We start from the raw sequence: 57,671 nt of genomic DNA, 5'->3' as shown, positions 1-57,671 counted from the left end.
CACATGCCCGAGATGCGAGCCGCAGCGCGCACAGCGCACCTCGGTGCGCACCATCCCGTGCGAGCGGTCCTCGATCAGCTCCACGGCGTCCGTGTCCTTCGGATCGAAGAAGCTCGGCCAGCCGCAGTGCGACTCGAACTTGGTGGCGGAGGTGAACAGCTCGGCCCCGCAGGCGCGACAGGAATAGACGCCCTTGGTCTTGGTGTCGGTGTACTCCCCGGTGAACGCGGGCTCGGTACCGGCCTGGCGCAGCACCGCGTACTCCGCCGGGCTCAGCTCCGCGCGCCACTCCTCGTCCGGCTTCTCGACGTCGTACGACATGACCTTCAGCCCCTTACCTCGACTACCTCGACTGCCTCGATTACCTCGACCGCCTCGGCTGGTGCGACAGGCGGTCCAGCACGATCGGGCCCAGGTCGGTGACATCGCCCGCGCCCATGGTGAGAACGAGATCCCCCGGCTTCGCCATTCCCGCGATCACGGCCGGGGCCTCGCCCTTGTCGTGCACGGCGGTGACATCGGCACCGGCCGCGCGGGCGGCCTCGATGATCAGCTCGCTGGTGACGCCGGGGACCGGGTCCTCGCGGGCCGGGTAGATGTCCAGGACGACGGAGGCGTCGGCGAGGGCGAGGGCGTCGCCCATCTCCTTGCCGAGTTCCTGGGTGCGGGAGAACAGATGCGGCTGGAAGAGGACCAGGATCCGGCCGTCCCCGGCCGCCGCCCGCATGGCCTCCAGATCGGCGGTCATCTCGGTGGGGTGATGGGCGTAGGAGTCGATCACCTGGACGCCCGCCGCCTCGCCCTTGAGCTGGAGACGCCGCTTGACCCCGGTGTACGCGCCCAGCGCCTGCGCCAGTTCCCCGGCGGGCACCCCGAGGGCCACGCCCGCGGCCAGGGCGGCGACGGCGTTGTGCGCGTAGTGACGGCCGGGCACGGAGACGGCGAAGGTCAGCTCGGCCCCGTCGATCACCACCGTGACCTCGCTCTTCAGCCCCTGCGCCACGATCGAGGTGATCCGCACGGCGGCGTCCGCGGACTCCCCGTACGTCACCACCCGCAGATCCCGCCCGGCGACCCGGCGGGTCAGCTCCCGGGCGCCCTCCTGGTCGGCCGCGATCACCAGGGTGCCGCCGTCGGTGATCCGGTCGGCGAAGGTGACGAAGGAGTCGTGGATCTCCTCCATCGAGGCGTAGTTCGCGTGGTGGTCCAGCTCGACATTGAGGACGATGGCGACCTCGGGGGCGTACTTGTGGAAGCTGCGGTCGCTCTCGTCCGCCTCGGCCACGAAGATCTCACCGGCGCCGTGCAGCGCGTTCGAGCCGGGCGCGTCCAGATCCCCGCCGATCGCGTACGACGGCTCCAGCCCCAGCTCGGTCAGGGACACGGCCAGCATCGAGGTGGTGGTGGTCTTGCCATGGGTCCCGGCGACCGCGATCGGGCGCAGCCCGGTCATCAGCGCGGCCAGCGCGTCCGACCGGTGCACCACGGGGATGCCCAGGTGGGCGGCGCGCACCAGCTCCGGGTTGTCGGCCCGGATCGCCGACGACACGACGACGCTGCTGGCGTCGTCCGCGAGATGCCCGGCCGCGTGCCCGATGTGCACCACGGCCCCGAGCCCGCGCAGCGCCTCGGCGGTCGCCGACTCCTTGGCATCGCTCCCGGCGACGGCGGCCCCGCGCTGCGCGAGGATCTTCGCGATCCCGGACATCCCGGCCCCGCCGATCCCGATGAAGTGCGGTCGCTCCATGGCCTGCGGGATACCGGGTGCCATGCGTGTACTCCTCGTGCAGTTACGTGCGGTTACATGCGGTTACGGATGCGGAAAGCGCCCTCAGCCTATTCCAGCGGGGGCGCCCCCAACGCCCTCAGGGGCGCGGGGAACCGCGCGACCCACCACATACCACCCGCACCCGACCGGACAACCGCAAACACCCCCACATCCGCCACCCCCACCCCCACCCCTACGCCTTGCTGTGCGAGAACAGCTTCAGCACCGGCACCCCCACCTTGTGCCGCGCCCGCGACGCCCAGTCCCGGTGGAAGAACTCCTCCACATAGTGCGGATCGGTCAGCACGATCACCTCGTCCGCCCCGATCTCCTCCACCAGCCGCTTCAGCTCGTCCAGCGGATGGTTCTCGATCAGCCGCCCCTGCGCCCCGCTCCCCGAGGCCCGCAGCGCCTGGAGGGAGACATCCAGCGCCTGCTGCCCCTCGCCCCGCGCCCGCGCCCCCTCCGGGGTCTCCCGCTCCCGCGCCGCCTCGTCGAGTTCGCCGAGCGCGAGGTCGTCGATGGCCCGCAGCAGCCGGTCCGCCTGATCACCCCGCGGCTGGAGGAGGACGTGGAAGGCGACCGACTCGTCCCCGTGCAGGGTCGTGACGAACTCCACGTCGGCGGACGTCAGGGCCTTCTCGATCATCAAAACGCTTGTGAACACCAGACGCCCCTTCTGTTCGAGGGCTCGAAGCCCTCCGTCCCGCCTGGGCCGCTCCGGGCCCTGCGGAAACCATCCTGCCCCGTGATCGCACGGGTACTGCCTGTCTAGTGTGCCCACCGGAAGGTAAACGGAACGGCAGATTCCGCTGATTTACGGCCGACGGTAGCGCCCGAACAAAAACCCGGCCTCCTCCAGCAGGGACACCAGTTCGAAACGGGCCGGTACGGCCACCCCGGGCCCGCCGGCGATCCGCTGCGCGTCCCCCGCGGTGAGCAGCGGCGCCACGGTGAGGCACAGCTCGTCCAGCACCCCGGCGGCCACGAACTGCCCCAGCAGCCGGGGTCCGCCCTCGGTCAGCAGCCGCCGGTACCCCCGCTCGGCCAGCGCCGCCACGGCCCGCGCGGGCTCCACCCCGGCCCCGTCCCCGGCGATCACCACCAGGGCGCCCGCCCGCTCCGCCGCCGCGATCCGCTCCGCCGGGGCGGCGGACCCGGTGAGCACCAGGGTGGGCACCAGCGGCGCGGTGAACAGCGGCAGCGAGAAGTCCAGGTCGAGACCGGCCGAGACCACGGCGATGGCGGGCACCGGCGCCTGTCCGGCGGCGGCCCGCCGGGCCGCGAACTCCACCCGCGCGCGGGCCGGGCGGTACTGCTCCTGGCGTACCGTTTCTGCGCCGACGACCACGGCATCCGCCAGGGCCCGCAGGGTGCCGAAGATCCGCATGTCGGCGGGGTGGGAGATCGGCTGGGAGCGGCCCCCGTGGTGGGCGGCACCGTCGAGGGTGGACACCATGTTGGCCCGCAGCCAGACGGGGGGTTCCGGGTCCTTCGGGTACGCGAGGCCCTCCGGGCGGGCAGGGCCCGCGAGGCCCTCCGGGTGCTCGGAGCCCTCCAAGCCCTCCAGGTGCTCCGGGTGCTCCAGGCGCTCCAGGTGCTCCAGGTGCTCCGGGTGCTCCGGGTGCTCCGGGTGCTCCGGGTGCTCCGGATAGGCATACGCGTCGGCGAGGGCGTCGAGGCTCCACTCGCCGGTCCCCCCGTCCGCCCCCTCCCCGGGGGCGCCGCCCCGCGCGGCGGTCGGTGTCTGGTCGGTCACAGGGAACAGGCGTCGCATGCCGAGCAGTGTTCCACGCCGCCTACCATGGTGAACCGTGTCGTCCTCCCCCGCCGCACCCTCCCCCGGCCCCGGTCCGATAGCCGACGCGGCCCCGCTGTCGCTGTGCGCCCGTGAGCCGCGCGTCCCCGCGGACCGACTGGTCGCCGAGATGGTCCCGCCACCCCGCTTCGACTCGGTGCGGTTCGCGACCTATCTCCCCGACCCGGACCAGCCCAGCCAGACCGAGGCCGTCCAGGTGCTGGAGAGGTTCGCGGCGGGGCTCACCGGGCCCCCCGGGACCGGGACCGGCGCCCGCCGCGGCTTCCTCGGCTTCGGCCGGGCCAAGGGCGCCCGGCGACCGGCCGACGGCGGCGGCCCGCGCGGGGTGTACCTCGACGGCGGCTACGGCGTCGGCAAGACCCATCTGCTGGCCTCCCTCTGGCACGCCACCCCGGCCGAGCCCGCCCGCAAAGCGTTCGGCACCTTCGTGGAGCTGACGAACCTGGTGGGCGCGCTGGGCTTCCAGCAGACCGTGCAGACGCTCTCCGGCCACCGCCTGCTCTGCATCGACGAGTTCGAACTCGACGACCCGGGCGACACCGTCCTCGTCTCCACCCTGCTGGGCAAGCTGGTGGACGCGGGCGTCGCGCTCGCCGCCACCTCCAACACCCTGCCCGGCAGGCTCGGCGAGGGCCGGTTCGCCGCCGCCGACTTCCTGCGCGAGATCCAGGGCCTGTCGGCGCACTTCCGCGCCCTGCGCATCGACGGCGAGGACTACCGCCACCGCGGTCTGCCCGAGGCCCCGGCGCCGTACTCCGACGAGGTCGTCACCAAGACGGCGTACGCCACGCCGGGTGCCTCCCTCGACGCCTTCCCCGGTCTGCTGGACCATCTCGCCAGGGTGCACCCCAGCCGCTACGGCGCGCTGACGGACGGCGTGGCGGTGGTCTGCCTGACGGATGTCCGGCCGGTGCCCGACCAGTCGACGGCGCTGCGCCTAGTGGTCCTCGCCGACCGGCTGTACGACCGGGAGGTGCCGGTGCTGGCGTCGGGGCTGCCGTTCGACCAGTTGTTCAACGACGAGATGCTCAGCGGCGGTTACCGCAAGAAGTACTTCCGGGCGATCTCCCGGCTCACCGCGCTGGCCCGTGACGGCCGCGCCCTCACCACGGCGGGCTGAACCCTCACCACGACGGGCTGAACCCTCACCACGACGGGCTGAAGCCTCACCACTGCGGACTGAAGCCTCACCACGACGGGCTGAACCCTCGCCCGTCCGTTCGGAATTCCGCCCGCGACACGCGATCAAGGGCGGGTTCACGCCAGCCGACCCGCACTTTTGAGGCTCTCTCCAAGCCGAAACATCGAGTTAACCCTGCAAACAACTTCGCAGGGTTAACGTGTTTCTTGACCAGCCATTGACCAACCGTTGGTCTGTGTATGGGGCGCGTAAAGGGGCGTAAGTGCGAGGTAAGACGGGTGGTGCGGCACAGTCGCCGGGCTCCGTCGCGCCCTGTGCGCCCCGACTCTCCGCGTTCGCGGTGAGATTCGCGACCGTGCACACGGTGTGTCATACCAAGGCCAACGCCTGGCCCGGCGACCGTTCGAGACGGTCGCCGATACCGAGTTCACCGAACTGACCGGGTTCACCGAACCCACCCGGCCGCTGAGCGGAACCCAACCCCGCCCACCGGCCGAGAGGGACCCTCCCGCACTCCCCCTCCCTTCGTGAGGGCGCGGGCGGACGCCCCTCTCCCCCCGTCCCGCAAGCCCGACGCGCACCCCCCACACAGCGCGCGCCAGGAGGAGACACGACCATGCAGCCCCTCATCGACAACGCCCGTACGTTCGGACAACGCCCTGAGGAGTTCGCCGAGCTGGCCCAAGGCCAGTCCCCCCAGGTGCTGTTCATCACCTGCTCCGATTCCCGGGTCGTCCCGGCCCTGATCACGGGCGCCCGCCCCGGCGAGCTGTTCGAGCTGCGCACCGCGGGCAACATCGTCCCGCCGTACGCCTCCGAGCGGCCCACCGGCGAGGCGGCCACCATCGAGTACGCGGTCCAGGTGCTCGGCGTCCGCGACCTGGTGGTGTGCGGCCACTCCCACTGCGGCGCGGTCGGCGCCCTGGTGCGCGGCGACGACCTGGACGCCGTACCCGCCGTCCGCGACTGGCTCGGGCACGCCGCCGGTGAACCGCGCTCCGGCGACCCGGCCGACCCCACCGTCGCCGACGCCGTGCAGCACCATGTGCTGGCCCAGTTGCTGCGGCTGCGCTCCTATCCGTGTGTGGAGAGCGGGCTGGCCGAGGGCCGGCTGACCCTGCACGGCTGGTACTACGAGGTGCACACCGGTGCCGTGCGGACCCACCGCGCGGACACCGACACCTTCGAGGCCCTGTGAGCCCTGTGATGACCCCGACCACCCCTCACACGTCCTCCCGTCCCCCCTCCCTTTCGGCCAAGTACCCCCACCTCAAGCAGGACTTCGCGGCCTCCCTGGTCGTGTTCCTGGTCGCGCTGCCGCTCTGCGTCGGCGTGGCCGTCGCCTCCGGTGTCCCGGCCGAGCTGGGCCTGATCACCGGCATCGTCGGCGGCATCGTCACCGGCATGATGCGGGGCAGCAGCCTCCAGGTGTCCGGCCCCGCGGCCGGTCTGACCGTGCTGGTCTTCGAGGCCGTCCAGGAGTTCGGGCTGGCGGCGCTCGGCGCGATCGTGCTCGCGTCGGGCGCCCTCCAGCTCCTCATGGGCGCCCTGAAGCTGGGGCGCTGGTTCCGGGCCATCTCGGTCTCCGTCGTGGAGGGCATGCTCGCCGGGATCGGCCTGGTGATCATCGCCGGGCAGCTCTACGCGGCGGCCGGGATGCCCGCCCCGGCCTCCGGCCTCGACAAGCTCACCGGCCTCCCGGAGGCCGTCGTCGAGGCCCTGGGCAGCACCACCGCCCTGACCTCGCTCGCCATCGGCGCGGGCACGATCGCCGTGCTGGTGCTGTGGCGGCGGGTCCCGGCCAGGGCGCGGGCCCTGCCGGGCGCGCTCGCCGCCGTCCTGCTCGCGACTCTGGTCACCCTGGTGCTGGATCTGCCGGTGGCGACGGTCGAGGTGCGCGGCTTGCTGGACTCGGTCCAGCCCCCGGGGCTGGACGCGCTGGGCGGCCTGGCCACCCCGGCGGTGCTGGGCACAGTGCTGGCGTTCACCCTGATCGCCTCCGCCGAGAGCCTGTTCAGCGCGGCGGCCGTGGACCGGCTGCACACCGGGCCGCGCACCCGCTACGACCAGGAGCTGATGGCCCAGGGCGCGGGCAACGCGCTGTGCGGGGCGCTGGGCGCGCTGCCCATGACCGCCGTGATCGTGCGCAGTTCCGCCAATGTCCAGGCGGGCGCGAAGACCAAGGCGTCCCGGGTGCTGCACGGCGTCTGGCTGCTGCTCTTCGCGGCGCTGCTGCCGCAGGCGCTGGCCCTGATTCCGATACCCGCCCTGGCCGGTGTCCTGGTCCACGCCGGCTGGAAGCTGATCCCGTTCCGGCAGATCGGCTCGCTGTGGCGGGAGCACCGGGGCGAGGCCCTGATCCTGGTGGTCACGGCGGTGTCGATCGTCGCCGTGAACATGTTCGAGGGGGTGCTGATCGGGCTGGCGCTGTCCGTGGTCAAGACCGCCTGGGAGGCGTCCCACCTGAAGCTGGAGGTCGTCGACAAGGGCGCCGGACCGGTCCAGGCGTATCTGGCGGGCAACGCGACCTTCCTTCGGCTGCCGAAGATCCTCGACAGTCTGGAGGCCCTGCCCCAGGACCGCCCGGTGGAGCTGGACCTCTCCGGGGTGCACCATCTGGACCACGCCTGCCGCACCGCCCTGGAGAACTGGGCGGAACGGCACAGCGCGGCGGGGACGGAGCCGGTGAAGGTGAAGGCCAAGGCGAAGGCGGCTGCGCGGTGAGCCCGCGCTGACCCGGTCCGGCGGTGCCGCTGGCCCGTCCGGCAGTGCCGCTGGGCCGTCCGGCGGTGTCCCTGGCCCCGTCCGGCAGGGTCGCTGCCCCTGTCCGGCGGTGTCGCTGCCGCTGTCCGGGCGGTGCCGGAGTGTCCGGCCCGGGGCCTGAGCGCCCTCGGGCCGGACACGCGCGCTTCCGCCGCCCTTACCCCTCCCCCACCTCTCGGGCATATCGTTGAAGAAACGGCGAAAACGGACCTCTGTATCTCGGTGGCTCTGCTCGTACGAGGAGGTCGAGATGCTCGAAGCACTCCTGGTGACCCTCGCGACCGTCGGTTCGGTGGGGGTCGTCTACCTCGCCTCGGCCGCCCGGGTGGTCAAGCAGTACGAACGCGGTGTGGTGCTGCGGCTCGGGCGGCTGCGCGGCGGGGTGCGGGGGCCGGGGCTGACGATGATCGTCCCGGTCGTGGACCGGCTGCACCGGGTGAACATGCAGATCGTGACCATGCCGATCCCCGCCCAGGAGGGCATCACCCGGGACAACGTCACGGTGCGCGTGGACGCGGTCGTGTACTTCAGGGTCGTCGACGCGCCGAGCGCGCTCATCACGGTCGAGGACTACAAGTTCGCGGTGTCCCAGATGGCCCAGACCTCCCTGCGGTCGATCATCGGCAAGAGCGAGCTGGACGATCTGCTCTCCAACCGGGAGAAGCTCAACCAGGGCCTGGAGCTGATGATCGACAGCCCGGCCGTCGGCTGGGGGGTGCAGATCGACCGGGTCGAGATCAAGGACGTCTCCCTGCCGGAGACGATGAAGCGGTCCATGGCCCGCCAGGCCGAGGCCGACCGCGAGCGCCGCGCCCGGGTCATCAACGCCGACGCGGAACTCCAGGCGTCCAGGAAACTCGCCGAGGCCGCCCAGCAGATGGAGGCCACCCCGGCGGCCCTCCAGCTCCGGCTGCTCCAGACAGTGGTCGCGGTGGCGGCGGAGAAGAACTCGACGCTGGTCCTGCCGTTCCCGGTGGAACTCCTGCGCTTCCTGGAGAAGGCCCAGCAGCCGGCAGAACCCCCGAGGAACCCGCAGCAGAACCCGCCGCAGAGCCCGGAACCCGACGCTTAGCCCGATCGGCCCGCACCCCTCCCTCCCCACACCTCCCACACCCCCCACAATGCGCAGTTTGTCGTATTTATAACGTTACGTTCGTCGGGTGATCCTCCCCGCCCGACGCGCCCCGCGCGTACGACGCCCCCTCGCGGCCTGTGTCCTGGCCGCCGCCCTGCTCGCCTCCCTCGCCGCCTGCGGCGGTCCCGCCCCGAAGGCACACCCCACGCACCCCACCCCTTCCGCCCCCTCCCGTCCGCCCACCCTGGCCCCCGGCCCCGGCGGGCTGACCCCCGTCTTCCACAGCGCCGCCCGCGCCCGCGACAAGACCGTCGCCCTCACCTTCGACGCCGACATGACCGCCGATCAGGGCGACCGCGCGGCCTCCGGCGAGCACTTCGACAACCCGGAACTGATCACCACCCTGCGCCGCCTCAAGGTGCCGTCGACCGTCTTCATGACCGGACGCTGGGCCGAGGAGTACCCGGCGCAGGCCCGCGCCATCGGCCGGGACCCCCTGTTCGAGGTGGCCAACCACTCCTACAGCCACTACGCCTTCACCGGCGACTGCTACGGCCTGCCGACCGTCGCCCCGGACCGGATGGCGGCGGACGTGGAGCGGGCGTTCACGGCGTTCCGCGCGGCCGGGGTGCCGGATCCGATGCCGTACTTCCGTTTCCCGGGCGGCTGCTACGACCAGCGGGCGCTGCGGGCGCTCGGCGCCACCGGGGTGACGGCGGTGCAGTGGGACGTGGTGAGCGGTGACGCCTTCGCGACGGACGCGGACGCGGTGGCCCGGCAGGTGCTGGACGGTGTACGGGCCGGGTCGGTGGTGGTCATGCACTGCACGCGCAGCGCGGCGCCGGTGACCGAGGAGGCGATCCGGACGATCGTGCCGGAGCTGCGCGCCAAGGGCTTCCGGTTCGTGAAGGTGTCCGAGCTGATCGGCTCCGGCCCGGCCGGTTCCTGACGGTCCTACGGTCCTACGCTGGAGGCATGAGCGAGGACCGCACCGGCGCCGACGACCGCGACTACTGCCTCATCGACACGGCCCGCCCGCCGAAGGCCGACGGGCCGCCGTTCGCGGAGTGCGTGCTGTGCCGGGAGCCGACCGAGTACCCGAAGGCGTACAGGGGCGTCACGCTGTGCCCGGTGTGCGAGTGGCAGGAGGCGCAGCGGACGGCCTGCTCGGGCTGACCGGGAGGCGCTGGCGTACCCTGCGGTCCGTGAGCGAGAGCCCTTTCCGGACAGAGCCCGGTGACCGTGACACGGCACGGCAGTTCGTGCTGCCGCTGGTCGTGCGGATCGAGCGGGGCGCGCCGCCGTCGCGCACGGACGCGCTGGAGACGGCGGCCCGCGCGGTGCTGGTGATGCTCGCCGACCCGCGCGCGCTGGACGACGGGGAGTGGGCCGGGGCGATGCGGGACTGGCAGGACGCCCGGATCCGCAAGGTGGTGCGGCGGGCCCGGGGTGCCGAGTGGCGCCGCGCGGAGGCCCTTCCCGGCATCACGGTGCCGGGCAAGGCGGCGGAGGTACGGGTCTTCCCGCCCGTTCCGCTGGACGGCTGGCCCAAGGATCTGGCCCGGCTCCAGGTCTCCGGCACGGATCTGGACGACCCGGAGCCGCCGCCGGTCGCGGACCGGGGGGCGCCGGTGCTGTGGCTGAGCCCGGAGGTGGAGATGTCGGCGGGCAAGGCGATGGCCCAGGCGGGCCATGGCGCCCAACTGGCCTGGTGGGACCTGCCGGACGCGGAGCGAGCGGCCTGGCGGGACGCCGGTTTCCCGCTGGCGGTGCGCACGGCGGAGGCGGCGGAGTGGCGGACCCTGACGAGCAGCGGTCTGCCGGTGGTCCGGGACGCCGGTTTCACGGAGATCGCCCCGGGTTCCTGCACGGTGGTGGCGGACCACCCGGCCCTGCGCCGCGCCTCCGGCGGCTGAGAACGCCGGGCACCGGCCGGGGCGCGGCCGGAACATCTGGGCCTCGTGGAAGTCGGCGTGGTCGCGTCCGCCCCACCCCCACCGCGCCCGCCCGTCCCGAACCTCAAATGTTGCTCTGAACCAGCGCCCCGCGGGGTTCACGGCGCTCCGGCGGGGCCATACCCCGACTCACCGGGATCGTGAGATGCCGCAGGAGGAGGGGGACATGGGGGCAGCACAGGCGGAACGGGCCATCCGGGGAACGGCGCTGGTCCTGGGCGCGGGGATCGGGTGGCGGCCGGAGATCGCCGGTGCCGTGGAGCGGATGCCGGGGATCGACTGGGTGGAGGTCGTCGCCGAGAACGTCTGTCCCGGGCATCTGCCGGAGTCGCTGGTGCGGCTGCGCAAGCGCGGGGTGACGGTGGTGCCGCACGGGGTGGCGCTGGGGCTGGGCGGGGCCGAGCGGCCCGACGCGGGGCGGCTCGCGGCGCTGGCCGAGCGGGTGGCGGCCCTGGGGGCGCCGCTGGTCACCGAGCACATCGCGTTCGTCCGGGCGGGCGGGCCGCTCACCGCGTCGCCGCCGCTGGAGGCCGGTCATCTGCTGCCGGTGCCCCGTACCCGGGACGCGCTGGACGTGCTCTGCGCCAACGTCCGGATCGCCCAGGACGCGCTGCCGGTACCGCTCGCCGTCGAGAACATCGCCGCCCTGCTGTCCTGGCCCGGCGACGAGATGACCGAGGGGCAGTTCCTGTACGACCTCGCGGACCGGACCGGTGTACGGCTGCTGATCGATGTGGCCAATCTGCACACCAACCATGTCAACAGCGGTGCCGATCCGGGCCAGGCGCTGGCCGAACTGCCCCTGGAGGCGCTCGCGTACGTCCATGTGGCGGGCGGTTTCGAGCGGGACGGCGTCTGGCACGACAGTCACGCCCACCCGGTGCCGCGCCCGGTCCTCGATCTGCTCACCGACCTCGCCTCCCGGGTCGCCCCGCCGGGGGTGCTGCTGGAGCGGGACGACAACTTCCCGGCACAGGAGGAACTGGAGCGGGAGGTGGAGAGCATCCGGGCGGCCGTCGCCCAGGGGCGGCGCAAGGGGGTCGCGGCGGTGGCGCCGGTCTGGGGGACGCGGATCGACGAGGAGGTCCCGGCGGCGGACGGGGCCCGGCAGCGGGTGGGGCTGTCGCAGACCGCGCTGCTGTCCGCGCTGGTCGCGGGGACACCCGTGCCCGAGGGGTTCGACCGGGCCCGGCTGCGGGTGCAGTCGCGGGCGCTCGCCGGGAAGCGGGCGGACGTGGTGGCCAAGGTGGCGCCCGAACTGCCGGAGATCCTCGGGAGCGCGTACCGGGATGCCTTCCTGGCGTACGCCCATCGCCGCCCGATGGCGGAGGGCTACCGGCGGGACGCGCTGGACTTCGTACGGCATCTGCTGCGGGAGGGGGAGGGGGCGGGCGAGGCCCGGGAGTTGCGGGAGTGGCTGCTGGACCGGTCCGGGCCCGCGCCGCGGACGCCGGGGCCCGGGGCGCGCCTCGCACGGGCCACCCGGCGGGTGCTGCCGGGGCGTTGAGAGGGCCGTCCCTTTCGAGCCCTTCCGATCCGTCGGCGTCGTCCTGTCCGGATAGTGAACACGGCATGGCGTTCTTGAGTCCGCCAGCATAGAAACACGGCATGTTCTGGGTGGTTCTCCTGCTCCTGGCCTGGGCCGTCGCCGGTGCGGCGTGCACCCGGCTGTGTCTGTCCGCCGTCCGCGCGGCGGCCACCGACCCCGACGCCGGGCGGGGGCACGATCTGACGCTGTACGAGGCGGCCTTCCTGTCCGGCGGCCCGGCGCGGGTCGCCGAACTGACCCTGGTGTCCATGGCCCGCCAGCGCCGGCTGCTGCTCGCCCGCACCGGGTGGGCCACGGTCGTCGATCCGCGCGGACGGGACGAGATGGAGCGCACGGTGATCGGCGCGATCGGGCCCGGGGGACAGTCGCCGATAGCGCCGGTGCGGACCGCGACGGCCGCCGCCGATCCGGTGCGCGGTCTCGCCGACGGGCTCGTCCGGGCCGGTCTCGCGGTGCCGGACGGCACCGGGTCCACGGTCGCGGCGGGGGTGCGACAGGTGCGGGGCGCGGCGGTGATCGTGGCCGCGCTCGGGGCGGTCGCGCTGCTGATGCCGGGGCCGACGGAACTGCCGCGCCCGCTGGTGGCGCTGTGGTTCGCGCTGCCGCTCACCCTCACCCTGAGCTGTCTGGTGCTGGCCCGGATCGAGGTCCATCCCTACGCGCACTGGGCGTCCCCGGCCGGGCAGCGCCGGCTCGGCGCCCTGGCCCGGCACACCGGCCGCTCCGCTGCCGGGGACGACCGGGCGTTTCTGACCTCGGTGGCGGTGCTCGGGGTGCACGCGGTGGGCGAGCCGGATCTGCGGGCGGCGTTCGCCCACCGGGAGCGCCACCTCGACCCCGGGTCGGGTCAGGGCCGCGAGCCGGATCACTAGAGCCTGTCGGGGGGCGTGTCGGGCCTGTCGGGGGGGGCGCGTCGGGGCTTGTCAGGGGGCGCATCGGCGTATTGGCCCGCGCCACGCGCCCTCGGTGCTTGCCTTCCTCCCACCTCACACCAAACATCCCTTTTGTCAGCAGGTGGTCGCCACCATGCCCCGAAGGGATCCCTCGTATGCGAGCCGTCGCGCTCTCCTCGGCCGTCGGGGCGCTGCTGCTCGGCGCCCTGACCGCCGCCCCGGCCGGTGCCGCAGCCCCCGGGCTCCCCGTCCTCCCCACCGCCCCCGGACTCGCCGGGCTCCCCGGACTTCCCGCAGCCCCAGGGCTCCCCGGACTCCCCGGTGCCGCCGAGGTGTCCGGCACCCGGGTCGCCGCCGAGCGGGCCCGCGCGGCCGGGGTCGCCTTCGGACCCTGCGCGGACGCCCAGGACCTGCCCGGCGCCATGGAGTGCGGCACGGTCTCCGTCCCGCTCGACTACGCCGACCCCGACGGCACCCGGATCGAGCTGGCCGTCAGCCGGGTCGCGGCCACCCGCACCGACCCCGGCAACAGCAAGCACAAGGTGCCCCGGCAGGGCGCCCTCGTCTACAACCCGGGCGGCCCCGGCGGCTCGGGCCGCTACTTCCCGCTGATCGGCATGCTCCCCGAGTGGAAGCGCATCGCCGCCGCCTACGACCTCGTCGGCTACGACCCGCGCGGGGTCGGCGGTTCGGCGCCGCTCTCCTGCCAGGACCCGGCCCGGTTCTTCAAGGGCCCCAGCCAGGCCCCCACCCACCCCTCGGCGGCGTACAAGAAGGAGCGGATCGCGCAGGCGCGGAGCTATGCGCGGGGCTGCGCCGAGCGGTCCGGGAGCGCCCTGCGGCACTACCACTCCCTCAACAACGCCCGCGATCTCGATGTGATCCGCGCCGCGCTGGGCGAGGAGAAGCTGACCTTCATGGGGTCGTCGTACGGCACCTACTTCGGCGCGGTGTACGCCACGCTGTTCCCCACCCATGTACGGCGGATGGTGTTCGACTCGGCGGTCGATCCGGACCCGGCGAGTGTCTGGTACCGCAACAACCTCGCCCAGTCCGCCGCGTTCGAGGGCCGCTGGGCCGACTTCCGGGCCTGGGCCGCCCGGCACGACACGGTGTACGGCCTCGGTGCGACGGCGGACGCGGTGCAGGCGAGCTACGAGAAGGCGCGGGCGCAACTGGCCGCCGAACCGGCGGGCGGGAAGGTGGGCCCCGGCCAGCTCCAGGGGATGTTCCTGGAGGCCGGGTACTACGACGACCACTGGCCCTACCGCGCCGAGGCGCTGTCGGCGTACCTCAAGGGCGATCCGCAGCCGCTGATCGACATCGCGGCGCCGGTCGAGGAGGCGGCGGTGGAGGCGGAGAACGCCAGCGCCGTCTACACGGCCGTGGAGTGCAACGACGCGCCCTGGCCGACGGACTTCGCGGTGTGGGACCGGGACAACACCCGGCTGGCCCGGTCGGCGCCCTTCGAGACCTGGGACAACGTCTGGATGAATCTGCCGTGCGCCTACTGGGAGGGGCCCCGGCAGTCGCCGGTCGATGTCCGGACCGGGCCCGGTGAGCTGCCGCCGACGCTGATCGTGGCCGCCGAGCGGGACGCCGCCGCGCCCTACGAGGGGGCGGTGGAGCTGCACCGGCGGCTGACGGGGTCGGTGCTGGTGACCGAGCGGGACGCGGGCTCGCACGGGCTGGCCGGCGGGCCGAACGCCTGTGTCAACGGATATGTGGACGCGTATCTGCTGGAAGGGCGGCTTCCGGTGCGGCGCGCCGCCTGCGCACCGCACCGCGAGCCGACCCCCGCCAAGGCGAAGTGACGCCTGCGCGAGGCAACGCCTGCGAAGCGACCCCTACGAGGTCGCTCCTACACGGTGGCATCTACGTGGTGGCACCTGCGCGGTGGCGCCTACGCCAGCCCGGCGACCAGGTCCGCGACCGACTTGCGGCGGCCGGTGTAGAACGGGACCTCCTCGCGGACGTGCATCCGGGCCTCGGAGGCACGCAGATGGCGCATGAGGTCGACGATGCGGTGCAGCTCGTCGGCCTCGAAGGCGAGGATCCACTCGTAGTCCCCGAGGGAGAACGAGGCGACCGTGTTGGCGCGGACGTCGGGGTAGCCGCGGGCCATCTTGCCGTGGTCGGCGAGCATCCGGCGGCGGTCCTCGTCGGGCAGCAGATACCAGTCGTACGAGCGCACGAACGGGTACACGCTGATGTAGTCGCGCGCGTTCTCGTCGGCGAGGAAGGCCGGGATGTGCGAGCGGTTGAACTCGGCGGGGCGGTGCAGCGCCATGTTCGACCAGACCGGCGTCAGCGCGCGGCCGAGGCGGGTGCGGCGGAAGAGGTTGTACGCCTCCTGGAGCTGGTCGGCGGTCTCGGCGTGCCACCAGATCAGCAGATCGGCGTCGGCGCGCAGGCCGGACACGTCGTAGGTGCCGCGGACGGTGATGTCCTTGGCGGCGAGCTGGTCGAACAGCTCCTGGACCTCTTCGGCGTACCCCGCGCGGTCCTCGGGCAGGGCGTCCTTCAGCCGGAAGACGGACCACAGCGTGTAGCGGATGACCTCGTTGAGGTCCTTCGCCAGCTTGCCCTTGTTCGGAATCCGGTCGGTGGTGGGGGCGTCGTCACTCATGCGGCTATTCTCCCGCTCCGCCGTGCAGGCTCCGCACCGGGGCCGCCATGAGCCCGCGCACGCCCTCCGGGCCGCCGTCCAGCAGGTCCACGGCCGCGTGGGCGCTCGCGACACAGGCCGGGACACCGACCCCGTCGTAGACCGCGCCGCAGACGGCGAGGCCGGGCAGGGCGGCGATCCGCTCGCGGATCCGGGCCACGCGCGCGTGGTGGCCGACGGGGTACTGGGGCAGGCCGTCCGCCCAGCGGGTCACCGCCGTGGCGACCGGTTCGGCGGCCAGTCCGGTGGCCGCCCGCAGATCGTGCCGGGCGACGGCGACCAGGTCGGGGTCGGGGCGGTCCAGGACCGCCGTCTCCCCGTACCGGCCGACCGAGGCGCGCAGCACCACCGTGTCCGGGTCCTCGGCGGCGATCCAGGCCCACTTCTGGGAGGCGAACGTCGACGCCTTGATGGTGTGGCCGTCGACCGGCGGGACCAGGAAGCCGCTGCCCCCGGGCAGCCGGACGTCCGCGCGGCGGTAGGCCAGGGTGATCAGCGCCATCGACGCGTAGGCGACGGCCGCGAGGTCGGCGGCGGCGGCCGGGGCCTCGGCGCGCAGCAGCGCGGCGGCGGCCGGTGCGGGCAGGGCCACCACCACGGCGTCCGCGCGCAGCGCCCGCCCGCCGGTGACGACCCGCCAGCCGTCCGGCGCCCGCCGCAGGTCCGTGACGGCCGTGCCGGTGACGATCTCGCCGCCCCGCGCGCGGACCGCCTCGGCCACCGCGAGCGGCAGGGTGCCCACCCCGCCCTCGATGCCCATGAAGACCGGCCCGGCCGCTGCCGCGCCCGCCGCCCTCGCCTGGAGGGCGCGGACCGCCTCCGTCAGCGAGCTGTGGGTCTGGGCCGCCTCGAACAACTGGGGCACCGCCGAGCGCATCGACAGTTGGTAGGCGTCGCCCGCGTAGACCCCGCCGAGGAGCGGCTCCACCAGCCGGTCGACGACCTCGCGCCCGACCCGGCGGGCCACGAACTCGCCCACCGCCACATCCTCCCCGACCTCGGTGCGCGGCAGGTCGGCGTCCGCCTCGATCCGCCGCAGGCCGTCCTCGGAGAGCACGCCGGACAGCGCCTGCGCCGTGCCCGGCACGCCCATCACATGCCCCTTGGGCATCGGCCGGAGCGCGCCCCGCGTCCACAGCGACGCGGACGCGGTGGCGGGCGGCTGGAGCCGGTCGGCGAGACCCACCTCGCGGGCCAGGGCGACGGCCTCGGGGCGCCGGGCGAGCAGCGACTCGGCGCCCAGGTCGACCCGGACCCCGGCGATCTCGCCCGCCAGCAGCTTGCCGCCCACTCTGTCCGCCGCCTCCAGGACCGTCACCGAGGCGCCGCGCGCGAGCAGCCGGTGGGCGGCGGCGAGCCCGGCGATCCCGGCCCCGATGACGACGACATGCCTGGTGCGGACGGCCGCGGTGCTGGTCATGGCTCCAGCCTCTCAGACCCCACTGACACTCCGGCCCACGGACCCCTCAAGACCGTGCCGGGCCCTCCGGGCCCCGTGCCACGCCCCTCCGGCACCTCCTACCCCGGCCCTCCGGCGCCCCGTGCCCCGTCCGAGTCCCGACCGTGACCGCATCGGGACCGGCCGCCCCCAACGTCCCGGGCCCCTCGGGCGTCGAAGGAGCATCTGTTCATCACGATCCCCGGGGGGCGCACATGCGCACGCTGCCAGCACCGCACACCCATCGACCGGACCGGGCCGTACGGCCGTCCGCGCGGCGCCCGGTCCGGCTGCTGGCGGGCGTCCTGCTCGCCGCCGCGCTCGGGCTCGCCGGATGCGGCGGGAACGACTCGGCGGACAGCATGGCCGACTCCGCCTCGGGCGGCGACAACAAGGCGGTGGCCGGGGCGGCGCCCGGAGCCGAGGACGCCGGCGCCGAGGACGCCGGTTCCGGGGAGGCCCGCGCCGACGAGGGCGCCGGGGCGGAGGGGGCCGACGAGTCCGCCCCCGACCTCCCGGCCACCCACATCATCCGCACCGCCTCCCTGACCGTGCAGGTCAAGGATGTGCCCAGGGCGCTGCGCGAGGCCCGGTCGGCGGTGGAGGGAGCGGGCGGCCACATCGGCGAGGAGCACACCACGCGCGACGAGGACGACGCCGAGTACACCGATGTCACCCTACGGGTGCCCGCCGACGCCTACGACAAGATCCTCGGCGAGCTGGAGGGCGTCGGCTCGGGCAAGCTCCTGGAACGGTCCACCAAGGCGGAGGACGTCACCGACCAGGTGGTGGACGTCGAGAGCCGGATCCAGTCGCAGCGGGCCAGCGTGACCCGGATCCGGGAGCTGATGGACCGGGCCGAGCGGCTCAGCGATGTCGTCACCCTGGAGGGCGAACTGAGCCGGCGTCAGGCCGACCTGGAGGCCCTGCTCGCCCGCCAGGCGTCCCTGGAGGACCGCACCACCCTGGCGACCATCACCCTCACCCTCACCGAGACCCCGGTCGACCGGGACGCCAAGGACGACGACCCCGGGTTCCTGGACGCGCTGTCCGGGGGCTGGGACGCGTTCGTGGCGGTGCTGCGCTGGCTGCTGGTCGCGGTGGGCGCGGTCCTGCCGTTCGCGGCGACGCTGGCGGTGCTGCTCCTGGTCTGGCTGCGGCTCGTACGGCCCCGGCTGCCGCGCCGCGCGCAGCCCGCGCCCGCCCCCGCCCCCGTGCCCGCCCCGGCGACCACGGGCACGCTGCCGCACGCCCGGCCGGTGACGGCGGACGGCAGCGCCGGGCAGGCCCCCGGGGCGGGCACCCCGGAGGGCACCGAGGAGGACTGACGGGGCGGCCGGGAGTCCCGCCGCCGGGGCCCGTAGCGTGGAGGGCATGAGCAGCAACGGGGCGCGGGACGCGCGGGAACGACTGGTCGTGATCGGCGGAGACGCCGCGGGGATGTCCGCGGCGTCCCAGGCCCGGCGGCAGCGGGGCCCCGGCGAACTGGAGATCGTCGCCTTCGAACGGGGCCACTTCAGCTCCTACTCGGCGTGCGGGATCCCCTACTGGGTCGGCGGGGACGTGCCCGAGCGGGACGATCTGATCGCCCGCACCCCGCAGGAGCACCGGGACCGGTCCATCGATCTGCGGATGCGGACCGAGGTGACGGAGATCGACGTGGCGGGCGGGCGGGTCCGCGCGCGGGACGTGGATTCCGGGGCCGAGTCCTGGACGTCGTACGACAAGCTCGTCATCGCCACCGGGGCGCGGCCGGTGCGGCCCGAGCTGCCCGGGATGGACGCGCCCGGGGTCCACGGGGTGCAGACCCTGGACGACGGACAGGCCCTCCTGGACACCCTCGCGGCGACCCGCGGGCGGCGTGCCGTGGTCGTCGGTGCCGGGTACATCGGCGTGGAGATGGCCGAGGCGATGATCAACCGCGGGTACGAGGTGACGGTCGTCAACCGGGGCGCCGAGCCGATGGCGACCCTGGACCCCGACATGGGGCGGCTGGTGCACGAGGCCATGGAGGGGCTCGGCGTCACCATGGTCAATGACGCCGAGGTGACCGGGATCCTCACCGGGGCCGACGGGCGGGCGTGCGGGGTGGCGACGGCGTCCGCCGAGTACCCGGCGGATGTGGTGGTCCTCGGGATCGGGGTCCGGCCGGAGACCTCGCTCGCCCGCGCGGCCGGGCTGCCGCTCGGCGAGCACGGCGGGCTGCTCACCGACCTCGCCCTGCGGGTGCGCGGGCACGAGAACATCTGGGCCGGCGGGGACTGTGTCGAGGTGCTCGACCTGGTCTCCGGGCAGCAGCGGTACATCCCGCTCGGGACGCACGCCAACAAGCACGGGCAGGTCATCGGGGCGAACGCGGGCGGGGGTTACGCCACGTTCCCGGGGGTGGTGGGGACCGCGGTCAGCAAGGTGTGCGATCTGGAGATCGCGCGGACCGGGCTGCGGGAGAAGGACGCGCGGCGGGTGGGGCTGCGGTACGAGTCGGTGGTGATCGAGTCGACGAGCCGGGCGGGGTACTACCCGGGGGCGGCCCTGATGACGGTGAAGATGCTCGCCGAGCGGCGCACGGGACGGCTGCTGGGTGTGCAGATCGTGGGGCGGGAGGGGGCGGGGAAGCGGGTGGATGTGGCGGCGGTGGCGTTGACCGCCGGGCTGAGTGTGGAGCAGATGACGATGCTGGATCTGGGGTACGCGCCGCCGTTCTCTCCGGTGTGGGATCCGGTGCTTGTTGCTGCGCGCAAGGCGGTGAGCCGGGTTCGGGGTGCGGGGTGAGGGGTGGCTGTTGGGTGCCGGGTGCGGGTGGGTTGTGGCTGGTCGCGCAGTTCCCCGCGCCCCTGGAGGGGGTGGGTGGGGGCGGGGATTTCAGGGGGCTGCGCGTTGTGGCGTGGGGCGGGTGCGGGCTCGTGGGTGGCTGGGCGCGCGATTCCCCGCGCCCCTTGGGGGCGTTGCCCCGCCCGGTATTGAGCGGGGAGCGAACGTCCGGTGTCAGCGGGTGGTCTGCGTGTGGACGTACTCCACCAGGCGGGTGAGGGCGTCCGGGTCCGTGGAGGGCATGACTCCGTGGCCGAGGTTGAAGATGTGGCCCTCCAGGGTGGCCGCCGTGTCCAGGACCTCGCGTGCCTTGGTCTCGACGGCCTGCTGGGGGGCGAAGAGCACGGTCGGGTCCAGGTTGCCCTGGAGCGCCTTGCCGGGGCCGACCCGGCGGGCCGCCTCGTCCAGCGGGACCCGCCAGTCGACGCCGACGACATCCGCTCCGGCCTCGCCCATCAGGCCCAGCAGCTCACCGGTGCCGACCCCGAAGTGGATGCGCGGGACGCCGTACCCCTCGACCGCGCGGAACACCTTCGCGGAGTGGGGCAGCACCGAGCGCCGGTAGTCGGCGGGGGCGAGGGCGCCGGCCCAGGAGTCGAAGAGCTGGACGGCGCTGGCGCCCGCCTCGATCTGCACCTTCAGGAACGCCGCCGTGATCTCCGCGAGGCGGTCCAGCAGGTCGGCCCAGAGTTCCGGGTCGCCGTACATGATCGCCTTGGCGTTCTCGTACGTGCGGGACGGGCCGCCCTCCACGAGATAGCTCGCGAGGGTGAACGGGGCCCCGGCGAAGCCGATCAGGGGGGTCGCGCCCAGTTCGGCGGTGAGCAGGCCGATGGCCTCGGTGACGTAGGGGACGTCGTCCGGGGTCAGATCGCGGAGCTGGGCGAGGTCGGCGCGGGTGCGGATCGGGCGCTCGACGACCGGGCCGACGCCGGGCTTGATGTCGAGGTCGATACCGATCGCCTTGAGAGGGACGACGATGTCGCTGAAGTAGATCGCCGCGTCGACGTCGTGGCGCCGGACCGGCTGGAGGGTGATCTCCGTGACCAGGTCGGGCCGCATGCACGAGTCCAGCATGGCGACGCCCTCACGGACCTTGCGGTACTCCGGCAGCGAACGCCCGGCCTGGCGCATGAACCACACCGGGGTGTGCGGCACCGGCTCCCGCCTGCACGCCCTCAGGAAGGCGGAGTCATGGGGGGTGGCTGTCGGGGGCTGGCCCGTGGGGCGTCCGTTGGCACTCACGGGGCCAGTGTCCCATGGGGGGTGGGGGGCTTCCGCCGAGGGGACGCGGGGCGCCGCCCGGCCCGGTGGGGCACGGTGGCCGGGGTGTCTTGCCCTGCGCTCGGGCCCCGTTCCGCTTAATCTTCCCCGCATGGCTGCGGCTCAGGGACGACTGTCGGACGGCGCTGGCGGAATGGACGAACCGAAGGACAACGGGGAGGGCTCACGGAATCCGGACGGCACGGCCCCGCCGCCCTTCACGGCCGCGGTCGACGCGCTGCGCTCCGCGCGGCTGCGCCCGCACCTGGAGATCGAGACGGTCCCGGCGCCGAAGCGGCTGGCTCCGTTCGCGTACGCGATGGAGGCCACGGTGGTGGACGGCGAGCAGGACCTCGCCGACGGCCGGTTGGTGCTGCTGCACGATCCCGACGGGCACGACGCCTGGCGCGGCACGTTCCGGCTGGTGACGCTGGTGCGGGCGGAGCTGGAGCCGGAGATGGCGGTGGATCCGCTGCTGCCGGATGTGTGCTGGTCCTGGCTGACCGGTGCGCTCCAGGCCCGCGGGCTGACGTACGGCGAGGCGAGCGGGACGGTCACGCGCGCCGGTTCGCACTACTTCGGCGGGCTCTCCGCGCGGCCCGCCGTCTCCCAGATCGAGATCCGCGCGTCCTGGACGCCGCGCGAGGGGCTGGGCGGGGTGCCGGACACGGGTGCGCATCTGGCCGCCTGGAGCGATCTGCTGGCGCAGGTGGCGGGGCTGCCGCCGGCCGGCCCGGGGGACGCCTCGGTGGTGACGCTTCCGCAGCGGCGGGGGCCGCAGTCCCGGTGAGTGGTCGATGAGTGAGCAGTCGATGAGTGAGCAGTCGATGAGCGCGGCACGCTGACGCCGGGCAGCACGACCGAGGGACATAAGAGGCACGAGGGGCACGAGGGGCACGTCCGGCGGGCGTGCCCCTCACGCATGCCCGGCCCCCGCCGGCGGCCTCTCCCCCGCCATCCCTCCCGCATCGCCCGAACGCCGGGTTTCTATGCCGTCACTTTGTCGATTCGGCCACTTTGCGCCACTCAATCGGCTCCGACCGATCCGATTCGATCTTCGGACGATCGACCGCGTGTCCGAATTGCACGGATTGTTACTCACTGGATCGTGATCATTCTCTAAAGGACCACGGGTTTGCTGCCGAAGACCTCAGTGACCTTGAAAGCACGGTTCGTACCGGCTTCATCCCCACGAGCCGGCCCCGTCCCGCACCCCAGGAGGCCTGGTGTCCGTTCTTCTTGAGCAGCCCGCAAGCCTGGTCGCCTACCGTCCGAACAAGCCCACCGCGATGGTGGTCGTGGCCGATCCGCGCGTCCGTTCCACCGTCACCCGGCATCTGTGGGCGCTCGGCGTCCGCGATGTCATCGAGGCGTCGTCGGTGGCCGAGGCGCGTCCCCGGATCGGCAACCCGCGCGACATCTGCGTCGCGGACGTCCACCTGCCGGACGGTTCCGGCCTCACGCTCCTTTCGGAGACCCGCGCCGCGGGCTGGCCCAACGGCCTCGCCCTGTCCGCCGCCGACGACATCGGCGCGGTGCGCAACGCCCTGGCGGGCGGTGTGAAGGGCTATGTCGTCACCGGCACCCGCACCAACGTCGGGCTCCCCACCCGTCCCGGTGCCGCCCCCATCGGAGCCGCCGCCGCCCGGCTGCACCGCCGTCCCCCGGGTGCCCCGAGCCACCCGGGCGGCTACCGCGAGCTGTCCGGCCGCGAGGTCGAGGTGCTGCGGCTGGTCGCGGAGGGCCAGTCGAACAAGGCGATCGGCGTCTCCATGGGCCTGTCCGCCCTGACCGTCAAGAGCCACCTCGCCCGGATCGCCCGCAAGCTGGGCACCGGCGACCGCGCCGGGATGGTGGCCGTCGCCCTGCGCACCGGCATCATCCACTGACCCCCCGCACCCCCTCCCGTCCCCATGTCCCTGTCATCCACCCCCCGCCATCGCCGTGAACCCGGCCTTTCACCGACATGACTGGTTTACGACCCCCGCGCGCCCGTCGACGGAACGTTCCGTCGGCGGGCGCCGTCCGTACACGGATACCCTTGACAGGTGACCGACGCCCAAGACACCGCAGCAGCCAGTTCACTGCGAACCACCGGGGGCGCCCCTCCGGACGACGGCGGTACCACTGCTCCTGGGGCGCCGACACCGCTGCTCGAACCGCGTGAGGGCATTCCGCCGGTGATCGCGGACGCCGACTCCCTCGCCGCCGTGATCGCCGCGTTCGCGGCCGGGTCGGGACCCGTCGCCGTGGACGCCGAGCGGGCCTCCGGATACCGCTACGGGCAGCGGGCGTATCTGGTGCAGTTGCGCCGCGAGGGCGCGGGCACCGCGCTCATCGACCCCGTCGCCTGTCCGGATCTGTCGGGCCTGGGCGAGGCGCTCTCCGGGGTGGAGTGGGTGCTGCACGCCGCCACCCAGGACCTCCCGTGCCTGCGCGAGATAGGCATGCTGCCCAGCACGCTCTTCGACACCGAGCTGGCCGGGCGGCTGGCCGGGTTCCCGCGGGTGGGGCTCGGCGCGATGGTCGAGAGCGTGCTCGGATTCGTGCTGGAGAAGGGGCACAGCGCGGTCGACTGGTCCACCCGCCCCCTCCCCGAGCCCTGGCTGCGCTACGCGGCGCTGGACGTGGAGCTGCTGGTCGATCTGCGGGACGCGCTGGAGAAGGAGCTGGACCGGCAGGGCAAGCTTGACTGGGCCCGCCAGGAGTTCGCGGCCATCGCCGCCGCGCCGCCCGCCGAACCGCGCAAGGACCCCTGGCGGCGGACGTCCGGGATGCACAAGGTGCGGCGTCGGCGGCAGCTCGCCGTGGTGCGCGAGCTGTGGCAGACCCGGGACCGGATCGCCCAGCGGCGGGACGTCTCGCCGGGCAAGGTGCTGTCCGACGCGGCGATCGTGGAGGCCGCGCTCGCGGTGCCGACCACCGTCCAGGCGCTGGGCGCGCTGAACGGCTTCGGGCCGCGGACCGGGCGGCGCCAGTTGGAGCAGTGGCAGGCGGCGGTGGACCGGGCCCGTGCGCTGCCGGAGTCCCGGCTGCCGCAGCCGGGGCAGACGGTGGCGGGGCCGCCGCCGCCCCGGGCCTGGGCGGACAAGGACCCGGAGGCGGCGGCACGGCTGTCGGCGGCGCGGGCGGGGGTCACGGCGCTGGCGGAGCGGCTGGGGCTGCCGCAGGAGAATCTGATCACGCCGGACACGGTGCGGCGGGTGTGCTGGGAGCCGCCCGCTGCCGCGGATGTGGGGGGGGTGAGTGCGGCGCTGGGGGCGTTGGGGGCTCGGGAGTGGCAGGTTGAGTTGGTGGCGCCGGTTTTGGTGAGTGCGTTTTCCGCCAAAGCGGGGGGCAGCGAGGGGTAGGGGGCGGGTGCGGGTTGTGGGGGGTCTCGCGCAGTTCCCCGCGCCCCTGGGGGGAGTGGGGGGCTAGGAGGGGGGCGAGTGCGGGTCGTGGTCGGTTTTTTGCGCAGTTCCCCGCGCCCCTGAAGGGGGGATCAGGGTTCGGGGGGAGTGGCGGGTGCGGGTTGTGGTCGGATTTTTGCGCAGTTCCCCGCGCCCCTTCAGTGGTGGGGGTGGGCAGCTACGTTACTGGCAAGTAGCATGGTGGTGAGCAAGCGCTCAGCGTCCGCATCTCTGGATCTCTGGAGGAGTGCCATCGTGCCTCGTAACGTCAGGGACGTCGTCTTCGTCGACGGCGTCCGTACCCCGTTCGGCAAGGCGGGCCCGAAGGGCATCTACCACGAGACCCGCGCCGACGACCTCGTCGTGAAGTCCATCCGGGAGCTGCTGCGGCGCAACCCGAACCTGGACCCCGCGAAGATCGACGAGGTCGCCATCGCCGCGACCACGCAGATCGGTGACCAGGGGCTGACCCTGGGCCGGACGGCCGGGATCCTGGCGGGGCTGCCACAGTCCGTGCCGGGCTACTCCATCGACCGGATGTGCGCGGGCGCGCTGACCGCCGTCACCACCACCGCCGGGTCCATCGCCTTCGGGGCGTACGACGCCGTCATCGCCGGTGGGGTCGAGCACATGGGGCGGCATCCGATGGGTGAGGGCGTCGACCCCCACCCGCGGTTCGTGAGCGAGAAGCTGGTGGACGAGTCGGCCCTGTTCATGGGCATGACCGCGGAGAACCTGCACGACCGCTACCCGGGCATCACCAAGCGGCGCGCGGACGAGTACGCGGTGCGGTCGCAGGAGAAGGCCGCCAAGGCGTACGCCAACGGGAAGATCCAGCAGGACCTGGTGCCGATCTCGGTGCGCAACACCAACCCGGAGGTGGGCGAGACGGGGTGGGGGCTGGTCACCGCCGACGAGCCGATGCGGCCGGGGACGACGCTGGAGAACCTGGCCGGGCTGAAGACGCCGTTCCGGGTGCACGGGCGGGTCACGGCCGGGAACGCGGCCGGGCTGAACGACGGGGCCACCGCCTCGATCATCGCCGCCGAGGACTTCGCCCGCGAGCACGGCCTGCCGGTGCGGATGCGGCTGGTGTCGTACGCCTTCGCCGGGGTCGAGCCGGAGGTGATGGGCTACGGGCCGATCCCGGCGACCGAGAAGGCCCTCGCGCAGGCGGGGCTGTCCATCTCGGACATCGGGCTGTTCGAGATCAACGAGGCGTTCGCCGTGCAGGTGCTGGCCTTCCTGGAGCACTACGGCATCGCGGACGACGACGCGCGCGTCAACCAGTACGGCGGCGCCATCGCCTACGGCCACCCGCTGGCCTCCTCCGGGGTGCGGCTGATGACCCAGCTCGCCCGGCAGTTCGAGGAGCAGCCCGAGGTCCGCTACGGCCTCACCACCATGTGCGTCGGCTTCGGCATGGGCGCCACCGTCGTCTGGGAGAACCCGCACTTCGAGGGGGACAAGTGAGCACCACCACCGCAGAGCTGTTGAAGGGCGCGGCCGAGCTGTTCCCCGACGAGGTCGTGACGCAGGCGCACGTACGGCATCTGGAACTGCCGTCCGGGGCCGGGCGGTTCGCCCTGATCACCCTCGACAACGGGTTCGACCACACCAAGCCGACCACCTTCGGACCGGCGTCCCTGGCCAACCTCGCCGCCGCCCTCGACCAGGTCGAGAAGGAGGCCGCGGCCGGGGAGATCACCGGGGTCGGCATCACGGGCAAGCCGTTCATCTTCGCCGTCGGCGCCGACCTCAAGGGCGTCGAACTGGTCAAGGAGCACGCCGACGCGTTCGCCATCGCCAAGGGCGGCCACGACGTCTTCAAGCGCCTCTCCGGCCTCGCCGTGCCGACCTTCGCCTACTACAACGGCGCCGCCATGGGCGGGGGCGTCGAGGTCGGGCTGCACTGCACGTACCGGACCGTCTCCAGGGCGGTGCCCGCGTTCTCGCTGCCCGAGGTCTTCCTCGGCCTGGTCCCCGGCTGGGGCGGCTGCACCCTGCTGCCGAACCTGATCGGCCCCGAGAACGCGATCTCGGTCATCGTCGAGAACAGCCTCAACCAGAACCGGCAGCTCAAGGGGCAGCAGGTCCACGATCTCGGGATCGCCGACGCGCTGTTCGAGGGCGCCGACTTCCTGGAGCAGTCGCTGATCTGGACCGCCCAGGTGCTCAAGGGCGACCTCACCGTGGAGCGGCCCGCGATCGACCGGGGTGAGGGCTGGGACGCGGCCGTCGCCCACGGCCGCCGTCTCGCCGACGGCAAGGTGCACGGCGCCGCCCCGGCCGCCTACCGGGCCCTGGACATCATCGCCGCCGTCAAGGACGGCGACCTCCAGAAGGGCTTCGACGCCGAGGACAGCGCCCTCGCCGACCTCATCATGGGCGGCGAACTGCGCTCCGGGATCTACGCCTTCAACCTGGTCCAGAAGCGTGCCAAGCGGCCCGCCGGAGCGCCCGACAAGAGCCTCGCCCGGCCGGTCACCAAGGTCGGTGTCGTCGGCGCCGGACTGATGGCCTCCCAGCTCGCGCTGCTCTTCCTGCGCCGCCTGGAGGTGCCGGTCGTGCTGACCGACATCGACCAGGAGCGGATCGACAAGGGGGTCGGCTATGTCCACGCCGAGATCGACAAGCTGCTCGGCAAGGGGCGGATCAACCAGGACCAGGCCAATCGCCTCAAGGGTCTGGTGACCGGCGTCCTGGACAAGGCCGAGGGCTTCTCCGACGCGGACTTCGTGATCGAGGCCGTGTTCGAGGAGATCGGCGTCAAGCAGCAGGTGTTCGCGGAGGTCGAGGCGGTCGCCCCGGCGCACGCGATCCTCGCCACCAACACCTCCTCGCTGTCCGTCACCGAGATGGCCTCGCGGCTCAAGCACCCCGAGCGGGTCGTCGGCTTCCACTTCTTCAACCCGGTCGCCGTGCTGCCGCTGCTGGAGATCGTGCGCGGCGAGCGGACCGACGACGCCTCGCTGGCCACCGCGTTCGCCGTGGCGCGCAAGCTGAGGAAGACGGCCGTCCTCGTCAAGGACGCCCCCGCGTTCGTCGTCAACCGGATCCTGACCCGCTTCATGGGCGAGATCCAGAACGTCATCGACGAGGGCACCCCGGTCCCGGTCGCCGAGAAGGCGGTCGAGCCGCTGGGGCTGCCGATGTCCCCGCTGGTGCTGCTGGAGCTGGTCGGCCCGGCGATCGGCCTGCATGTCTCCGAGACCCTGCACCGCGCCTTCCCCGACCGCTTCACCGTCTCCCCCAACCTCAAGGCGGTCGTCGAGGCGGGCAAGCGCGGGTTCTACGTCTACGACAGCGGGGCACCCGTGCTGGATCCCGAGGTCGCGGGGCTGCTCCGGCAGGGGGACGCCGTGCTGACGGAGGAGCAGGTGCGGGAGCGGGTGCTGGACGCTGTCGCGCAGGAGATCGGGCTGATGCTGGCGGACGGGGTCGTCGCCGAGGCGCAGGACATCGACCTGTGTCTGATCACCGGGGCGGGGTGGCCGTTCCATCTGGGCGGGATCACGCCGTATCTGGATCGGGAAGGGGTGTCCGAGCGGGTGAATGGGGCGCGGTTCCTGGCGGCCGGGGTGGCGAGCGTGCCGGTCGCGTAGCGGTGTTACGCCGGTTCCCTGTACGTGGGTTGTACGGGGGGCCGGCGTTTTCGTTTGTCGCCATAGTGCGGGTGGGTGGGGGCTGGTCGCGCAGTTCCTCCCCCAGAGGGGGTATCCCCAGCGCCCCTAAATGCCCTTTACAGGTGCTACGGGATTTCCTGCCAGGCCGCCAGGGCCAGGCCCGGTTCGTCCTTCTGGCGGGAAACTCGCAGCACACCCTCCGGGGTCGCCGTCGCCGCCACCACCCTGCCCTCCGCGTCCGTGGTGAGGGACACCCTGGTGTCCGTGGGGAGTTGGGGGCCCGACTCGGTCCACCACAGGCCCGCGGACTCCTGTTCGGTGGGGTAGGCGGCGAAGGCGATCCTGCCGGAGGCCGAGCGCTGGGCGAGGATCGTGCAGTCGTGGCCGTCGAGGTCGCAGCGCAGGGTGGCGACCGGGCCGGGGCCCGCCGCCGGGAGCAGGGGGACCGGGTCCTCGCCGGGCCGCCAGGCGTGCAGGGTGCCCTCGGGGTCGGTGTAGTACAGGGTGGTGTGCTCCTTGGAGGTGGGCAGGGCGCTGAGCGTGCCCGGTTCCACCGATGTCCGCAGGGGGTCGCCCGGTACCGGGCGGGCACCGGCCTCCTCCTGGTGCCAGCGCAGGATGCCGTCGGGGTTGGTGGCGTACACCGCGACGAGGCCCGACTCGGCGGTGACGGCGACGAGGTGCTCGTGCACCTTGGAGCCGCGCAGGTCGTGCCAGGCGTTCCAGCCGCCGAGCGACTTCTGGTTGACGGTGTGCACGCCGAGGCCCCGGTTGCGGACGAAGACATAGGCGCGCCCGGCCTCGTCGACGGCCACGGCGGGGTCCCCGGTGCGCGCGCCCTGCCGGTTGGGGTGGCCGACGGGCAACCAGTCCAGCGGGGCGAGCAGCGGGCGGAAGTGCGTGGAGTGGAGCAGGCCGTGCTCCTCGCCCCGGGTCGGCCGCCAGGCGGCCAGATGGGTGTAGCCGTCGGCGCCACGGGCGAGCGCGAAACCACCGTGCAGGCGCTGTGCGCCGCCGACTCGGCGCACCGGGCCCCAGGGGCCGCCGGGGGCGCTCTCGGCGCGGCACAGGACCGCCTCGTCGGTGGAGAGGTAGACGCTGAGCCGGCCGTCTCGGCCGCGTATGAGCCAGTCGCCGTTCACTGTACGGACCATTGACACGACCCCACCTTAATGCGGTCGCGGGGTGAAGCCCCGCGCGGGTCGTGCGACCCTGACCTCATGAGTGACGGCCTGCTGGTGATCGTGGACGCGGCGAACGTGGTCGGGTCGGTGCCCGACGGGTGGTGGCGGGACCGGCGGGGGGCGGCGGAGCGGTTGCGGGACCGACTGGCGGCGGACGGGGTGCCGGGGCGTCAGGGGCCGGTGGAGATCGTGCTGGTGGTGGAGGGGGCGGCGAAGGGGGTCGCGTCGGTGGCGGGGGTGCGGGTGGAGGACGCGCCGGGCAGTGGGGACGACCACATGGTGACGCTGGTGGCGGCGGCTGCGGGCCGGGAGGTGCTGGTGGTGACGGCGGACCGGGAGCTGCGGCGGCGGGTGGGGGAACTGGGGGCGGAGGTGGCGGGGCCCCGGTCGGTGCGGGGGTAGTGCCTTTTGGGTTGGGGGCGGAGGTGGCGGGGTGTCGGTCGGGGCGGGGACAGGGCCCCTGTGGTCGGGGGCGGAGGCGGCGGGACCCCGTCGGTGCGCGGGTGGCGCGTGCCCGTGTCGTGGGTCAGGGGACGCGGGCGTAGAGGATCGCTCCGTCGATGCGTTCGACCTCCTGGTAGTGGGCGGTGAGCAGGCGGCGCAGGGTCGGGACGCGGTGCGGGGCGTAGGGCTTGCCGCGGGAGTCGTCGACGATCAGGGCGGGGGGACGGGTGGTGAGTTCGGCGCGGAAGACGGGGAGGGTGCCGGGGACCGCGTACGCCTCGCCGACCCGGGGGCCGTCCCGGCCGCCGCTGTAGTTGGTGAGGAGTCCGGCGGTGAGGTAGCGGCTGGCGGGGGTGCGGTGGGCGAGCCAGTAGGTCTCGGGGTGCATGCCCCAGATCAGGACGGTGTCGCTGGGGGTGGTGCGGCGGGCGGTGGCGTCGGCGAGGCGCTGGGTGTGGGCGAGTTCGGGGCGGGGGGCCAGCAGGCCCCAGGTGAGGAAGAGGGCGGTGCAGCAGGCGGTGCCGATCAGGGCGCGGGCGGGGCGGTGGCGGAGGGCGGCGGTGGCCAGCAGGGCGAGCGGGGGCAGGAGTTGCAGGTAGTAGTGGCCGAAGAAGTGGAAGCCGGCGCAGACGGCGGCGGCGGAGGCGGCGAGCCACAGCCACAGGTCGCGGGTGGCGGGGCCGCCCCGGGTGCGGGCGAGGGCGGGGAGCAGGGCGGCGCAGGCGGTGGCGAGGAGGGCCGCGTTGCCCAGGGCGCGGGCCAGGACGTGGAGTTCGGAGCCGGTGAGGGAGGCGTAGGCGCCGGAGCCGGTGACGGTCCAGAAGAGGAAGCCGCCGGGGTCGGTGAGCAGGGCGGCGGCGAGGATGGGCGGGACGGCCCCGGCGGTGAGGGCGAGCAGGGCGCGGCGGTCGGCGGCGGTGGCGCGGTGCCAGTGCCACAGCACCGGCAGCAGCACCGCTCCCCCGGTCTGCTTGACCAGGAACGCGGCGGCGACGGCGAGCCCCGCGAGGGTCCAGCGGCGGCGGTCGGCGCACCACAGGGCGGCGGCCGTGCAGGGCAGCATGAACACCTCGAACCCGGCGGCCTGGGCGTCCTCGGGGTTCACGCCGATGGAGAGGAGCAGGTAGAGGATTCCGGCGGTGCGTCCGGCGCGGTCGCCCCAGCGGCGGCGGGCCAGGGACACCAGCAGGACGGCGGTGAGGAGGTGGGCGCCGACGGCGAGGACGCGGACGCCGGTGAGGGTGTCGGAGCCGGTGAGGGCGAAGGCGCCTTGGTAGAGGAGGGGGACGAGGGGGGGTTTGCGGTCGACGACCGTCTCGTAGAGGGTGCCGCCGTGGGCGAGGAGGCGGGCCTGGACGGCGAGATAGCCCTCGTCGGGGCTCCACAGGGGGTGGATGAACGAGGGCAGGCGGGTGAGGCAGGCCAGCGCGGTGAGGAGCGGCAGCAGCCGGGTCCAGTAGCGGCCCGTCCGCGCGGGGGACGGAGTCGCCGAGAGGTCGGGGATCGCGGGGGCGGCACACACGCTGCGTACGCTATCCGGCCCCGTAGGTCCCGCTGAAGCAGGACATACGGGGCCGGGAGGGATCGGGGAGCGTTACTGCGTGTCACCTGTGGGTGGGGTGGCGGGCTCGTCCTCGCCGCGGGCCAGGCGGCTGTGGGTGCGGCTGTAGAGGAAGTAGACGACCACCCCGAGGAGCATCCAGCCGCCGAACCGGATCCAGGTCTCGGCGGGCAGGTTCAGCATCAGCCACAGGGACGCGGCGACCGAGATGATCGGCAGCCAGGGCACCCAGGGGGTGCGGAAGGCGCGGGGCAGGTCGGGGCGGGTGCGGCGCAGCACGACGACGCCGATGGCGACGACCACGAAGGCGAACAGGGTGCCGATGTTGACCAGCTCGGCGAGTTCGCTGAGCGGGGTGAACCCGGCGACGATGGCGATGATCACGCCGAGCAGGATGGTCGGCCGGTACGGGGTCTTGAAGCGGGGGTGGACGTAGGAGAAGAAGCGGGGCAGGAGGCCGTCCCGGCTCATGGCGAAGAAGACCCGGGTCTGGCCCAGCAGCAGGATCATGCAGACGGTGGTGAGGCCGACGGCGGCGCCGAAGCTGATGAGTCCGGCGTACCAGGGATGGCCGGTGGCCTTGAAGGCGTCGGCGAGGGGGGCGGTGACGGACAGTTCGCTGTAGTGCTGCATACCGGTGACGACGATGGACACCGCCACGTACAGGATGGTGCAGATGAGGAGGGAGCCGAGGATGCCCCGGGGCATGTCGCGCTGGGGGTTGCGGGTCTCCTCGGCGGCGGTGGCGACGACGTCGAAGCCGATGAACGCGAAGAACACCACGGACGCGGCGGTGAAGATGCCCATCACCCCGAAGTTGGAGGGCGCCCAGCCCACCATGAGCTGGATCAGCGGCGCCCGGAGGTCGCCGCCCGCCGGGACCGGCTGGGACTCGGGGATGAACGGGTCGTAGTTGCTGCCGGTGATGAAGAAGGACCCGGCGATGATCACGATCAGGACCACGGCCACCTTGATGGCGACGACGATGGAGGTGATCCGCGCGGACAGCTTCATGCCGAGGACGAGGACGAAGGTGAGGACCAGCACCAGGGCGGCGGCGAGGATGTCGAAGCCGAAGCCCGTCGCCCCGTCGCGGGAGCCCAGTACCGCGGGGAGTTCCCAGCCCGCGTTGGAGAGCAGCGAGGCGATGTAGCCGGACCAGCCGACCGCGACCACCGCCGTGCCGAGCGCGAACTCCAGGACCAGGTCCCAGCCGATGATCCAGGCCGGGAGTTCGCCGAGCGAGGCGTAGGAGAAGGTGTAGGCGGACCCGGCCACCGGGACCGTGGAGGCGAACTCGGCGTAGCAGAGCGCGGCGAGCGCGCAGACCACACCGGCCACCACGAAGGCGAGGGCGACGGCGGGTCCGGCGTTGTTCTTGGCGACCGTGCCGGTGAGGACGAAGATGCCGGTGCCGATGATCACGCCGACGCCGAAGACCGTCAGATCCAGCGCGGAGAGGGACTTTCTCAGCGCGTGTTCCGGCTCCTCGGTGTCGCGGATGGACTGCTCGACCTTCTTCGTCCGGAAGAGGGTGCTGCTCACGGGTGTACCTCCCACGCTTGCCGTCCCCGACATGATCGAGAGGGGGTGCCCCGCGCATGCCCCGGCACGAGCGGCGTCACGCGAATGGGCCGGTTCCACCACCCGTGTCGGGGAGGGAACCGGCCCATTCGGGCGTCCGTACGGCGTGCCGTCTGGACAGGGGGCGCGGGGTCAGTCGCGGGCGGCCTCGATCGCGCTGGTGGCGGTCTGCCCGTACTTGCCGTCCAGCTTGGCGACCAGGCCGGTGACCTGCCGGGCGATGTCCGGCGCGGTCAGCCCGATCTCGGCCATCACCTCGGCGCGCGAGGCATGGTCGAGGAAGCGCGGCGGGATGCCGAAGTCGCGCAGCGGAACATCCACCCCGGCGTCCCGGAGGGCCTGGGCGACGGCGGAGCCGACCCCGCCGACCCGGGAGTTGTCCTCGACGGTGACGACCACGCGGTGCCGCTCGGCGAGCGGGGCGAGGGCCTCGTCCACCGGCTTGACCCAGCGCGGGTCGACGACGGTGGCGGAGATGCCCTGGCGGTCCAGCAGGGTGGCGATGTCCAGGCACATCGGGGCGAGGGCGCCCACGGAGACCAGCAGCACATCGGGGGTGTCGGTGCCGGGCTCGCGCAGTACGTCCATGCCGCCGATCCGGCCGACGGCGGGGACGGCGGGGCCGACGACGCCCTTGGAGTAGCGCAGCACGGTCGGCGCGTCCTCGACGGTCACGGCCTCCCGAAGCTGGCTGCGGAGCTGCTCGGCGTCGCGCGGGGCGGCGATCCGGAGCCCCGGCACCACCTGGAGCATGGACATGTCCCACATGCCGTTGTGCGAGGCACCGTCGTCGCCGGTGACACCCGCCCGGTCCAGCACGAACGTCACGCCGCACTTGTGCAGGGCGACATCCATCAGGACCTGGTCGAAGGCGCGGTTGAGGAAGGTGGCGTACACCGCGAAGACGGGATGGACGCCGCCGGTGGCGAGACCGGCCGCGGAGACGGCGGCGTGCTGCTCGGCGATGCCGACGTCGTAGATCCGGTCGGGGAACTCCTCGGCGAACTTCTTCAGGCCGACCGGCTGGAGCATGGCGGCGGTGATGGCGACGATGTCGTCGCGCTCCTTGCCGAGGCGGACCATCTCGTCGCCGAAGACGGAGGTCCAGCTCGCGGCGGACGCCTTGATGGGCAGGCCGGTGTCGGGGTGGATGGGGCCGATGCCGTGGAAGCGGTCGGCCTCGTCCTGCTCGGCGGGCTCGTAGCCGCGGCCCTTCTCGGTGAGGCAGTGCACGATGACCGGGCCGCCGAACCGTTTGGCCCGGTTCAGCGCGGACTCCAGGGCCTCGATGTCGTGCCCGTCGATCGGGCCGACGTACTTCAGGCCGAGGTCCTCGAACATGCCCTGCGGGGCGATGAAGTCCTTGAGGCCCTTCTTGGCGCCGTGCAGGGTGTCGTACAGGGGCCGTCCGACGACCGGGGTGCGCTCCAGCAGGTCCTTGCCGCGGGCGAGGAACCGCTCGTAGCCGTCGGTGGTCCTGAGGGTCGCCAGATGGTTGGCGAGGCCGCCGATGGTGGGCGCGTACGACCGTTCGTTGTCGTTGACGACGATGACCAGGGGGCGGTCCCCGTCGGCGATGTTGTTGAGGGCCTCCCAGGCCATTCCGCCGGTCAGCGCCCCGTCGCCGATCACGGCGACGACATGGTCGTCCTTCTTCAGGAGCTGGTTGGCCTTGGCGAGGCCGTCGGCCCAGCCGAGGACGGTGGAGGCGTGGCTGTTCTCGATCACGTCGTGGTCGGACTCGGCGCGCGAGGGGTAGCCGGAGAGCCCGCCCTTGGCGCGCAGCCGGCCGAAGTCCTGGCGCCCGGTGATCAGCTTGTGGACATACGCCTGGTGGCCGGTGTCCCAGAGCACCCGGTCCTTGGGCGATTCGAACACCCGGTGCAGCGCGAGGGTCAGCTCGACCACGCCGAGGTTGGGGCCGAGGTGGCCGCCGGTCTTGGCGACGGCGTCGACCAGGAAGCTCCGGATCTCCCCGGCCAACTGGTCCAGCTCCTCCGGGCTGAGCCGGTCCAGATCGCGCGGTCCCCTGATGCGGGTCAGCAGCGGCACCCGTGCCTCCTTGCAGTAGAGCTGTTCGAGCTGTTGCCGGGCTCGTCGAGTCTAATCTTCCGCCCCGAGCGGCGGCGCCCGGAGAGTGGGTCATACATCACGCGATCGGCTCTACCCATGAGCAGCCTTCCGTATGACATACAGAATCCCCGGCACCGTGTTCGATGCCGGGGACTGTATGCGCCCAAGGGGCGCGGGGAACTGCGCGAAGAGCGACCACGACGCGCACTCGCTCCCCTGGGATCAGGCCCTGCCCGCCGTCTTCTGCGTACGCCGGGTGACGGAGTCGATCACCACGGTCGTGAGGAGCACACCGGCCGTGATCATGTACTTCACCGGCTCCGCGATCGACTCCAACTGCAACCCGTACTGGATGGAGACGATCACCAGCACACCCAGCAGCGCGTTCCAGGTCCGGCCGCGCCCGCCGAAGAGCGAGGTGCCGCCGATCACGGCCGCCGCGATGGCGTTCATCAGCAGGTCGCCCGCGCCCGCGCTCTGGTTGGCGGAGGCGATCTTCGACGCCAGGAAGAGACCGCCGATCGCCGCGAACCCGCCGGAGATCGCGAACACCGAGATCCGCACCGCGGTGACATTGATACCGGCCCGGCGGGACGCCTCGACGCTGCCGCCGAGCGCGAACACCTTGCGCCCGTAGGAGGTGCGCCGCAGCACGAAGTCCGTGGCGACCAGGAACACCAGGAAGATCACGGTGGCCAGCGGCAGCCCCTTGTACTGGTTGTACATGAAGGCCGCGGCGAACGAGATCACCGCGAGCAGCACGGTCCGCAGCAGGGTGTCGCTCATCGGCCGGGACGGCACCCCCGCGGCCTCCCGGCGCCGGTTCCCGAGGAACGACGTCACGAAGAACACGCCGGTGACGACCGCGGCCAGTCCGTAGGCGGCGGCGACATCGGTGAAGAAGTACGTGGTGAGGTTGCCGATGAAGCCGTCACTGTCGAGGTTGATCGTGCCGTTCTCGCCCAGCGTCTGGAGCATGAAGCCGAGCCAGAACAGCAGCCCGGCCAGGGTGACCGCGAAGGCGGGGGCGCCGAGGACCGCGAAGAAGAAGCCGTGCGCCGCGCCGATCAGCGCGCCCGCGCCGATCGCGAAGAGCACCGCGAGCCACTCGGGCCAGCCCTGGTTGACGGCGAGGACGGCCGCGATGGCGCTGGCGGCGCCGCTGACCGAGCCGACGGAGAGGTCGATCTCGCCGAGCAGCAGCACGAAGACGATGCCGACGGAGATCATGCCCGTGCCGACCATGGTGACGGTGATGTCACTGATGTTCTGCGCGGACAGGAACGCGGAGTTCATGCTCTGGAAGACGACGCAGATCACGATCAGACCGATGATCACCGGGATGGAGCCCAGCTCACCGGCGCGGATCTTCCGCTTGAACTCGCCGAGGTACCCGGCGAGGCCCTGCTCGCGGACCAGCAGCCGGGGGTCGACGGCGGTCACCGCCGCGGCGGCGGCCTCCGGGTTCTCCACGGCCGTGGGCGCCGGCTCGGGCGTCTTGTCGAGGCTGGTCACTTCGCTCCCTCCCCGGTCGTGCGCGCCGCACGGCGGGTCACGGCATTGTCGGTGGCGCCGGTGATGGCGGAGATGATCTCCTCCTGCGAGGTCGTCTTGACCTCGAAGACGCCGTTGTTGCGGCCCAGGCGCAGGACCGCCACCTTGTCGGCGACCGCCTTGACATCGGCCATGTTGTGGCTGATCAGCAGGACGGCGAGGCCGCGCTCGCGCAGCCGCTCCACCAGGTCGAGCACCTGGGCGGTCTGCTCGACGCCGAGGGCCGCGGTGGGCTCGTCCAGGATGACCAGCTTGGGCGCGCCGAGCATGGAGCGGGCGATGGCCACGGTCTGGCGCTGACCGCCGGAGAGCGAGGCGATCGGGATACGGACGCTGGGGATGCGGATCGACAGCGTCTGGAGCAGCTCGCGCGAGCGGCGCTCCATCTCGACCTCGTCCAGGACGCCGAAGCGTTTCAGCTCGCGGCCGAGGAAGAGGTTGCCCACGACATCGATGTTGTCGCAGAGGGCGAGGTCCTGGTAGACGGTGGCGATGCCCAGGTGCTGGGCGTCGTGCGGCCGGTTGATGGAGACGGACCGGCCGTCCCACTCGATGGCACCCTCGTCGATGGGGTGGACACCGGCGATCGTCTTGACCAGGGTGGATTTTCCGGCGCCGTTGTCGCCGACCAGGGCGACCACCTCACCGGCGTGGACCTCAAGCTCGACATCGGTGAGCGCCTGGACGGCACCGAATCGCTTGGAGACCCCGCGCAACGCCAGCACGGGCGTAGCGGTCACGTGAACCATCTCCTTCGCCGCCTGACCCGGCGGAAGGTTTGTGCGAAGACTGGGGGTATGGGGGGAAATGTTCCGTCCGGCGCCCCGCACTGGCTTTGCGGGGCTGGAAGCGGGGCGCCGGAGGAGTCCGGTGGCGGCGGCCCCTGCGGGACCGCCGTGCCGTGCGGGGAGGGTCAGCCGCCGATACCGGCCGCGTCGCAGGCGGCCTTGTACTTGTCGGTGCAGATCTCGGCCGCGGTGTAGACGCCGTCCTTGATGACGGTGTCGTTGATGTTCTCCTGGGTCAGCGAGGTGACCGGGACCAGGACGGACGGGACGTCGGTGGCGCTGTCGCTGGAGACCTTGTCCTTGGCGATGGCGGTGAGGTCCTCGCCCTTGGCGAGCGCTACGGCCATCTCGGCGGCGGCGTCGGCCTCGGGGGCGTACGGCTTGTAGACGCTCATGAACTGCTCACCGGCGACGATCCGCTGCACGGCGGCCAGCTCGGCGTCCTGGCCGGTGACCGGGACATCGATCCCGGCGGCCTTCAGGGCGGTGATGATGCCGCCGGCCATGCCGTCGTTGGCGGAGTAGACACCGACGATGTTGTCCTTGCCGATCGCCGAGATCGCCGCCTCCATGTTGGCGTTGGCGTTGTCCGGCGACCACTCCTTGGTGTCGTACTCCTTGCCGACCTTCACCTTGCCGTCGAGGACGGAGTGGGCGCCCTCCTTGAACATGGCGGCGTTCGGGTCGGTGACGGAGCCGTTCATCATGACGATCTCGCCGTCACCGGCCTTGTCGCCCAGCTCGGCGAGGAGGGCCTCGCCCTGGGTCTTGCCGACCTCGACGTTGTCGAAGGAGGTGTAGGCGCTGATCGGGCCCTCGGCGAGGCGGTCGTAGGCGACGACCTCGATCCCGGCGTCGACGGCCTTCTGCACCGAGTTCTTGATCGCCTTGGCGTCCACGGCGTCCAGGATCAGCACGTCCACCTTGTTGGTGATCATCGTGTCGACCTGCTGGGCCTGGAGGTTGGCGTCCTGGCGGGCGTTGTTGTACTGGATCTCCGCCTTGTTGTTCGTCAGCTCCTTGATCTTCTTCTCGATCAGGGGCCGGTCGAACTTCTCGTAGCGCGCGGTCTTGTTCTCCGGGAGGAGAAGACCGACCTTGATGTCATCACCCTTGGCCGCGGCGGAGCTGCTGGAGTCGCTGCTGCCGCCGTCCGCCTCCTCGGCGCTGCCACAGGCGGCGAGCGAGACGGCCATCGCACCTGCTGCGACGGCTACGGCGGCACGACGCATACGCGTGTTCACTTCAGAAACCTCCCTGACGAGGCCGCGTCGTTGCGGCCGAGGTGGCTGGAAGTCAACTCGGCCACACGTACGACGTCAAGAAGTAAATCCTTAACGAGATGGCAACGGTGCCATACGTTATCTAAGTGAAGGCAGGCGCGGCGCCGGCCAGGGAGCCGTCCAAAAGCGCCGAATCGCCCATCTCGCCGAGGGCGAGGGCGAGCGCCCCGAGCACCTCCGCCCGGCCGCCGAGTGCCCCGGGGAACAAGGAGAGTTGGCGGGCGGCGCTGGGGATGGCGTAGCGGCCGACGGACTCGCGGATGGGGCCGAGGACCAGCTCACCGGCCTCGGCGAGATCGCCGCCGAGCACGACCCGGCTGGGGTTGAGCAGATTGCAGAGGCTGGCGACCCCGCTGCCGATGTGCCGTCCGACATCGGCGATCACCCGGCGGCAGCCCGGGTCGCCGTCCCGGGCGAGGCGGACCACGGTCTCCATGGAGAGATCGCCGCCATGGCTGGAGTGCAGCAGCGGCAGGACATAGCGGGCGGCGGCGAAGGTCTCCAGACAGCCCCGGTTGCCGCAGCGGCAGACCGGGCCGGACTCGTCGAGGGTGATGTGCCCGATCTCCCCGGCGGTGCCGCCGGGCCCCCGGTAGATCTTCCCGTCGATCACCAGACCGGCGCCGACACCGCTGCTGACCTTGATGTACGCCAGATCGCGGACGCCTTTTCCGGCGCCCCAGACCAGTTCCCCGAGGGCGCCGAGATTGGCGTCGTTGTCGATGTGCACGGGGACGCCCAGCCGGCCGCGCAGTTCCTCGGCGGGGCGGGTGCCGGTCCAGCCGGGCAGGATGGCGGTGGAGCCGAGCGTGCCGGACTCCACATCGAGCGGCCCGGGGACCCCGAGCCCGATCCCGGCGATCTTCGAACGGTCCACTCCGGTGGCCGCGATCAGCCGGTTGACCAGGGCTTCCGCCGCGTCGAAGCCCTGCGCCGCGGAGGCGTCCACATCGAGCGGCTCGGCCTCCTCGGCGAGCACCTGGTGGGCGAGGTTGCCGACGGCGACCCTGAGGTGGCTGTGCCCGAAGTCGACACCGATCACGATCCCGGCGTCGCCGCTCAGCGAGACGCTGCGGGCCCGGCGGCCCCCGGCCGAGGTGGGGGTGACCTCGACGGTGCCGCCCTCCTTGAGTTCACGCACGATGTTGGAGACGGTGGCGGCGGACAGGCCGGTGGTCCGGGCGATCTCCGCCTGCGTGAGTGATCCGGCCAGCCGTACGGCCCGTACGACCCGCTCCAGGTTGGCTCGGTGCAGCGACGACTGCGACCCCGGAGTCTCCACGACGACCTCCCGCGCACGGGGCCGCGCCGATGGGGCCCCGTCTATGTCCAACTAGTGAACTATTAGCTGACCTGTTTTGGTCACCTCCCGTCAAGAGGTTGAACTTGATCCCCGATCCCGGACATGCCTGACACGCCGCTGCCCTGGACGGGGAGCGGCGTGTCATGAACCGTTTGCGGAGTGTCACTTCATGGCGTTACCAGCGGGTCACTTCAGGGCGCCCGCGGTGAGCCCCTGGACGACCTGGCGCTGGAAGACGATGTACGCGGCCAGCACCGGCAGCATCGCCATCACCAGCCCGGCGAACAGCCCCGACCAGTCGCCCTTGTACCCCTGGCTGACGGCCAGTTGCACCAGGCCCTGGGTGAGGACCCGCTTGTCGGGGTCGGTGTTGAGGACCGTGGGCAGCATGTACTGATTCCACTGGCCCAGGAAGTTGAAGATCCCGACGCTCACCAGCCCCGGCTTGGCCATCGGCAGCATGATCTGGAAGAACGTGCGCGAGTGCGACGCGCCGTCGACGAAGGCGGCTTCCGCGATCGAGGTCGGCAGGGTGCGGAAGAACGCGGTCAGGAAGAACACCGTGAAGGGCAGCGAGTAGGCGATGTAGACCAGGATCAGCCCGTGGATGGTGTTCAGCAGGCCCATGTTGTTGACCACGTAGAACAGCGGGACCAGGGCCAGCATGATGGGGAAGCTCATCCCGCCGACGAACAGGTAGTAGAGGAACCGGTTGCCGGGGAACTCGAAGCGGGCCAGCACATAGGCGGCCATGGAGCCGAGCAGCAGGGTGCCGATGAGTGAACCCCCCACCACCAGGACGGTGTTGAGGAAGTAGTCGCTCATATTGGCCTCGGTCCAGGCCCGCGACCAGTTGTCGAAGCGCAGTCTGTCGGGGAGGGACCAGGGCGAGGAGAAGATCGAGCGGTCGTCCTTGAAGGAGGTCATCACCGCCCACAGCAGCGGCATCACCACCATGATCGCCCAGATGATCAGGACGCCGTGCGAGAAGACATTGAGGACGGAGCCGTCCTTCTTCTTCTCCTCCTGGGGTACCGGGGCGGTGGTCCCGGTCTTGGTGAGGGTCACCGTGCCGGACCCGGTGGGCTCGGCGGGGGGCCCGGCAGCGGGGCTCTGGGTCGTCTTCATCTCTCAGTACTCCAGCCGCTCGCGCCGGCCCAGCCGCATCACGGCGGCGGCGAACACCAGGGTGACGACGAGCAGGGCGACGCCGATGGTGGTGGCGTAGGCGGCCTGACCGTCCCGGAACGCCTTCTGGTAGACGTACAGGACCATCACGGTGGTCGAGTAGTCGGGGCCGCCGGGGCCGACCGTCATGATCTGCACGACGGCGAAGGACTCGGCGCCCAGGGCGAGGATGCCCATATAGACCCAGCCGGACTGCACGGTGTCCCACAGCAGCGGCAGGGTCACCTTGAAGAAGGTGGTGGCCCGGCCGGCGCCGTCCAGCAGCGCCGCCTCGTACATCTCGGTGGGGATGGAGGCCATGCCCGCGGAGAACAGCACCACGAAGAACCCGACCGTGGACCAGACCAGCACCGCCATCACGGCCCACAGCGCCAGATTGGGGTCACCGAGCCAGAGTGGCTGGATGCCGTCCAGCCCGATCCCCCGCAGGACGGAGTTGATGGCGCCGCTGTCCGGGTTGTACGCGAAGGCGAACAGCAGGGCCACGATCGCGATGGACAGCACCTGCGGGAAGAAGTACACGATCTTGTAGAAGGACGAGCCCCGCACGCCCGTGATCGCGGGGCCGCCCTTCCGCTTCCGTCCGCCCACATTGATCATGAAGGCGAAGAACAGCGCCAGGCCGATCGTCACCAGCGGCACCAGCAGCGCGAACAGCAGGCTGTGCTGCAACGACTTCCAGAAGATCTCGTCGTCGAGCATTCTTTCGTAGTTGTCGAAGCCGACCATCTTGAAGTCGGGACTCAGTCCCGTCCAGTCCGTGAACGAGTAGTAGATGGACTGGAGGAACGGCCAGACGACGAAGAGGGCGTACAGCCCGAGGGGGACCGCGAGGAACCCCACGATGAAGCGGTACTTGCCGTGCTGCATTGCTACCGACCCCGATCTGTGCGCGGGTGGAGCCGCTGGTGACGGATCCTCACCTGATCACTACCGCCCTACTGGTGCTTGTAGTGCTTGATGGAGTCGTCCTTGGCGGCCTCGTCGGCATACCCCTGGATCTTGTTGATCGCCTCCGTCGGGGTGAGCCGCCCCGCCATCATCTCGCCGAGCCCGCCGACCCCGATCTGCTCCTTCTGGAGCTTCACGTACCAGTCCTGGAGTCGCGGGTTCACCACGTTGTCCCCGGCGAGGTCCAGCGCGGCCACACCCGACTTCAGCCCCGGGGTCAGCTCGATCCCGTCGGTACCGCCGTCGAAGGCCGTCAGCGACTTCACCTTGCTGGTGAAGTTCTTGGACGACGCCTCACTGAGCATGATCCGGAGCTGCTCCATACCGCCCGGGGCGTTCTTCGCCTGCGCCGGGACGATGAAGGGCTCACCGCCGGACGCCCAGATGGTGCCGAAGGGCATCTTGTCGGAGCTGTCGATCCCGGTCGGCGCGGAGACGGCGAGGTTGAAGTCGGCGGGGATGACGTTCGCCGACTCGTTCTCCACCCAGGAGCCGTTCGGCAGGAACAGCGCCTTGCCCTCGGCCCACGCGGTCTGCGACTGGATGTGGTCGAGCCCCGGGGTGCCCTTGAGCACATACCCCTTGGCCTGAAGCTCGTAGTACGCCTCGAAACAGGTCTTGACGGCCGGGTGCTTCCAGGCGTTCGGCTCCAGGTTGTCGATGGCGTCCAGCACCTCGCGCCCACCGACCTTGCCGATCATCGGGTACAGCGAGAACGGGATGTAGTACGGGTACTTGCCCGCGTACGTCCAGCCCGCGATGCCCTTCTTCTTGGCGGCGGCGCAGACGGCGAGCATCTCGTCCCAGGTCTGCGGGTACTCGACCTCCAGCGAGTCCAGCGCCTTCTGCGAGTACCAGACGCCGTACACCGTGTAGGCGTAGTACAGGATCCACACCGGGTCGCCGTCGAACTGCCCCATCTCCACGATGCCGGGGCGCAGGGTGTCGCGGACCTTCTTGGCCGGGTCGTCGTACGAGGCGGCGTCCAGCAGCGGGGTGAGATCGGTGAGCTGGTTCTTGCCGACGAGCACACCCATGTCCATCTGCTCGGCACCCGAGTTGTCGATCAGGTCCGGCGGGCTGCCCTGGTTGAAGCGGGGCTGGAGGGTGGACTGGATCTTCTGGGTGGCGGAGAACTTGACACTGGCCTCGGGGAAGGCGGTCTCGTAGATCTTGACCGCGTCCTCGGCGTACTCCTTGCCGAAACCGCCGTCGAAGAGGACGAACTCCATCCCGGCGGAGTTGTTGACGCCGAGCGGGTTCTTGTCGGTCTTCTCACCGGCGTCGGCCTTGTCCTGACTGTCCCCGCCGCCCCCGCTGGCACAGGCGGACAGGAAACTCATCGTGGGGACGCTGATCAGGCCGAGCGCGGCGGAGCGCTTGATGAGGTTGCGCCGCCCGAGGCCGCGCACTCCGCTCTGCTGCTCGTTCTGGCTCTCGCTGTGGTTCTCGCTGTGGTTCTCGTTCACGCCGGAAAGGGATCCCATGCTCAAGTCCTCGCCTTCTCCAGGACTCAGGCGGTGAACCGGATCACTTGCCGGCACCGCGATCGGGTCGAGCTGGTTCGTGCACGAAGGTGGTGCGAAAAATGGGGGGTGGGCAGGGCTTACGGGCTTGCGGGGCGTACGGGCCGTGCGTGGTCGTTCTCGTGGTCGTTCTCGTGCTTCGAGGGTCGTACGAGACGCACCGAAACAGTGCGTGACATGCCGCGTTCCCCAGGACGAACACCGCCTGGTGGCCGACAGGTATAGTCCATTTCCCGGGGGCGGAGCAAGATCGAGCGCAGGGTTGGGCGGCGGTCTTTTCCGAGTTGAGACCTCCCCGACATGTGCGATCACTGTGAATGATCCGAGCCCGTCCGGGCCGGGTTCCGTTCCGCTTCGCCATCCGAGTCGGGCCCGTCCCGGTGGAGCGGGCCTCGGGTTCCACTGGATCCGGAGTCACCGGCCAGCGGGTTCCGGTCTCCGGCCATCGGACTCCGAGGACATCCGGCCACAGGGGAGCAAGCTGGCAAACGCCTGTGAACCGGCCCACTTCCCTCACAGAAAGCCGGACTACCTTCAAGCGGAGAAAGTTATCCATTTACTTCGCAGGAGGCTCATCCATGTCCGCATCCATCGCGGCCAGGAACATCGCCGGAGTCGTACTTCTCGGACTGGGGCTCGCGGTCGGCTCCACCGGCGCCCCGGCCGTGGCGGCCACCACCGTGCACACCGGCGTCGCGACACAGCTCGGCCCCTGCCCGACACCGACCGAGGCACCGGGCACCGAGCCGATCCCGTTCCCGCTCACCAGCTCGGTGAAGCCGACGGACACCAGCACCAGCACGGTGATCGTCCCGGATGGGCCGCAGATGCAGTGCAGCACCACCGCGCCGACGCTGTACGAGGACATCACGTACTCCTCGCCCACCACCGGGGGCGTCGAGACGGACCTCAAGCTGGATCTCCAGATCCCGGACACCCCGGGTGACAAGCCGCTCGTCATCTACATCACCGGCGGCGGCTTCATCACCGCCGACAAGTCCGCCAACCTGGGTCAGCGCACCTATGTGGCGGACCAGGGCTACGCGGTCGCCAGCATCGAGTACCGCACCCAGCTCACCGGGGCCACCTACGAGGACGGCCTCGCCGATGTGAAGTCCGCCGTCCGCTATCTGCGGGCCCACGCCGACGAGTACGGCATCGACGCCAGCCAGGTCGCCGTCTGGGGGCAGTCGGCGGGCGGCTACCTCGCGGCCATGGCCGGGGCCACGAACGGGATCAAGCGGTTCGACATCGGCGAGAACCTGAACCAGAGCAGCTCCGTGCAGGCCGTCGTGGACGAGTTCGGCGCGAGTGACCTGGCGGGCATGGCCGACGACTACGACGCCGCGACGCAGACGGCCTACATGGCGCCGGGCAGCTTCATCAACAACTATGTCTTCGGGCCCGGTTCGACACGCACCGTCGCGACCGACGCCCGCGCGAACCGTGCCGCCAACCCCGCGACCTATCTGCGCCGGGGAGTCTCGGCGCCGGTCGTCATGCTCCACGGCGACCAGGACCAGATCGTCTCGCCCAGCCAGACCCTCACCTACCTCAACGCGCTCAAGGCGAAGGGCGTCGAGGGCACCCGCTATGTCGTCCAGGGCGCCAACCACGGGGACATGTCCTTCCTCGGCGACCCGGACGCCGGGCTGCTGTGGTCCACGCAGAAGGTGATGGACGTGATCACCGGGTTCCTGGACCAGAAGATCGGCAGCTAACAGCGCTCCGCTCACCGGCCGTGGGCCAGGACCACGGCCATCACGAAAGCGAAGACGGAGGACCAGACGAGGAGCATGAGGAGCCCGCTCCAGAGATGACTGTCCGAGGGGGAGTTCCCGGTGCACCGGGGCTCCTCCTCGGCGGTCGTGGGCCGTTCAGTCACGGACGAGCCCTGTGGGCGGGGCGGGGACGAGGCCCACCGGGAGGTGGGTGAGGCGGGCGAGGCGGGCCCGGATCAGCCGGTCCCGCTCCGGGCGGCGGATGTTGTCGGGGTCGGCGGTCCAGGGCCGGCCGGGCTCCAGCGGGCGCAGGAGGTAGCCGACGACCTCACCGATGCCGTCGGTGGCGAGGTCGAGGACGGCTTCGCCGGTGACGGGGCGGTGGGCGGGGACGCCGGGCGGGTTGCGCAGGTCGAGGGCGGCGCGGAGGGCCCGGTTGAGCCGGAGCACGTCGGCGACGCCGAGGCGGCCGATGAGGATGGGGGCGGATTCTTCTTCGGTGGCCCAGTCGACGCGGGCGTGGGTGGGGATGATGCCGAGGCGGGTGAGGAGGTCCAGGAGGGATTCGTAGGCGTCTTGGGAGGGGTTGGCTCCGCTGGGGTTGGGCATGGTGGGGCTCCTGTTTCAGCCATAGGTCACTGTGTGTGCATCACCCTGGACTGAATGTGAGTAGCCTGAGAAGGGTTCAGCGACCCGACCTAGATTCTGGGCGCGTTGGCATATGTCTGAGCTTCTGACCAAGGAAAAGAGAGGGGTGCAAGTCGGTGACCATCGGTACGGGCAAAGGAGGTGAGACCGGCGAGTTGAGCGCAGGGGACTCCCGCCGCCGGTTCGGCGAGGAGTTGCGAAGCCACAGAGAGCTGTACGGGCCGGGCCCTCTGACGCAGACAGAACTGGGTCGGCTGGTGCGCACATCGAAGTCGACCATCAGCCGGTTGGAATCAACGGACTCACCCATTCCCCCTGGGCTGCCCGAGCTGTTTGATCAACTCTTCGCCACAAAGGGACTGTTCAAGTCGCTCTACGAGGACTGCGTTGCCGCCACCTTCCCCGCGATGTATCGACGTCGAATGAGGTGGGAGCGCCAAGCGGAAGCGATCTGGGATTGGTCACCAACCATTGTCCCTGGCCTCTTCCAGACAGCGGCCTACGCGCACGCTCTTCTGTCGAAGGGCGCGCCACGAGCGACCGCCGCCCAGATCGAGGCAGACGTCGCCAAGCGTTTGGCCAGGCAAGTCGTTCTCAGGTCGACCGCGCCACCAGACGTACGTGTGGTGCTCTGCGAATCGGTCCTCATGCGTCGGATCGCTGGTGCGGAAGTGATGCGGGAGCAGTTGACGGCACTCCTCGATCACGGCACGCATCCGACGACACAGGTGAACATCCTGCCGCTCTCCGCAGAGGCGCACCTTCTCATTGACAACGCCATCTCGGTGCTCACCTTGCCAAATCACGTCACCAAGGTGTGTGTTGAGGCGTTCCGCACGGCAGGGATCATTGAGGAACCCGAAGACGTCAGGGTGGCCGTACGTGCCTACACTGACCTACTCAGCGAGGCACTGTCAGCACAGCAGAGCGCAAGCCTCATCGCCGAGCACTTGGAGAAGCTGTGAACCCTAACGACCACTTGGCCCCAGTCAGATGGGTCAAGTCGAGCTACAGCAGCCCGGAGGGCGGGAACTGCCTGGTGGCGGCCCCTCACACCGCCGCCACCCTCGGAGTCGTCCCCGTCCGTGACTCCAAGGTGCCCGGCGGCCCCGTGGTCATGGTGACTGCGCCCGCCTGGTCAACCTTCATAGACCACATAGAACGCAGCGCATGACGATCTACTTCTACGGCGCCGACGAAGTCCCCTACGGCTGCTTCTCCAACTTCTCCGCGCACGGCATGGAACTCGACGGGCACATGTGGCCCACCTCGGAGCACTACTTCCAGGCCCAGAAGTTCCTCGGCACCCGCCACGCCGATCTCATCCGCCGTGCCCGCACGCCGCTGCGCGCCGCCGAGTTGGGCCGTGATCCGTCCCGGCCCCTGCGGCGGGACTGGGAGCGGGTCAAGGACGACGTGATGCGCCGTGCCGTGGGGGCCAAGTTCCGCGCGCACGCGGACATCCGGGACGTCCTGCTGGCCACCGCCGACGAGGAGATCGTCGAGGACACCGGCACCGACCACTACTGGGGCCGCGGCCGGACCGGGACCGGCAAGAACATGCTGGGCCGGATCCTGATGCGCACCCGCAGCCAGCTTCGCGCCGAAGGCCGGGGTCACTCGCGATAGCGCGTGGTCATGACCGGCCACGCCCCCCGCCCCACCAGATCCAGCACCAGCGCAGCGATGTTCCACGCGTCGTCCTCGCCCCGGTGGTGGCGTCCCTCCAGGGGCAACCCGGCGATCCGGAGTGCCTCGTCCATCCCGGGCTTCTTGCGGAGCCCATACGCCTGCGCGAACACCGCCTTCGCGTTGGTGTGGGTGCGTTCCGTCGGGTAGCCGAACGGGTAGGCCACCCCGTCCGCCTGGCTCTGCCGGGCGAACTGCCGACGGTCGTACTCACCCCAGCTCGCCCACGGCCGCTCCCCGCCCCCGTACTCCCGGACCAGGGCCCCGCACGCCTCGGCGAAGGAGACACCCCGGTCCACCTCGGCCTGGGTCAGTCCGGTCAGTTCGGTGCAGAAGTCACTCACCCTCGACCGGACGGGGCGGACCAGGATCCGGTGCCGTGACACCCGCCGCGCCGCCGTGACGTCCACCACCGTGAGCCCGATCTCGATGATCTCGCTCACCGCACCCGGCGGCGGCTGCCCGTCCCAGCAGGTGGCTTCCACATCGATGACGTTCAGGAGGGTGGGCTCGGGGTGCATGGGGCGAGGGTAGGGACGCCCGGCGGATCCAGGCATCTCAATTTTGACGGGCCGTGCGCCAGGGCGGTCGGCCAAGCCGTGCAGCGAACGGGAAACCCGGTGGTAGCCATCCAGTTTCATGCGGGATGCTCACGAAGTGAGGGGGCGAGAGGCTGTGACGATGGCCCCTGACTCGCCGACGGAGGGCCCTTGTTCGTTTTCGTTTGTCGGGGATGCGGCGCGGAGCTGACCGCCCCGCTGTCCCGAGTCGCCCTGCCCGCACACACTCGACAGAAGTACGGGAACGGGCATCAGCTCCCGGTGCTCATGGAGTCGGGCACGTTCGCCGAGGACCCCGAGCCCTGGGGGCCGCCGTGGCGCAGAGGGGACGAGATCCAGCCGGGCGAGGCGCTGGCCCGCGGCATCCACGCGCCGGTCCAGGTGCTCTCGGACGGTGCCCCCGGCTCGATCGTCATCGCACCCGGTGACGCCCGCGGCACCGTACTGATCCCGGAGCGGGCCGGCGGCTACTGCTGCGGCCTCGACGGCGCGGACGGCCCCAACATGGCCTGCGCGGTGTGCGGCCTGCACGTGGCGAGCCGGATCGACGACTGCTCGCTCTGGCAGGCGGTACGGCTCGCGCCCGACGCCGTGCGCCGCCTGACCGTCGACGGCTCCGACTCCGACTCCGACTCCGAACCGCTGACCTGGGCCGAGCTGTTGGAGGGCGGGAAGTCCACGCCTCCGTTCGAGCCGATCGCCAGATGGGGGAACCGGCTCGGGCCGGACCACTTCTGGTCGTGGAGCCCCCAGTGGGAGGCCGCGGTCGGCCAGGCCCTCGCCCATCTGCTGGCCGCCTCGCACGGTCAGCCGGTGACTGTTCCCGACGGTCTGGCCAAGGAAGTCTTCCAACGCGCCCTCGACGCCCTGCTGCCCCCGGGTCCGCCGGCCCGGCGCGCCGTTCTCGCCGGGCCGGGACGGCCCGCCACCGACGCGGACATCGTCCTCGTACCGACGCATCCAGAGACGGGACAGATGTGGACGCCGGGTAGTCCGGGCAGTCCGGCCCGCCCGGTGCCTCTGCCGTTCGGGGTGTGGCTGTGGCTGGCCTTTCCCAAGCCGCACCTGCCGCCTCCCGCCTCGGGCGGCCTGCCCGACGGCGTCCTCCGCGACGACCCGTCCGCGCCGCGGCCCCGTTACTTGTTCCGGGCCGACGCGGGCGCCTTCCACCACGCCCTGGTCCGGTTGCCCGCCGTCCGCAGTCCGTGGTTGCGCGCGATCTCCGAGGACCTCGTCCCGTACAAGCGTGCCGGGCTCTTCTGACCACCGGTCCAAGGCGGCGACACCCGGTCGCCCCAGCCAACACCCTTGACATCCCTCACCCCTTGCACCCCTACTAATCCTTACGAGCAGAAGCTGACAACGTTGTCCAGCATGGGAGGGTGGTGCTCGCGCATGGAGCACAGAACGCGGCTCTTGGTCCGGTACAGATGGAGTCCGGCGGTCGTTGTCTCGGCCGCCTTCGCGCTGGTGGCGGGTGGGCAGGGCGCTGCCGTCGCGCTGCCCGGCGCCGCCGACGCGGTCGCCGCCGAGCGGGAGTTCTCGTCCTCGTTCGAGTCCGGTGAGCCGGCGCCCGACTGGCTCAACACCGTCGACACCGGCCCGGGTGGGGTCAAGCGGTCGGGCGGGGTCGACGGGGGCTACACGACCGGTATCCCGGGCAACATCACCGACCATGTGACCGATGTCCGGGCCAGTGCGGAGAACACCGGTGGCGGGGAGGTCAAGGAGAATCTGATCGACGGTGAGCCGGTCACCAAGTGGCTGGCGTTCGCGCCCACCGCGTGGCTGGAGTTCGACCTCGACAAGCCCGCGAAGGTCGTGACGTACGCGCTGACGTCCGCAAACGACTACGACGAGCGCGATCCGGAGAACTGGACGCTCAAGGGGTCCGCCGACGGGAAGGACTGGACGACTGTCGACAGTCGTGAGGGGCAGTCCTTCGGGGAGCGGTTCCAGACGAAGTCGTACGATCTCGCCGAGGCCGCCGAGTACCGGCACTTCCGGCTGGAGATCACCCGGAACAACGGGGGGCCGATCACCCAACTCGCCGATGTGCAGTTCTCCACCGGCGGGACCGACAATCCCGTGCCGCAGGACATGCTGTCGCTGGTGGACACCGGGCCCGTCGGGTCTGCGACCGCGAAGGCGCGGGCCGGGTTCACGGGGTTGCGGGCGCTGCGGTACGCGGGGCGTCATCTCGCGGACGGGCGGGCGTACTCGTACAACAAGGTCTTCGATGTGCAGGTGGGTGTCGAGCGGGACACCCAGTTGTCGTACAAGGTCTTTCCGTCCATGGCGGATGGGGATCTGGATTATGACGCCACGAATGTCGCGGTGGATCTCGTCTTCACGGACGGGAGTTATCTGAGCGATCTGCGGGCGACCGATCAGCACGGGTTCCCGCTCACGCCCCGGGGTCAGGGTGACTCCAAGGTGCTGTATGTGAATCAGTGGAACAGTGTGGTGTCGGGGATCGGGTCGGTCGCGGCGGGGAAGACCATTGACCGGGTGCTCGTCGGGTACGACTCGCCCAAGGGGCCCGCGAAGTTCCGGGGGTGGTTGGATGATGTGGTGATCGAGCGGGTGAAGCCTGAGAAGCCGAAGGCTCATCTGTCGGATTATGCGGTGACTACGCGGGGGACGAATTCTTCCGGGGGGTTCTCCCGGGGGAACAATTTCCCGGCCACCGCCGTCCCCCATGGGTTCAACTTCTGGACGCCCGTCACCAATGCCGGGTCGCTGAGCTGGCTGTACGACTACGCTCGCGCCAACAACGCCGACAATCTGCCGACGATCCAGGCATTCAGCGCCAGTCATGAGCCGAGTCCCTGGATGGGCGACCGGCAGACGTTCCAGTTGATGCCGTCGGTGGCGAGTGGCACGCCGGATCTGGGGCGGAGTGCCCGTGCGCTGCCGTTCAAGCACGAGAACGAGACGGCCCGGCCCTACTACTACGGGGTCACCTTCGAGAACGGGCTCAAGACCGAGATCGCGCCCACCGACCACGCCGCCGTCATGCGCTTCACCTACCCCGGCGACGACACCAGTGTTCTGTTCGACAACGTCACCGATCAGGCCGGGCTCACGCTCGACAAGGAGAACGGGGTCGTGACCGGGTACTCGGATGTCAGGTCCGGGCTGTCGGCGGGTGCGACGCGGTTGTTCGTCTACGGGGTCTTCGACAAGCCGGTGACGGAGGGGTCGGCTAGTGGGGTGAAGGGGTATCTGCGGTTCGATGCCGGGGAAGAGCGGCAGGTGACGCTGCGGCTCGCCACCTCGCTCATCAGCATCGACCAGGCCAAGGACAATCTGCGCCAGGAGGCCCCGGAGGGGACCTCGTTCGAGAGTGTGAAGCGGAAGGCGCAGAAGCTGTGGGACGACATTCTCGGGAAGGTGGAGGTCGAGGGGGCCACGGCGGATCAGCTCACCACCCTGTATTCCAGCCTCTACCGGCTGTATCTGTACCCGAACTCCGGGTTCGAGAAGGTCGACGGGACGTACAAGTACGCCTCGCCGTTCTCGCCCATGCCGGGGCCCGACACTCCGACCCATACCGGGGCGAAGATCGTCGAGGGCAAGGTGTATGTCAACAACGGGTTCTGGGATACCTATCGGACGACCTGGCCCGCCTATTCGCTGCTCTCGCCCTCGCAGGCCGGGGAGATGGTGGATGGGTTTGTGCAGCAGTACAAGGACGGGGGGTGGACCTCTCGGTGGTCGTCGCCGGGGTATGCGGATCTGATGACCGGTACATCGTCGGATGTGGCGTTCGCCGACGCGTATGTGAAGGGGGTCGACTTCGATGCGGAGGCGGCCTATGACGCGGCGGTGAAGAACGCGACCGTCGTGCCGCCGATGTCCGGTGTGGGGCGGAAGGGGATGGATACCTCGCCCTTCCTCGGTTACACCAGCACCGCTACGCACGAGGGTCTTTCGTGGGCGCTGGAGGGGTATCTGAATGACTTCGGGATCGGGAAGATGGGAGAGAAGCTGTACCGGGAGACGGGTGAGGAGCGGTACAAGGAGGAGGCCGCCTACTTCCTCAATCGGGCTCAGGAGTACGTGAGTCTCTTCGACTCCGAGGCCGGGTTCTTCCAGGGGAAGAGTCTTTCCGGTGACTGGCGGGTGGAGTCGCAGAAGTACGACCCCCGGGTGTGGGGGTACGACTACACCGAGACGAATGGGTGGGGGTATGCCTTCACCGCCCCGCAGGACAGTCTGGGGCTGGCCAATCTGTACGGGGGGCGGGACGGGCTCGCCGACAAGCTCGATGAGTATCTGGCCACTCCGGAGACCGCGTCACCCGAATTCGTCGGATCGTACGGCGGTGTCATCCATGAGATGACCGAGGCCCGGGATGTCCGGATGGGTATGTACGGTCATTCCAACCAGGTCGCCCATCACGCGCTGTACATGTACGACGCTGCCGGGGAGCCCTGGAAGACGCAGAAGAATGTGCGCGAGGTGCTGTCCCGGCTCTACACCGGCAGTGACATCGGGCAGGGGTATCACGGGGACGAGGACAACGGGGAGCAGTCGGCCTGGTTCCTGTTCTCGGCCCTCGGGTTCTATCCGCTGGTGATGGGGAGCGGGGAGTACGCGATCGGGTCGCCGCTGTTCACCAAGGCCACCGTGCATCTGGAGAATGGGCGTGAGCTGGTGGTGAAGGCGCCCAAGAACAGTACGAAGAATGTGTATGTGCAGGGGTTGAAGGTGAACGGGAAGGCGTGGAACTCGACCGCGATTCCGCATTCGATGATCGCCAAGGGAGGTGTCCTGGAGTTCGACATGGGCTCCAAGCCGTCCCGGTGGGGTACCGGTAAGAACGCGGCGCCGGTGTCCCTCACCAAGGGGGGAGACGTGCCGGAGCCCCGGGGGGATGTGTCGGTCGGGGAAGGCGCCCTGTTCGACAACACGTCCGCCACGGAGGGTGCGGTGACGACGGTGGAACTGCCGGTCGGGCAGCGGACCAAGGCCGTGCAGTACACGCTCACCTCCGGCAAGGACCGGACGACCGCGCCGACCGGGTGGACGCTCCAGGGGTCCAGCGATGGGGAGCGGTGGCGCACGCTGGATGAGCGGTCCGGGGAGTCGTTCGCATGGGACCGGCAGGTGAGGGCGTTCTCCATCGACCGGGCCGGGTCGTACAGCCAGTACCGGCTGGTGTTCGACGCCGGGGCGGCGGGAGCGGTGACGCTCTCGGAGGTGGAGTTGCTGTCCTGAGTTCCCTGAGTTCCCTGAGTTCGCGGTGCCGGTGAGGCGGCAGGCGGCCCCGGCTCGTCCCTTGGTGGGCGGGCCGGGGTTTGCCGTTGGGGGCGGTGGCGCCTCCGGGGAGGGGTAGCCGGGGGCTAGTCCGTGAGCAGGGACTCTCGGATCAATTGGACCGGGTGCCAGGCGTCGCGCTGGGTGCCGTGGAAGATCTGCTGGCGGCAGGAGACTCCGGTGGCGACGATCACCGTCTCCTCCGGTTCCGCCCGGACGGCGGGGAAGAGGCGGTCGTCGCCGACCGTCATCGAGACGTCGTAGTGCTCGGACTCGAAGCCGAACGAACCCGCCATCCCGCAGCAGCCCGCGTCCAGTTCGACCACCTCGGCGCCGGGGATGCGCTTGAGGAGTTCGACGGTGGCGGCCGTGCCGACCTCGGCCTTCTGGTGGCAGTGGCCGTGGTAGAGGAGACGGCGGCCGGCGGGCCAGGCTGTGTCGCTGAGGCGGAGACGGCCCGCGTCGATGGCCTCGACCAGGAGTTCCTCGACCTGGCGGACCCGGCCCGAGATGTCCTTGACCGCCTTGTCGCCGGGGAGCATGGCGAGATGCTCGTCGCGCAGGGTCATCAGACAGGACGGTTCGCAGCCGACGATCGGGGAGCCCGCGGGGGTCGTCTCGGCGAGGAGGTGGGCGAGCTTGAACGCCTTCTCGTTGGCGTCGTCCACCAGGCCCTTGGAGAGGCTGGAGCGTCCGCAGCAGCCGCGGCTCTCCAGACGGACGTTCCAGCCCGAGGTTTCGAGTAGTTCGATCGCGGCGCGGCCGATGCTGGGCTCGGTGTAGGTGGTGAAGGAGTCGGCGAGGTAGGTGACGGTGCCCTGGGGGGCGGGGGTGTGGGTGTGCTTGCGCTTGCTCCGGTTGAACCAGCGGACCAGGTTGCGGTGTTCGAAGCGGGGCAGGGGGCGGGCGGGGGTGATGCCCAGCAGGCGGTCCATCAGGCGGCGGAGGAGGGGGATGCGGCCGGGGAGGTTGGAGAGGGGGGCTGTCGCGGAGCCGAGGCGGTTGAGGAAGCGGATCGAGCCGAAGACGCGGGAGCGGAGCGGGATGCCGTGCTCGTCGTGGTGGTGGGAGAGGGCCTCCGCCTTGAGGGTGGCCATGTCGACGCCGAGCGGGCACTCGCTCTTGCACGCCTTGCACATCAGGCAGAGGTCCAGGACCTCGTGGAGGCGTTCGTCGCCGAGGGCCTTGCGGGGGTCGGGTTCGGAGAGCGCCTTGACGAGGGCGTTCGCTCGGCCCCGGGTCGAGTCCTGTTCGTTGCGGGTGGCCATGTAGGAGGGGCACATGGCGCCGGTGTCGCTCTTGCGGCACAGGCCGATGTTCATGCACCGGTCGGCGGCGCCGCGCATTCCGCCGACGACGTCGAAGGTGAGGCGGGTGCGGAGTTCGGCGGCGGGCGGGAGCGCCGGGTCGCGGAGGTTCTCCGTCATGGCCGGGGCGTCCACGATCTTGCCGGGGTTGAGGCGGTCGTGGGGGTCGAAGAGGCCCTTCACGGCGCGCATGGCCTCGTAGAGGTCGTCGCCGAAGATCTCGCGGTTGAACTCGCTGCGGGCCAGGCCGTCGCCGTGCTCGCTGGAGTTGACTCCGCCGTACTCGGTGACCAGGTCCTTGATGCGTTCGGCGACCGTGCGCATGACGGTGACCTGGTGCGGGTCGGCGAGGTCCACGAAGGGGCGGATGTGGAGGCAGCCGACGGAGCAGTGGCCGTAGAAACCGGCGTCGAGGCCGTGCTCGTCCAGGATGCCCTTGAAGCGGCGGGTGTACTCGGCGAGGTGCAGGGGGTCGACGGCGGTGTCCTCGACGAAGGCGAGGGGGCGCCGGGTGCCCTCGCCCGCCGCCATGAGGAGGCCGAGGCTGGACTTGCGGACCTTGAGGAGGGCTGATTGCTGCTGGGGGGTGATGGCCTGGAGGGTGTGGTAGCCGTGGCCGTGGCGCTTCCAGGAGGTGGTGAGCTGGCGGAGCTGGTCGATCAGTTCGGTCTCGTCGTCGCCGGTGAAGCTGACGAAGAGGAGGGCTTCCGGGTCGCCCTGGAGGATCTCTCCGAGCGAGGCGTACTCGATCTTCTGGCGGGAGAGGTCGAGGATCGTGCGGTCCATGAGTTCTACGGCGGCGGGGTGGCAGGCGAGGGCTGATTCGGTGGCCTCGATGGCCGCGACGACCGAGGTGAAGTGGCCCACGGCGATCACGGTGCGGCGGGGCTTGGGAACCAGGTCGACCAGGGCCCGGGTCGCGATGGCGAGGGTGCCTTCCGAGCCGACGACGAACTTCGCCAGGTCGAAGGGGGTGTCGGTGCGGGCGAGGCGGTCGAGGCGGTAGCCGCAGGCGCGGCGCCAGAAGTCGGGGAAGCCCTCGGCGATGGCGGCGGCGTTGGCGTGGACGAGGGGCGGGAGGTCGCGGTAGAGACGGCCCTCCAGGGTGGGGAGGTCGGCGCGACGCTTGCGCTCCGCTTCGTCCACGGGTTCCAGGCGGGCGGTGCTGCCGTCGGAGAGGACGACGTCCAGGGCGCGGACGTGGTCGATGGTCATGCCGTAGCGCAGGGAGCCGCTGCCCGCGCTGTTGTTGCCGATCATGCCGCCGATGGTGGCGCGGTTGCTGGTGGAGGTGTCGGGGCCGAACATCAGGCCGTGTTCGGCGGCGGCGCGGTTGAGCTGGTCCTGGACGACGCCGGGTTCGACGAGGGCGGTGCCGGCTTCGGGGTCGAGGTCGATGATGCGGTTCATGTGGCGGGAGAAGTCGAGGACCAGGCCGGGGCCGACGGTCTGGCCGGCGAGGCTGGTGCCTGCGCCTCTGGCGAGGACGGGGATGTTGAAATCGGCGGCGGCGGTGAGGGTGGCTTGGACGTCTGCGGTGTGGCGGGGGAAGACAACTCCGCGGGGGGTGATGGAGTACATGCTGGCGTCGCGGGAGAAGAGGTGGCGGGTGTAGTCGTCGAAGGCGACGGGGCCTTCCAGGTCTTTGAGGAGGCGTTGGTGGAGGGCGTGGTCTTTGGTTTTTGGGGTGGGGGTGGGCATGGGGCGGCTCCGGGGAGGGGAGGGGAGGGGGCGGGGCGGGTGCGGTGCGTTGTCGGGTGCGGGGGTGTGGGCGGGGTTTGCGCAGTTCCCCGCGCCCCTGAGAGGGGTGCGTTGTTGGGTGCGGGTGGGTGGGGGGTTTTCGCGCAGTTCCCCGCGCCCCTGAAACGGGTGCGTTGTTGGGTGCGGGTGAGTGGGGGGTGTTCGCGCAGTTCCCCGCGCCCCTGGGAGGGGAGGCAGGTGCCCTGGCAGGTGCGGGTGCGTGGGGGGTTTTCGCGCAGTTCCCCGCGCCCCTGGAACGGGTGCGTTGTCGGGTGCGGGTGCATGGGGGATTTTCGCGCAGTTCCCCGCGCCCCTGGGGGAGGGGCTGGGTGGGTGTTATGGGGTTTGGAGGATTTCCAGGGCTGCGGGGAGGCCCTGGGGGGTGGTGGGGTAGCCGGAGAGGGTCAGGCCCATTTGGACGCCTGCGAGGGTGCCGGCCAGGGTGAGGTCGTTGAAGTGGCCCAGGTGGCCTATGCGGAAGATGCGGCCCGCGAGTTTGCCCAGGCCCGCGCCGAGGGACATGTCGAAGCGCTCCAGGATGATCTTGCGGACCTTGTCCGCGTCGTGGCCGTCGGGGAGCAGGACCGCGGTGAGAGAGCCGGAGTGTTCGCGTTCGTCGGCGCAGAGGACTTCCAGGCCCCAGCCGCGGACGGCCGCCCGGGTCGCGGCGGCGTGGCGGGCGTGGCGGGCGAAGACCTCGGGGAGTCCCTCGGCGGCGAGCAGGTCGAGGGCCTCGGAGAGGGCGTAGAGGAGGTTGGTGGCGGGGGTGTAGGGGAAGTAGCCGCGGCGGTTGGCCTCGATGATCGGCGTCCAGTCCCAGAAGGACTTGGGGAGGCGGGCGGTGCGGGTGGCGGCGAGGGCCTTCACGCTGATCGCGTTGAAGCTGAGGCCCGGCGGCAGCATCAGCCCCTTCTGTGAACCGGCGACGGTGACATCGACGCCCCACTCGTCGTGCCGGTAGTCGATGGAGCCGAGGGAGGAGATGGTGTCGACCAGGAGGAGCGCGGGGTGGCCGGTGGCGTCCAGGGCCTCGCGGAGTTCGGGGATGCGGCTGGTGACGCCGGTCGAGGTCTCGTTGTGGACGACGCAGACCGCCTTGATGGACTGGCTGAGGTCCGCTTCCAGGCGGCGGGTCAGCTCGGCG

Annotated in this window: 47 protein-coding genes (2 of these 47 running past the window's edge); 24 read left to right on the top strand and 23 right to left on the bottom strand. The window is 71.2% G+C overall.

The window, feature by feature from the left end; all coding sequences use genetic code 11:
- The 4 genes from msrB to AB0O01_RS16615 all read right to left on the bottom strand — a co-directional run.
- On the bottom strand, positions 1-321 hold the 5' portion of the coding sequence (gene msrB, locus AB0O01_RS16630; RefSeq protein WP_365314012.1) for a peptide-methionine (R)-S-oxide reductase MsrB. Its footprint begins 84 nt before the window's first position; only the first 321 of its 405 coding nucleotides appear in the window; its start codon is at positions 319-321; its stop codon lies off the left edge, out of view.
- Between the two features lie 40 nt (positions 322-361).
- Entirely contained in the window at positions 362-1,771 is a 1,410-nt protein-coding gene (murC, locus tag AB0O01_RS16625; RefSeq protein WP_365314010.1) for a UDP-N-acetylmuramate--L-alanine ligase, read from the bottom strand.
- A 190-nt stretch (positions 1,772-1,961) separates the two neighbouring features.
- The gene (locus AB0O01_RS16620; RefSeq protein WP_365314008.1) at positions 1,962-2,435 is read right to left on the bottom strand and encodes an indole-3-glycerol phosphate synthase; all 474 of its coding nucleotides are present in this window, start codon (positions 2,433-2,435) and stop codon (positions 1,962-1,964) included.
- Positions 2,436-2,585: 150 nt separating this feature from the next.
- The gene (locus AB0O01_RS16615; protein WP_365314006.1) at positions 2,586-3,545 is read right to left on the bottom strand and encodes a pyrimidine reductase family protein; all 960 of its coding nucleotides are present in this window, start codon (positions 3,543-3,545) and stop codon (positions 2,586-2,588) included.
- 37 nt (positions 3,546-3,582) lie between these two features.
- Between AB0O01_RS16615 and zapE the strand changes: the two genes are divergently transcribed.
- The 10 genes from zapE (at position 3,583) to AB0O01_RS16565 (ending at position 14,777) form a co-directional block, all read left to right on the top strand.
- A complete protein-coding gene (gene zapE, locus AB0O01_RS16610) occupies positions 3,583-4,707 on the top strand; it encodes a cell division protein ZapE (RefSeq protein WP_365314004.1) in 1,125 nt (374 codons plus the stop codon).
- Positions 4,708-5,344: 637 nt separating this feature from the next.
- Entirely contained in the window at positions 5,345-5,926 is a 582-nt protein-coding gene (locus AB0O01_RS16605) for a carbonic anhydrase (protein ID WP_365314002.1), read from the top strand.
- An 8-nt stretch (positions 5,927-5,934) separates the two neighbouring features.
- Positions 5,935-7,452 (top strand): SulP family inorganic anion transporter, encoded by a 1,518-nt coding sequence (locus AB0O01_RS16600; protein ID WP_365314000.1) that lies wholly within the window; start codon positions 5,935-5,937, stop codon positions 7,450-7,452.
- A gap of 289 nt (positions 7,453-7,741) precedes the next feature.
- Positions 7,742-8,563, top strand: a complete 822-nt coding sequence (locus AB0O01_RS16595; RefSeq protein ID WP_365313998.1) for a slipin family protein — start codon at positions 7,742-7,744, stop codon at positions 8,561-8,563.
- 88 nt (positions 8,564-8,651) lie between these two features.
- A complete protein-coding gene (locus AB0O01_RS16590) occupies positions 8,652-9,515 on the top strand; it encodes a polysaccharide deacetylase family protein (protein ID WP_365313996.1) in 864 nt (287 codons plus the stop codon).
- 26 nt (positions 9,516-9,541) lie between these two features.
- A complete protein-coding gene (locus AB0O01_RS16585) occupies positions 9,542-9,742 on the top strand; it encodes a hypothetical protein (RefSeq protein ID WP_365313994.1) in 201 nt (66 codons plus the stop codon).
- Between the two features lie 29 nt (positions 9,743-9,771).
- Positions 9,772-10,482, top strand: a complete 711-nt coding sequence (locus AB0O01_RS16580; RefSeq protein ID WP_365313992.1) for an aminoacyl-tRNA hydrolase — start codon at positions 9,772-9,774, stop codon at positions 10,480-10,482.
- A 205-nt stretch (positions 10,483-10,687) separates the two neighbouring features.
- Positions 10,688-12,028 (top strand): DUF692 domain-containing protein, encoded by a 1,341-nt coding sequence (locus tag AB0O01_RS16575; protein ID WP_365313990.1) that lies wholly within the window; start codon positions 10,688-10,690, stop codon positions 12,026-12,028.
- 101 nt (positions 12,029-12,129) lie between these two features.
- Positions 12,130-12,942, top strand: a complete 813-nt coding sequence (locus AB0O01_RS16570) for a TIGR04222 domain-containing membrane protein (protein WP_365313988.1) — start codon at positions 12,130-12,132, stop codon at positions 12,940-12,942.
- Between the two features lie 176 nt (positions 12,943-13,118).
- A complete protein-coding gene (locus tag AB0O01_RS16565) occupies positions 13,119-14,777 on the top strand; it encodes an alpha/beta hydrolase (RefSeq protein ID WP_365313986.1) in 1,659 nt (552 codons plus the stop codon).
- A gap of 89 nt (positions 14,778-14,866) precedes the next feature.
- Here the strand turns inward: AB0O01_RS16565 and hemQ are convergent, their stop codons facing one another.
- Together hemQ and hemG are read right to left on the bottom strand one after the other, a co-directional pair.
- On the bottom strand, positions 14,867-15,592 hold the full coding sequence (hemQ, locus tag AB0O01_RS16560; RefSeq protein WP_365313984.1) for a hydrogen peroxide-dependent heme synthase: 726 nt from the start codon (positions 15,590-15,592) through the stop codon (positions 14,867-14,869).
- 4 nt (positions 15,593-15,596) lie between these two features.
- Positions 15,597-17,051: a protoporphyrinogen oxidase gene (gene hemG / locus AB0O01_RS16555; protein WP_365313982.1), complete on the bottom strand. Its 1,455-nt coding sequence runs from the start codon at positions 17,049-17,051 to the stop codon at positions 15,597-15,599.
- A 233-nt stretch (positions 17,052-17,284) separates the two neighbouring features.
- Between hemG and AB0O01_RS16550 the strand changes: the two genes are divergently transcribed.
- Complete coding sequence (locus AB0O01_RS16550) at positions 17,285-18,397, top strand: DUF4349 domain-containing protein (protein ID WP_365313980.1); 1,113 nt, start codon at positions 17,285-17,287, stop codon at positions 18,395-18,397.
- A gap of 46 nt (positions 18,398-18,443) precedes the next feature.
- A complete protein-coding gene (locus tag AB0O01_RS16545) occupies positions 18,444-19,841 on the top strand; it encodes an FAD-dependent oxidoreductase (RefSeq protein WP_365313978.1) in 1,398 nt (465 codons plus the stop codon).
- A gap of 213 nt (positions 19,842-20,054) precedes the next feature.
- On the opposite strand, the gene hemE is transcribed toward AB0O01_RS16545, so the two are convergent.
- Entirely contained in the window at positions 20,055-21,125 is a 1,071-nt protein-coding gene (gene hemE, locus AB0O01_RS16540; RefSeq protein ID WP_365313976.1) for a uroporphyrinogen decarboxylase, read from the bottom strand.
- A 130-nt stretch (positions 21,126-21,255) separates the two neighbouring features.
- On the opposite strand from hemE, the gene AB0O01_RS16535 reads away from it, so the two are divergent.
- The 5 genes from AB0O01_RS16535 (at position 21,256) to AB0O01_RS16515 (ending at position 28,137) form a co-directional block, all read left to right on the top strand.
- Positions 21,256-21,933 carry a DUF3000 domain-containing protein gene (locus tag AB0O01_RS16535; RefSeq protein WP_365313974.1) on the top strand — a complete coding sequence of 226 codons (678 nt, stop codon included), beginning with the start codon at positions 21,256-21,258 and terminating at the stop codon, positions 21,931-21,933.
- Positions 21,934-22,369: 436 nt separating this feature from the next.
- Positions 22,370-23,032 (top strand): response regulator transcription factor, encoded by a 663-nt coding sequence (locus tag AB0O01_RS16530; RefSeq protein WP_003972894.1) that lies wholly within the window; start codon positions 22,370-22,372, stop codon positions 23,030-23,032.
- 159 nt (positions 23,033-23,191) lie between these two features.
- Complete coding sequence (locus tag AB0O01_RS16525; protein WP_365313972.1) at positions 23,192-24,493, top strand: ribonuclease D; 1,302 nt, start codon at positions 23,192-23,194, stop codon at positions 24,491-24,493.
- A 294-nt stretch (positions 24,494-24,787) separates the two neighbouring features.
- Positions 24,788-26,005: an acetyl-CoA C-acyltransferase gene (locus AB0O01_RS16520; RefSeq protein WP_365313970.1), complete on the top strand. Its 1,218-nt coding sequence runs from the start codon at positions 24,788-24,790 to the stop codon at positions 26,003-26,005.
- A complete protein-coding gene (locus tag AB0O01_RS16515) occupies positions 26,002-28,137 on the top strand; it encodes a 3-hydroxyacyl-CoA dehydrogenase NAD-binding domain-containing protein (protein ID WP_365313968.1) in 2,136 nt (711 codons plus the stop codon). The genes AB0O01_RS16520 and AB0O01_RS16515 overlap by 4 nt, the downstream gene beginning before the upstream one ends.
- A gap of 146 nt (positions 28,138-28,283) precedes the next feature.
- On the opposite strand, the gene AB0O01_RS16510 is transcribed toward AB0O01_RS16515, so the two are convergent.
- Complete coding sequence (locus tag AB0O01_RS16510; RefSeq protein WP_365313966.1) at positions 28,284-29,312, bottom strand: hypothetical protein; 1,029 nt, start codon at positions 29,310-29,312, stop codon at positions 28,284-28,286.
- Between the two features lie 66 nt (positions 29,313-29,378).
- Here AB0O01_RS16510 and AB0O01_RS16505 point away from each other — a divergent pair, with 66 nt between their 5' ends.
- Positions 29,379-29,744: an NTP pyrophosphohydrolase gene (locus AB0O01_RS16505; protein WP_365313964.1), complete on the top strand. Its 366-nt coding sequence runs from the start codon at positions 29,379-29,381 to the stop codon at positions 29,742-29,744.
- A gap of 124 nt (positions 29,745-29,868) precedes the next feature.
- Here the strand turns inward: AB0O01_RS16505 and AB0O01_RS16500 are convergent, their stop codons facing one another.
- The 10 genes from AB0O01_RS16500 to ngcE all read right to left on the bottom strand — a co-directional run bounded on the left by AB0O01_RS16500 (position 29,869) and on the right by ngcE (position 43,558).
- Entirely contained in the window at positions 29,869-31,290 is a 1,422-nt protein-coding gene (locus AB0O01_RS16500; RefSeq protein ID WP_365314410.1) for a glycosyltransferase family 39 protein, read from the bottom strand.
- A 90-nt stretch (positions 31,291-31,380) separates the two neighbouring features.
- Positions 31,381-32,892, bottom strand: a complete 1,512-nt coding sequence (locus tag AB0O01_RS16495; protein WP_365313962.1) for an amino acid permease — start codon at positions 32,890-32,892, stop codon at positions 31,381-31,383.
- A gap of 171 nt (positions 32,893-33,063) precedes the next feature.
- Positions 33,064-34,983, bottom strand: coding sequence for a 1-deoxy-D-xylulose-5-phosphate synthase (gene dxs / locus AB0O01_RS16490; protein WP_365313960.1), 1,920 nt, complete (start codon positions 34,981-34,983; stop codon positions 33,064-33,066).
- Between the two features lie 243 nt (positions 34,984-35,226).
- Complete coding sequence (locus AB0O01_RS16485) at positions 35,227-36,519, bottom strand: sugar ABC transporter permease (protein ID WP_365313958.1); 1,293 nt, start codon at positions 36,517-36,519, stop codon at positions 35,227-35,229.
- A complete protein-coding gene (locus AB0O01_RS16480) occupies positions 36,516-37,307 on the bottom strand; it encodes an ATP-binding cassette domain-containing protein (protein ID WP_365313956.1) in 792 nt (263 codons plus the stop codon). The genes AB0O01_RS16485 and AB0O01_RS16480 overlap by 4 nt, the downstream gene beginning before the upstream one ends.
- A gap of 164 nt (positions 37,308-37,471) precedes the next feature.
- Positions 37,472-38,578, bottom strand: a complete 1,107-nt coding sequence (locus AB0O01_RS16475; RefSeq protein WP_365314408.1) for a substrate-binding domain-containing protein — start codon at positions 38,576-38,578, stop codon at positions 37,472-37,474.
- 133 nt (positions 38,579-38,711) lie between these two features.
- Positions 38,712-39,911 carry an ROK family transcriptional regulator gene (locus AB0O01_RS16470; protein ID WP_365313954.1) on the bottom strand — a complete coding sequence of 400 codons (1,200 nt, stop codon included), beginning with the start codon at positions 39,909-39,911 and terminating at the stop codon, positions 38,712-38,714.
- Between the two features lie 207 nt (positions 39,912-40,118).
- The gene (locus AB0O01_RS16465) at positions 40,119-41,060 is read right to left on the bottom strand and encodes a carbohydrate ABC transporter permease (protein ID WP_365313952.1); all 942 of its coding nucleotides are present in this window, start codon (positions 41,058-41,060) and stop codon (positions 40,119-40,121) included.
- A 3-nt stretch (positions 41,061-41,063) separates the two neighbouring features.
- The gene (locus AB0O01_RS16460; protein ID WP_365313950.1) at positions 41,064-41,990 is read right to left on the bottom strand and encodes a sugar ABC transporter permease; all 927 of its coding nucleotides are present in this window, start codon (positions 41,988-41,990) and stop codon (positions 41,064-41,066) included.
- Between the two features lie 68 nt (positions 41,991-42,058).
- A complete protein-coding gene (gene ngcE / locus AB0O01_RS16455) occupies positions 42,059-43,558 on the bottom strand; it encodes an N-acetylglucosamine/diacetylchitobiose ABC transporter substrate-binding protein (RefSeq protein WP_365313948.1) in 1,500 nt (499 codons plus the stop codon).
- A gap of 617 nt (positions 43,559-44,175) precedes the next feature.
- Between ngcE and AB0O01_RS16450 the strand changes: the two genes are divergently transcribed.
- Positions 44,176-45,318 (top strand): alpha/beta hydrolase, encoded by a 1,143-nt coding sequence (locus tag AB0O01_RS16450; protein WP_365313946.1) that lies wholly within the window; start codon positions 44,176-44,178, stop codon positions 45,316-45,318.
- A gap of 11 nt (positions 45,319-45,329) precedes the next feature.
- Here AB0O01_RS16450 and AB0O01_RS16445 read toward each other — a convergent pair whose 3' ends face one another.
- Both AB0O01_RS16445 and AB0O01_RS16440 read right to left on the bottom strand, forming a co-directional pair.
- Positions 45,330-45,482 (bottom strand): hypothetical protein, encoded by a 153-nt coding sequence (locus tag AB0O01_RS16445; protein ID WP_365313944.1) that lies wholly within the window; start codon positions 45,480-45,482, stop codon positions 45,330-45,332.
- On the bottom strand, positions 45,475-45,927 hold the full coding sequence (locus AB0O01_RS16440; protein WP_365313942.1) for a hypothetical protein: 453 nt from the start codon (positions 45,925-45,927) through the stop codon (positions 45,475-45,477). Before AB0O01_RS16440 ends, AB0O01_RS16445 begins: the two co-directional genes overlap by 8 nt.
- 155 nt (positions 45,928-46,082) lie before the next feature.
- On the opposite strand from AB0O01_RS16440, the gene AB0O01_RS16435 reads away from it, so the two are divergent.
- Genes AB0O01_RS16435 through AB0O01_RS16425 form a run of 3 tightly spaced genes read left to right on the top strand, consistent with a single transcriptional unit; the run spans position 46,083 to position 47,595 of the window.
- Positions 46,083-46,931, top strand: coding sequence for a helix-turn-helix transcriptional regulator (locus tag AB0O01_RS16435; RefSeq protein ID WP_365313940.1), 849 nt, complete (start codon positions 46,083-46,085; stop codon positions 46,929-46,931).
- The gene (locus tag AB0O01_RS16430; protein ID WP_365313938.1) at positions 46,928-47,140 is read left to right on the top strand and encodes a DUF397 domain-containing protein; all 213 of its coding nucleotides are present in this window, start codon (positions 46,928-46,930) and stop codon (positions 47,138-47,140) included. Before AB0O01_RS16435 ends, AB0O01_RS16430 begins: the two co-directional genes overlap by 4 nt.
- Entirely contained in the window at positions 47,137-47,595 is a 459-nt protein-coding gene (locus tag AB0O01_RS16425; protein WP_365313936.1) for an NADAR family protein, read from the top strand. The genes AB0O01_RS16430 and AB0O01_RS16425 overlap by 4 nt, the downstream gene beginning before the upstream one ends.
- Here the strand turns inward: AB0O01_RS16425 and AB0O01_RS16420 are convergent.
- Positions 47,583-48,176 (bottom strand): 3'-5' exonuclease, encoded by a 594-nt coding sequence (locus AB0O01_RS16420; RefSeq protein ID WP_365313934.1) that lies wholly within the window; start codon positions 48,174-48,176, stop codon positions 47,583-47,585. The genes AB0O01_RS16425 and AB0O01_RS16420 overlap by 13 nt on opposite strands.
- A 189-nt stretch (positions 48,177-48,365) precedes the next feature.
- Between AB0O01_RS16420 and AB0O01_RS16415 the strand changes: the two genes are divergently transcribed.
- Both AB0O01_RS16415 and AB0O01_RS16410 read left to right on the top strand, forming a co-directional pair.
- Positions 48,366-49,478: a hypothetical protein gene (locus AB0O01_RS16415; protein WP_365313932.1), complete on the top strand. Its 1,113-nt coding sequence runs from the start codon at positions 48,366-48,368 to the stop codon at positions 49,476-49,478.
- A gap of 132 nt (positions 49,479-49,610) precedes the next feature.
- Entirely contained in the window at positions 49,611-53,441 is a 3,831-nt protein-coding gene (locus AB0O01_RS16410; RefSeq protein WP_365313930.1) for a GH92 family glycosyl hydrolase, read from the top strand.
- Positions 53,442-53,566: 125 nt separating this feature from the next.
- Here AB0O01_RS16410 and AB0O01_RS16405 read toward each other — a convergent pair whose 3' ends face one another.
- Positions 53,567-56,488: an FAD-linked oxidase C-terminal domain-containing protein gene (locus tag AB0O01_RS16405; RefSeq protein ID WP_365313928.1), complete on the bottom strand. Its 2,922-nt coding sequence runs from the start codon at positions 56,486-56,488 to the stop codon at positions 53,567-53,569.
- A gap of 375 nt (positions 56,489-56,863) precedes the next feature.
- On the bottom strand, positions 56,864-57,671 hold the 3' portion of the coding sequence (locus AB0O01_RS16400) for an aminotransferase class V-fold PLP-dependent enzyme (protein WP_365313926.1). 359 nt of this gene lie beyond the right edge of the window; the window shows 808 of its 1,167 coding nt (coding positions 360-1,167); its start codon lies off the right edge, out of view; the stop codon is at positions 56,864-56,866.

This window comes from Streptomyces sp. NPDC093252 (genome assembly GCF_040683675.1).
Classification (GTDB): domain Bacteria; phylum Actinomycetota; class Actinomycetes; order Streptomycetales; family Streptomycetaceae; genus Streptomyces.
This window is presented reverse-complemented; position numbering and strand designations above follow the sequence as displayed.

Coding starts and splice junctions, on each gene's coding strand:
- AB0O01_RS16510 (WP_365313966.1), bottom strand. CDS start 29,312: ATGGTCCGTACAGTGAACGGCGACTGGCTCATACGCGGCCGAGACGGC.
- AB0O01_RS16405 (WP_365313928.1), bottom strand. CDS start 56,488: ATGCCCACCCCCACCCCAAAAACCAAAGACCACGCCCTCCACCAACGC.
- AB0O01_RS16605 (WP_365314002.1), top strand. CDS start 5,345: ATGCAGCCCCTCATCGACAACGCCCGTACGTTCGGACAACGCCCTGAG.
- ngcE (WP_365313948.1), bottom strand. CDS start 43,558: ATGGGATCCCTTTCCGGCGTGAACGAGAACCACAGCGAGAACCACAGC.
- AB0O01_RS16505 (WP_365313964.1), top strand. CDS start 29,379: ATGAGTGACGGCCTGCTGGTGATCGTGGACGCGGCGAACGTGGTCGGG.
- hemG (WP_365313982.1), bottom strand. CDS start 17,051: ATGACCAGCACCGCGGCCGTCCGCACCAGGCATGTCGTCGTCATCGGG.
- AB0O01_RS16575 (WP_365313990.1), top strand. CDS start 10,688: ATGGGGGCAGCACAGGCGGAACGGGCCATCCGGGGAACGGCGCTGGTC.
- hemQ (WP_365313984.1), bottom strand. CDS start 15,592: ATGAGTGACGACGCCCCCACCACCGACCGGATTCCGAACAAGGGCAAG.
- AB0O01_RS16420 (WP_365313934.1), bottom strand. CDS start 48,176: ATGCACCCCGAGCCCACCCTCCTGAACGTCATCGATGTGGAAGCCACC.
- AB0O01_RS16545 (WP_365313978.1), top strand. CDS start 18,444: ATGAGCAGCAACGGGGCGCGGGACGCGCGGGAACGACTGGTCGTGATC.
- murC (WP_365314010.1), bottom strand. CDS start 1,771: ATGGCACCCGGTATCCCGCAGGCCATGGAGCGACCGCACTTCATCGGG.
- AB0O01_RS16600 (WP_365314000.1), top strand. CDS start 5,935: ATGACCCCGACCACCCCTCACACGTCCTCCCGTCCCCCCTCCCTTTCG.
- AB0O01_RS16595 (WP_365313998.1), top strand. CDS start 7,742: ATGCTCGAAGCACTCCTGGTGACCCTCGCGACCGTCGGTTCGGTGGGG.
- AB0O01_RS16440 (WP_365313942.1), bottom strand. CDS start 45,927: ATGCCCAACCCCAGCGGAGCCAACCCCTCCCAAGACGCCTACGAATCC.
- AB0O01_RS16535 (WP_365313974.1), top strand. CDS start 21,256: ATGGCTGCGGCTCAGGGACGACTGTCGGACGGCGCTGGCGGAATGGAC.
- AB0O01_RS16615 (WP_365314006.1), bottom strand. CDS start 3,545: ATGCGACGCCTGTTCCCTGTGACCGACCAGACACCGACCGCCGCGCGG.
- AB0O01_RS16460 (WP_365313950.1), bottom strand. CDS start 41,990: ATGCAGCACGGCAAGTACCGCTTCATCGTGGGGTTCCTCGCGGTCCCC.
- AB0O01_RS16475 (WP_365314408.1), bottom strand. CDS start 38,578: ATGCGTCGTGCCGCCGTAGCCGTCGCAGCAGGTGCGATGGCCGTCTCG.
- AB0O01_RS16465 (WP_365313952.1), bottom strand. CDS start 41,060: ATGAAGACGACCCAGAGCCCCGCTGCCGGGCCCCCCGCCGAGCCCACC.
- AB0O01_RS16570 (WP_365313988.1), top strand. CDS start 12,130: ATGTTCTGGGTGGTTCTCCTGCTCCTGGCCTGGGCCGTCGCCGGTGCG.
- AB0O01_RS16565 (WP_365313986.1), top strand. CDS start 13,119: ATGCGAGCCGTCGCGCTCTCCTCGGCCGTCGGGGCGCTGCTGCTCGGC.
- AB0O01_RS16410 (WP_365313930.1), top strand. CDS start 49,611: ATGGAGCACAGAACGCGGCTCTTGGTCCGGTACAGATGGAGTCCGGCG.
- AB0O01_RS16550 (WP_365313980.1), top strand. CDS start 17,285: ATGCGCACGCTGCCAGCACCGCACACCCATCGACCGGACCGGGCCGTA.
- AB0O01_RS16450 (WP_365313946.1), top strand. CDS start 44,176: ATGTCCGCATCCATCGCGGCCAGGAACATCGCCGGAGTCGTACTTCTC.
- AB0O01_RS16585 (WP_365313994.1), top strand. CDS start 9,542: ATGAGCGAGGACCGCACCGGCGCCGACGACCGCGACTACTGCCTCATC.
- AB0O01_RS16425 (WP_365313936.1), top strand. CDS start 47,137: ATGACGATCTACTTCTACGGCGCCGACGAAGTCCCCTACGGCTGCTTC.
- AB0O01_RS16480 (WP_365313956.1), bottom strand. CDS start 37,307: ATGGTTCACGTGACCGCTACGCCCGTGCTGGCGTTGCGCGGGGTCTCC.